The sequence below is a fragment of the Streptomyces sp. NPDC048295 genome (assembly GCF_040652135.1).
Lineage (GTDB): Bacteria > Actinomycetota > Actinomycetes > Streptomycetales > Streptomycetaceae > Streptomyces.
In genome coordinates, this window is sequence record NZ_JBEZLL010000005.1 from 339615 (window position 1) to 396579 (window position 56965).

Sequence of the window (56965 nt, forward strand, 5' to 3'; positions counted from 1 at the left end):
CCGGTGCCGATCCTTATGGTGTCGGCGACATTGACGATGCGCTTGGCGAGTTCGTACACCGCGCGCTCGTACTCCTCGGCGAAAAGCCTGAGCTTGATGAGTCCGTAGAGTCCGTCACTGACATAACGGTCCCCGAAGTCACGGTGGTTGAACTGTAATCGCTCGGCGGGTCCGGGGAGCTGGCTCGGCGGTACCGGCACCCAGAGCGCCGGGACGATCGCCTCGGCCCGCTGGTTGGAGCGGGCCCTGTGGTGGATGGCGCGCTGGGCAAAGGCGTACCACTCCTTGCCGCACATCTCGCTGGCGAAGTAGCGCGGCGAGAACAGCGGAACGAATACCCGGCAGGTGGCGAGCACCTCACCGAGCCGTTCCGACCAGCCCTCGCCGGAGCGTATCTCGCGGTCGATGAACCCCGCGGGTGCGCCCGCGGGCAGATCCGTCATGGCCAGCACATGGTCACAGAGATCTTTGAAGAGGCGTTCGACCCACATATCGGGGTCGGTTCCACGGCCGTAGCCCGGTGTATGGGCATAGCTCAAGAAGAAGTACGGCCGATGGTCCGCCGCTCGCTGCTGCGGTGTTGCTTGCACACGACCCCCGTCCTGTGTGAGCACCCGCATCCCAGGAGTGAAGTGAATGCGAGCGAATTCATCATTCCGGAGCGGACGTTGCTCCACCCCCATGGCGTTCGGTCATTCAACGCCGGTTTTCAGTCAGACGTTCCCGGGTTCAGTCGATCATTTCCTTGATCGAATTCGGTCTGCGGTTGTTCCTCCCAGTTGTCCCGTGTACGCCGACGCCTCGGGCCGAACCGGAATTCGACCCTCAGATCTCTTTTCGCATCAGATCCAACAGCCGCTTTCCACTGACGGTCAGCTCGGCGGCACCTTCCAGCGTGTCGAGGGCCTGGGGTACGCCCTCCAGACAGCGCGGCTCGAATGCGCCCAACGCCATCCGCTCATAGGTGTCGGCCAGCAACCGGGAAAACGGAACTGGTTCTTCCTGCCAGGGAATTCGATGTTCCCAGGAGCCGTCCGCCGCGTAAAGATCCGTGACATCGACAAGAGCCTGCAATTCGGCCCGTCGGAAGCCCCGCAGCAGCGCGACGGCGAGTTCCCCGGCGCTGCCGTCCACGGCGACGCCCAGTGCGCCGTAGCCGTGCCGCCCCACGGACGGCTCCGCGGGGGCCCGGCCGGTCAGCGGCGTCAGCGTGGTGAGGCGGTCCGCCATCTCCCCGGCCCGCTCGGGCGCCTTCGCCTCGATCAGCGCCCAGGCATCACCGATCCTGGCCGCCAGATCCGCGGCGGCCCGGTCGTCGAGCGCTGCCGAGACCGGGGCGGCGAAGCAGTCGCGGTACGGGTCGAGGTCGTCGAGCAGCAGGCCGGACCCCGGGGAGGCCGCGGCACCGGGCAGCGGGATTCGGCGCACGGGACGCCAGTCCGGGCCGGCCGCCCCCGGCCGCAGGACCAGCCGTTCGGCCGGGTCGCCCTCGTCCCGCCGGACCAGGAAACCGTTCTCGATCGCGCGCACCCGCGCCCTGCCACGCTCCCCCGCTCCCCCGATCCGGAGCTCGCCGAGGCCGGGCAGGACCAGTCTGCCGTCCGAGTAGCCGACGCCCACGGAGAGATCGAGGCCGGCCCGTACGGCGGCGGAGGCGAGATACACCGGCAGCCGCCGCGCGGCCGCCATGCTCGCCGGCTGCCCGTGGAGCAGTTCCAGGGCATGGAGCAGCCAGGTGCGGGTGTACGGGTGGTCCAGCACCTCGTCCAGGCCGCGGGCGCCCTCCTCGGACGCCTCGATGGCCGCGGCCAGCTCCCACGCCTCCGCCCAGCGGTCCTCGTCGTGCCCTTCGGCGTCGGCGTTCAGCCGGGCCAGCAGCATGCGGGTGAGCTCGCGCTGGGAGGCGGCCAGTTCACTGCGCCCGGTCACCTCGGGTGCGGCCAGGGACGCGGCCGTGCGCGCCTCGATGCCGCGCACCAGGGCTGCCAGGTCGGTGCAGTACACGGACGGGTTGTCGAAGGCGTCGAGGGGCCCGGTGGAGCGGTACCGGTGGGTGTAGAGGCCGCCGCCGCACGAGCGCACGACGGGACAGCGGCGGCAGGTCTCGCTGACACCGGCGAGGCCGAGCTGACGGGCCTGCACCCCGGGATGGGCCGCCACCTCGTCGAGGGAATGGGTGAAGACGTCGAAACCGGTGGCCGCCGCCCCCTCGTAGGCGCTCTTGAGCGAGTCGACCTGCTCCAGCTGACCGTCGGTCTCGACGACGACGAGGTCGGTCGGGGCGAGCCCCAGGGACTCGGTGAGGCTGGGACCGCCGCCCAGCGTGGACAGCACCGAGGAGAAGAGCCGCACTGGCACCGGGCGCCCCTGCTCCTGCCAGCGGTCGAAGACCGCGAGGAGCCAGTCGGCGTAGGCGGTGGGCGAACCGTCCGGGCGGGGCGGCGGATCGTCCCAGGTGGCGTGCGGGAGCAGGAAGTCGATGAGGGGCGGGTCGAGCTCGGTGAGCGCGTCGAGGACCGCGCGCGGGTCGTTCTCGATGTCGATGGTGCACAGGAGTCCGAGATCGAGGTGGCGGTAGCGCTCCTGACGGAGGAGTTCCACGGCCTTCAGGACCCGGGAGTGACTGCTGCGTCCGTCGGCGTAGCGGCGATGCCGGTCGTTGGCGGCCCGGTCGCCGTCGAGGGAGATGCCGACCCTGACGCCGAACTCGTCGAAGAGGTCGAGATACCGGGGACTGAGCTGGAGTCCGTTGGTATGGATACGGAGGTCGAGCTCCGCGACGCCGTCGAAGGCGGAGGTGAGCACATCGCAGACGCGCCGCAGTCGGGCGGGCCCCGCCAGTAGAGGCTCCCCTCCGTGCAGGATCACTGACACGGAGGGCAGTGCATGTGCCTTGGCATGCTCGGCCAAACGTTGAGCAGTCCGGAAGATGACATCATCAGAGATTGTCCTGGGCCGGGTACGCCAGCTCTGATCTGCATGTTCATAGACATAGCAATGGTCACAAGCAAGATCACACCTGCTGTGAACCTTGAGAACGACTTCGCGGAAAGGGACCAGGGGTCCTGTCATTCCACCAGTCTAGCCAGCTCCCAGGGGTGCCCGGAGCATCGGTTCCAGGGTGTTTGTCGCGTTGTTGTCGGAGTTCCGGGTGTTTTCAGAGTGCCGAGTTGAAGGTCGACACCTGAGTGGGGCGACCGGCCGCCGCGGCGTGCACGCGACCGAGCTTCCGGGCGGCAGCGGCACCGCGGACATCGATCTCGGCGAGCGGCACACGGTTCTTCTTCGCAACGGCGAAGGAGAGGGAGGATTCAGAGGTCTTCACGGCTGTCCTTGAGGGGGTTTGTTCCGATGGAATGGTTCCGGACAGGAATGCAGCAAAGGCATCTGAACCATTGCAGTGTCCGGCAGCACGACTTTACTCTCATGACCTCGGTTGGCAACTGAGGGCCGCCCCTTGGAACGAGAGCGTCACATGTGGCTGCCGCGAATCGAACGGAACCATTGATTCCGCCATTTGGGTGACCACATAACCGCAGACGGGAGTGAACATGACGGCGCTTCCCGGGCCGCTCCAGAGCATGGTCTTCAGGAACGCCGACCTCCCGGCGCTCTTTCACCACACGGACGGGATAGCCGTCGCCAGGCAGCGCGAGGCCGTCAACACCACCCGTATTCAGCTGATTCTCCTGGTCACGGGGACCGTCCCGGCAGCACTCCCGTGGCACGCCGAGATGGGTGACACGTTTCAACTCACCGATGCGGCAGCGGTGTTGGCCTACCTGGGTGTCCTGATCACGACGTACCTCTCCGCCCGGCGCAAAGCAAAGTCGCATTGGCAACTCAACCGCTCGGCGGCAGAGTTCATCAAGTCGATGTGCTGGCGTTACTCGGTGCACGGCTCGCCTTTCGACACCGGCACCCTGCACCCCGAGGCGGTGTTCGCGAATCGTCTGGAAGAGGGCCTTCAGGAACTGCGCAAAGTGGGGTGGGCCGACCCCCGCGACCTGACCGCGGATTCGGGCGGGCTGATCACCGACTCGATGCGCGAGTTACGGGACAAGGCGTTCACCGTGCGCAAGGAGACATACGTGCGGGACCGTCTCATCGAGCAGAGAAGTTGGTACCGAAGGCGCCAGGAGGTCTCCCGGCGGGCCACCCTGGTCTGGTCGACCACCATTGCCGCACTGACCGCGCTCGCCCTGGTGTTCGCCCTGCTGAGGACCTTCTCCGTCGCCCAGTCCTTCGCCGTGACGGGGGTGCTGTCGGCCGCGGCGGCCGCCTGTCTGGCGTGGAGCGAGATGCGCCGTCACCATCCGTTGATCTCGGCCCACTCGCTGGTGGAGCAGGACCTGGAGGCCATGCAGGTGGCGATGGAGACGACGCTGACCGAGCGTCAGTGGCCGGGGGCCGTGTTCGAGACCGAGCGGATCGTCTCGCCGCAGCACACCGACTGGCTGGCCCGGCACCAGATGTGACATGAGGCCGGCGGGCCGGGCGGCCGCGTCGGCGATCAGGCGCGCTCCACGCCCTCGCGCCAGATCACCGTGACCGGGCGGCCCAGGCTCCGGGCGTACGTCACGATGTCGCCGGTGCCGCCGAGGCCACGGGCAGGCCGGCCGTCCCACACCGCGAGCAGCCGGTCGCAGTGGTCGGCGATGTACGTGCCCGCCGCGTAGTACGCCTCGTCGGTGGAGTGCGGGAAGTCCAGATGGACCTCCCGCACCGCGCGGTCCTTGAGGGCGCGGTAGCGGGCGAGTTCGGCCGCGTCGGCGAAGCAGGATTCGTAGTCGCCGCTCGGGATGACCACGGTCAGGTCCGCGCCGCGGTCCAGGGCGAGGTCGGCGAAGAGCTGGTCCGCCCCCACCGCCAGACTGGAGAGGGCTTCCAGGGAGCCTTCGAGGCCGCAGAGCGCTGCCCGTAACCCCGCGAGCACATGGGCGTGGGCCTCCTGCGGGATGGTGCGATGACCGGTCACTCCGATGCGTTTCACGGACCTGGAACCCCCTGAGGTGTCTGCCGGGGGTCCCGGAGGCATCCCTCCGGCTGGCGCAGTACCCGCCCCCGTTGCTCCTGCGTGACCGACCTGCCCCACATCCTCTCAAAAGCCGCGGGGTGAGCGGGAGCCCCCGCCCAGGATTCGGGCAGGGGCTCCGTCTCGGTCGGCCGGTTGTTCGAGGGCCGGTCCGGGGATGTGCCAGGGTGTCAGTAGACGCTGACCCCGTACGCGCTGAGCGCCTCGGTGACCGGCTGGAAGTACGTGGTGCCGCCGGAGGAGCAGTCGCCGCTGCCGCCGGAGGTGAGACCGATCGCCTTGGAACCGGAGTAGAGCGGACCGCCGGAGTCACCGGGCTCCGCACAGACGTTGGTCTTGATCATGCCGTAGACGATGTCGCCGTTGCCGTAGTTGACGGTGGCGTTGAGGCCCGTGACGGAGCCGCTGTGGGTACCGGTGGTGGAACCGCGGCGGGTGACGGACATGCCGACCGTGGCATTGGCCGCGCTGGTGATGTCGACGCTGCCGACGGTGCCCTCGTGCGAGACCGAGGCGTTGTCGTACCGGACCAGGCCGTAGTCGTTGGTCGGGAAGCTGGAGCCGACCGTCGGGCCGATGCTGGTGGAGTTCGACGAGTTGGTGTACCAGGGCGGGTTTCCGTCGGTGCAGTGACCGGCGGTCAGGAAGTAGTAGGTGCTGCCGCTGCGGACGTTGAAGCCGAGGGAGCAGCGCCAGCCGGGGGCGTAGATCGCGTCGCCGCCGGAGAGCAGTTTGCTGATCGTCCCGGCGGTGCGCTCGATCTTCAGGGCGCCGGCGTTGGCTCCGGCGGACTGCTTGATCTGCTCGATCTCCGCCTGCGAGACCGTGCGGTCGACGGTGACCACGAGCTTCTTGCTCACCGGGTCGACGTTCCACGCGGTGCCCGCCACGTCGGCGCCGAGCACGGCGTCGCTCGCGGCGGAGAGCTGCGAGGCACTGAAGGTGGTGTTGGTGTCGGCCTGGGCGCTGGGGACGGCCAGGGCGGCGACGGCGACAAGGCCTGCGGCGATGGCGACGGCCCTGGTGCGTCTTGCGGCACCGCTGAGGGGGGTGGTGCGCTTGATCCTCACTTTTCATTCCTCCCGAGGGGAAATCGGGGGTCCGCCTGTGGGGTGGTCGGACCCGTGAGGCGCAGTCGTTCGCACGGTCGTGCGCCCGCGCATGCGGGCATGCCGTGTTCCTGACAAGCGCTGCTCGGGAGTATTCAAGGCGTCAACTTGTGGCGCAAGAGGGCCCTCTGGCCTGAACTTGTCGCGCCGCACGGGAACGGCCCCGGCAGCGTACGGACTGCCGGAGCCGCGGCCCCGATGAAATATGACTGGACGTCAGCCGTCGACGCGGTTGCGCTCCCCCGCCTCGACGGCGACGGACAGGGTGTTGCCGGGGGGCGGGAAGGGGCAGATGAAGTGGTCCGCGAAGGCGCACGGAGGCAGCAGCGCGCGGTTGAGATCGACCGTCACGCTGCCGTCCCCGGCGGGCGCCGAAGGCCGCAGGAACCGGAAGCGGTAGCTGCTGTTCCCGCTGGTGGCATCGGCGAAGACCGCCCAGAGCGAGCCGTCGGGCTCGACCGCGACCTGCAGCGTGTGCTCCGTTCCGCCGAGCTCGAAGGCGACCTCACCGGCGAGTCCGAGCCCGCGCTCGACACCGTCGGCGTTCTCGACCCGGACCGTACGGGCACTGTCGTACGGGCGGAAGGTGCCCGCGCGCACCCAGCGCGCTTCGTACGGGGTGGCCTCGATGGCCCGGAAGGCGCGCCGCGCCGGGGAGTCCGGGTCGAAGTCCCGTACCGCCCAGAGCCCTTCGCGGCTCAGCACGACCAGCCGCCGCCCGCCGTGCGCGACGCGGGACTCGCCGATCGGGCCCCGGTCGGCGGTGAGCCGGACCTGGCCGGTGAAGGGCTCGCCGTCGACGGTCAGCCCGTCCGCGGCCGAGGCGCTGAGCACCAGCTCGTCGCCGTCCTCCCGCCACTGCCCGGGTACCCCGGGAATCCGGCCCTCCGGGTGGTCGGAGAGCCAGTGGGTGCCGGTGAGGGAGAGCGGTCCGTAGGGGCCGGCGACCGTGGCGGTGCGCTCCTCGTGCCAGTGCTTCCAGTCCTGTGCCGCCTGCTCGAAACCGTGCGGCTGCGGTGCTTCCGTGCTCATGCGGTCAACCTTTCCATACCGGCTCGGCGAGCCCGAGATGCGACCGCAGCGTGGGACCGGTGTATTCGGAGCGGAACACCCCGCGCTCCTGGAGGAGCGGGACGACCCGGTCGACGAAGTCGTCCAGACCGCCCGGGGTGAGGTGCGGTACGAGAATGAATCCGTCGGCGGCGTCGGCGGCGACGAACCCGATGAGCTGCTCCGCGACCGTCAGCGGGCTGCCGATGAAGGACTGCCGTCCGGTCGCCTCGATGACGGTCTGCCGGATGGACAGCCCCTTCTCCTTCGACAGCGCACGCCAACGCGCCGCGACGGCGAGCGGATCGCCGTGCTCGACCCGGCCCCGGGCCGGCGAGGACCCGGGGTCCGGGTCGGTCTCGGGCAGCGGTCCGTCGGGGTCGTAGGAGGAGAGGTCGCGGCCCCAGATCCGTTCCAGGGCCAGCAGCGCGTTCTGCGGGGAGACCTGCCGGTGACGGATCTCGGCCGCCCGCTCCTGGGCCTCGGCGTCGCTGTCGCCGAGTACGAAGGTGACCCCGGGCATGATCTTCAGCTCGTCGGGTTCCCGGCCGTACTTCGCCAGCCGGGCCTTGACGTCGGCGTAGAACGCGCGCCCCGACTCAAGGGTGCCGTGCCGGGTGAAGACGACATCGGCGGTGGAGGCGGCGAACTCGCGGCCGTCCGGGGAGTCGCCGGCCTGGATGACGACCGGATGGCCCTGCGGGGAGCGCGGGACCGTGAACTCGCCCTCGATGGTGAAGTGCCGGCCCTGGTGCCTGAACGGGCGCGGGGCGCCGTCGGGCGTCCAGGCGTCCCACAGTCCGCGGGCGGTGGCGACGAACTCGGCGGCCCTGGTGTACCGGTCGGCCCGGTCGAGGTAGCCGCCGCGGCGGAAGTTCTCCCCGGTGAAGGCGTCGAACGAGGTGACGACGTTCCAGGCGGCCCGGCCGTCGCTGAGGTGGTCGAGGCTGGCGAGGCGGCGGGCCAGTTCGTACGGCTCGTTGAAGGTGGCGTTGACGGTGGCGGCCAGGCCGAGCCGGTCGGTGACGGCGGCCAGCGCGGCGAGCACGGTGAGGGACTCGGGGCGGCCGACCACGTCCAGGTCGTGGATGCGGCCGTTGTGCTCGCGCAGCCGCAGCCCCTCGGCGAGGAAGAAGAAGTCGAACCTGCCGCGTTCCGCGGTGCGGGCCAGGTGCTCGAAGGAGGAGAAGTCGATCTGGCTCCCGGAGCGGGGGTCCGCCCAGACGGTGGTGTTGTTGACGCCCGGGAAGTGGGCGGCGAGATGCATCTGCCTCGTCGCGGTGCTCATGCCCGTCCTCCTTCGAGGGCGTACCGGTTGGCGGGGCGGGCCAGCCCCAGGTGCTCACGGAGGGTGCCGCCGGGGTAGAAGGTGCGGAACAGGCTGCGGTGCTGGAGCAGGGCCACGGTGCCGTTGACGATCCGTTCGAGGTCGCGCCCGGGGGTGATGGGCGTGAGGTGGAAGCCGTCGGCCGCGCCGCCGCGGTGCCACCGGGTGATCAGTTCGGCAAGGTCCACCGGGCCGCCCCGGTAGTACGAGCCGCCCGCGGAGAGCGGAGGTCCGCTCTCCAGTCCCGGTTCCGGGGCGGTCTCGGCGTCGCCGAGGTCGACGGTGAGCGCGACCAGGACCCGGAGCGTGCCGGGGTCGCGCCCGTACGCCGCCGCGCGCCGGCGCAGGTCGGCGCGGGCCCCGGCGGCCTGCTCGGGGGTGGTGGCCCGGACCAGTACGACGTCCGCATGGCGGGCGGCGGTCTCCCGGGCCGGGCCGCTCGTCCCGTCTACGACGGTGACCGGGTGCCCCTGCGGGGGCCTGGGCACGATCGCCGGTCCCCGAACGGAGAAGGAGACGCCCTCGAAGTCGACGTGATGCAGCTTGTCGCGGTCGATGAAGCGTCCGGTGGCGACGTCCCTGATCTCGGCGTCGTCCTCCCAGCTGTCCCACAGGCGGGCACCCACGTCGGCGCTCTCGGCGGCCTCGCGCCACAGCTGTTCGGCGGGCGCCGCCGGACGCCGGCCGAACAGCCGGGCCTCGGCCCCGGTCCTGGACACATCGACGTTCCAGCCCGCCCGGCCGCGGCTCACCCAGTCCAGGGTGGCCACGGCGGACGACACGTGGAACGGCTCGGTGTGGGTGGTGGTGACGGTGGGCACCAGGCCGATCCTGCCGGTGGCGGGCGCGACCCGGGAGAGCACGGCGAGCGCGTCGAGCCCGGGCCTGGCGAAGGAGTCCCCGAGCGTGACGAAGTCGAGGGCGCCGCGCTCGGCGAGCCGGGCGAGGCCGATGTAGTGCCCGGGGTCGTAGCGGGGCGGGCCGCCGATCTCGGCGGCCAGGTGGAGGGATGCGGTGGACATGGAGGGGTACCTCTCGGGGTCGTATGAGCGCTCTCGCGGGCTCAGTTCCTGGGTCCGGGCAGGCCGGGCGGGTTGATCCCGGACTTCGTGACGGCCTCGCCGGTGAGTCCCCGGCGCTCGATCACCCCGGCGTACGGGGCGGTCCGCACGATGTGGTCGATGGCCGCGGCGTACGCCCCGACCCGGCCGCTGTCCTTCTTCGTGGTGGCGGCGCCCCTGCCCCGGAGCCCGTCGCCCGCGCCCGAGAGCGTGCCGGTGGTTCCGGACGGGCCGGCCGGCTTCACCTCACCCGTCGCGGCGTCACCGGCACCACAGGCGGTGAGCAGCCCGGTGGCGGTGCGGGTGGTGAGCACGCCGGACAGGGGGCGGCGGGCGGAGACGGGCGTGCTCCTCATCGTGCTCCTCATGGGGAACATGGGCGCGATCACAGGACCTTGGACAGGAACGCGCGGGTGCGCTCGTGCTCCGGACGGTCGAGTACGTCGCCGGGGGCGCCCTGCTCGACGATCCGTCCCTCGTCCATGAAGACGACGGTGTCGGCGACCTCGCGGGCGAAGCCGATCTCATGGGTGACGACGATCATGGTGGTGCCCTGGAGCGCCAGGTCCTTGATGACGTCGAGGACTTCCCCGACCAGCTCGGGGTCGAGCGCCGAGGTCGGCTCGTCGAAGAGCAGCAGCTTGGGTTCGAGGGCCAGCGCGCGGGCGATGGCGACCCTCTGCCGCTGCCCGCCGGAGAGCTGCTCGGGGTAGGCGTCCGCCTTGTCGGCGAGCCCGACCCGGGCGAGCAGCTTCTCCGCGGCGGCGACGGCTTCCCGCTTCGGGCGGCCGAGGGCCGCGACCGGGGCCTCGATGATGTTCTCCACCACGGTGAGGTGCGGAAAAAGGTTGAAGTTCTGGAAGACGAAGCCGATCCGGGTGCGCCGGCGCAGCACCTCGCGCTCGCGGAGCTCGTGGAGCTTGTCGCCGTCCCTGCGGTAGCCGACCAGGGCGCCGTCGACACTGATCCAGCCGCGGTCGACCTTCTCCAGGTGGTTGATGGTGCGCAGGAGTGTGGACTTGCCGGATCCGGACGGGCCGAGGACGACGGTGACCTCTCCGGTGCGTACGGACAGGTCGATGCCGCGCAGCACTTCGAGGCTGCCGAAGCTCTTGTGGACGGAGCGGATCTCGACCATGGCGTCCGGGGCCCCGGTGGTGTCGGTGGTGGTACTGCTCATCGTGCTGCCCCCTTGGCGTAGTGGCGTTCGACGTAGTGCTGGAGGACGGGGGACGCGGTGGTCAGGAGGATGTACCGGACCGTCGAGGCCACCAGCAGGGGCGGGGCTCTGCCGTTGCGTCGGTGGACGACGTGGACCTGGTGGAGGAGTTCGCATGAGGGTCCTTGGGCTGCGGTGTACGAGGGTGGGGTGGCGGGCCGTGCCCTCCCGGGGGCGGTCAGCCGTCGCCGCGGGCGAGGTCGCGGAGGAAGGCGAGCGCCGTACGGGCGGTGGCGTCGTTCTGCCGGAAGGCCGGGCCGCCGGTGCACGGCCGGGTGAACGCTCCGCCGGCCCGGGCGGTGGTGAACGGGCCGAGCGCGAAGCGGCGCGGGTGCGGTCGGCCGTCCCGGCCCAGGATCCGGCCGCTGTCGGGGTCGACCGAGAGCAGTCCGGTGGCGGTGGCGGCGGCCCCGTCCTCGTACAGCTCCTGGAGCAGCGGGCTGCGGGTGCGCTCCAGTGTGGGGTCGGGCAGCCGGGCCTCGACCAGGGTGCGGGCCGCTATCCACTGCCCCGGCACGGTGGCGCTGCCGGCCAGGAAGAGGCCCCGCCGCTCGTCGGCCTCGACGGTCATTCCGGCGCCGAGGAAGCGGACGACGCCGGCCCGGGAGAGCGCGAGGAGCTGGCGCAGCCGGGGTCCGGGCGGACCGGAGGCGAGAAAGCTGAAGAAGCCGTGCCACCAGCCTCCGATGTCGCCGAGCCGGATCAGCTGCCCGTAGGCGGACAGCAGTCCCAGGAAGACGGCGAGGTCCTGGCTCCGTGCGGGGTCGTGGCGGCGTTCCAGGTCGGCGGTGATGTAGCCGCGCAGTCCCTCCTGCAGTGCGTCGTACGAGGGGTAGCGCACGCCGTCCAGGGGGTGGTCGAGCGCTTCGAGGTCGAGCCGGTCCGCGGGGTCGGGGACGGCTGCGGCGACGAGGGCGGCCAGTTCCGGGCCTGCCGGGTCCGCCGCCGCGTACGCCGCCTCGAAGGAGGCGCGGTCGCCGGTGGTGCGCTCGGGGTGGGCGGTGAAGAGCCGGTGGTAGTGGGCGTAGCCGAGCTCTTTGTCGATATGTGGCCACACATCGCGCCGGAAGTCGACCGGCCCGTCCGCCTTCAGCAGGGCCTCGGTCCGGTCCGGGCCGAGGAAGCGCGGCAGCGGCGGCTGTTCGCCCTCCCAGGCGTAGCCGATCTTGGAGTGGTACGGGACGCCGCGGCGCGATCCGATGTGGAGCACCGGCTCCCGCCCGGAGGGCACGTACTCGCCGTCCTCGTACCGTCCGCCGCGCCCCTCGGTGAGCAGCACCATCAGGTCGACGAAGGCGAGCCCGAAGCCCCGTACGATGACCGGCTCACCGGCGGGCACCTCGGTCAGATCGGTGTCGGCGGTGAAGTCCGGTGGCAGGTGGAGGAGTCCGTGCCGGTCGGCGAAGCGGGCCAACTCCACCTGTTCCGGCTCGGGTTCGGCATCGAGATGGCCGATGGTGACGGCAACGGCGTCGGCGAGCACCGGGGTGTCGCGCCCCTCCAGCCAGACGCGCTGCCGGCCTTCGCGCGGCCCGGTGACACGGAGGGCGGCGCCCCGGTGCCAGCGGACGGTGATGTGCTGCGGGAGGGCGGCCACGGCCTGCTCGTACACCCACCGCAGATAGACGCTCTGCAGCCGTCTGCTGGGGAAGTCGTCGCCCTCCAACGCCTTTATCTCCACGAGGAGTTCGGGTTCGACCTCCGCCCCGTCGGGAAGCGCCGCACGCCCGTCGCGGATGTCCGCCGCCCAGGTGTGCAGTGCGGGCCCGGGGCGGATCGGTCCCTCCTGCCGGACGGTGTCGTCGGTGAACATCGTGACGTCCTCGGCCATGGAGTTCATCCAGAGCAGCGGCGACTGCTCGTGCCGCCAGATCCGTCCGCCGCCGGGCGGGTACGGGTCGACGAGGTGGATGGCCAGCGGCCGGTCCCCGTACAGGTCCGGGGCGTTGGCGGCGATGCGCTCGATCAGGCCGGTGCCGCGCGGCCCGGCGCCTATGACGACGAGTGTCGGCGTGCCGCTCACCGGGCACCCGCCGTGCCGCGTGCGTAGTGCCGCTCGACGTAGTGCTGGCCGATGCCGAGCAGCGAGGTGACCACGGCGTACCAGATGGTGGCGACCAGCAGCAGCGGGATGACCTGATAGGTGCGGTGGTAGACGAGCTGCACGGAGTACAGCAGGTCCTGCACGGCGATGACGCTGACGATCGAGGTGCCCTTGAGGGTGCCGATCAGCATGTTCCCGGCGGGCGGGACGATGGAGCGCATCGCCTGCGGGAGGACGATCCGGCGGAACCTGCGCCAGGGCCCGAGGCCCAGCGACTGGGCGGCCTCGATCTGTCCGCGTCCGACGGAGAGGATGCCGCCGCGGACGACTTCGGCGGCGTACGCGGCCTCGTGCAGGGTGAGCCCGATGACGGCGACCGTGACGGGTCCGAGGAGGTTCACCGTACGGACGCCGAGGATCTCCGGGTAGAGCGCGCCGATGTTGAACCAGAACAGCAGCTGGACCAGGATCGGGGTCGATCTGAACAGCCAGACGTATCCCCAGCTGACCGTCCGGAGCACGCGGTTGGCGGAGAGTCTGAGGACGGCGAGCAGGGTGCCGAGGGCGAAGCCGAGCACCATGACCAGTGCCGTGAGCCAGAGGGTGAGACCGAGGCCGCGCAGGACCGCGGCGGTGGTGAAGTAGTCGGCGACGACGTCCCACTGGAAGGCGTCGTTGCGGATGACGGAGTTCAGCGCCAGGGCGAGCAGCGCCAGGACAGCGGCGGCCGCCGCCCACTGGCCCCTGCGGCGTACCGGCACGATCCGGAGCCGGTCGGCTCCGTCGCTCCCGGCGAGCGGGGCGGGAGGAGATTGAGGGAGGGTATCTGTCTGCGCGGACATACGAAGGCTCCGTGGATGCAGAGATCGAACACGGGGCATGCCTTCAGACGAAACACAACGTGGACCGGGCCCCTCAGCGCCGGTCCGCCTCCGAGATAAGCGCCGTTCACCGCGCGCTGTCAAGACTGTCCACACTATGAGCCGTACGTCTCGGTTCAGTTGACGGACCACCGGATGCCTGTTCCACTTGGGCCATGCATTCGCAGCAGTGGCTGGTCAAGCGCTCCCACATCGACTTCGGTCGCGTGTGGTCCTCCTCCTGTTGAGCCGACCCCCTGCGTCTCCCGCGTCTCCGGCTCGCGCCCTTTCCGGCGTCCGAGCATTTCTCCCTGCGTGCCTTCACACACGACGCCGCTCTCCCCTCCCCTCGCTCCGCCGTCCTTCCTCGCACCGGCCCTGAGGCCGCCGCGCGCTGCCCTGCCGCGCCCGCTCACGGCCGACGACCCTGGAGAACCTCCTCATGCCCCGAACCCGGCACACCGCTGCCTTCGCGCTGATCACCGTCGCCGCTCTCGCCCTCACCGCGTGCGGGTCCGGCGATCCGGTGTCCGCACCGGCCGGTGCCGCCGGGGACGGCGGCGCCAAGGGAAAGGTGCCGACGACCGATGTCGTCTCGTCGGTGCGCAAGGACGAGGTCGCGGCGAAGCTGCTGCCCGCCGGCGTCCGCTCCGCGGGGACCCTGAACATCGCCGCGAGCGTCAGCAACCCGCCCGGCGCCACCTACCTCGCGGACGGGAGGACGGTGGCCGGTACGGACATCGACTTCGCGGACGCGGTGGCCAGGAAGCTAGGGCTGAGGTTCACCCGCGAGGTGGCCTCCTTCGAGGCGATCCTGCCGGCGCTGGGCAGCGGAAAGTACGACGTGGGCACCGGCAACTTCGGGGTGACCGAGGAGCGCCGCAGGACCATCGACTTCGTCACGTACATCAATGACGGCCAGGGCTTCGCGGTCCGCGACGACAGCAGGCTGAAGAAGGTCACCGACCTCACCCAGCTCTGCGGCCTGACCGTGGGCACCGGCGCGGGCACCACCTTCGAGGTGACCCTGGAGGAGAACCGGCACCTGTGCGCCGACGCGGGCCGCAAGCCGTACGACGTGAAGACGTACAGCGACCAGGGCGCCACCTGGGCCTCGCTCCAGCAGGGCCGCAGCGATGTGGTGATGTCCACCATCAACGGGCTGCGGTACGCGGTGCGGCAGCAGGAGGGCGTGCGCTTCCTCAATGAGTTCAAGCGCCTCGACGTCGGCTTCGCCTTCAAGAAGGGCACCGAGCTGGCGCCCGCCTTCCAGGCCGCGGTGAACGGTCTGAAGGCGGACGGCACCTACGACCGGATCCTGAAGAAGTGGGGCATCGGCGCCTCGGCGATCAGTACCTCGCAGATCTCGCCGCCCGAGATCAAGTGATCCGGACCGGACGCCCGGCACGGCGGCCGGGCGCCCTGCAGCCGGACCGGGCGCCCGGCCGCCGTGCCGGGCACCCGGCTCAGCAGCTGCAGTCGCAGCAGTCGCACCCGTCGCAGCAGTCCCCGCAGTTGCTGCAGCAGTCGCACGCATCGCAGCAGTCGCCGCAGTCGCACTGGTTGCAGAGGCCTTCGCGGCGCTGATGGCTCCACGGGTCGTCGAACGTGCCGCAGCACATCTGGCAGGTGCAGGCCAGCCCCGCCCACACCAGGCAGCCCGCGATCAGACCGCGCCGGTCGCGCGGCGGCTCGGGCGGGGGCTGCGGCGGGCCCGCCGGGCCGCCGGGGCCCGGTGCGTACGGATTGCCCGGCGCCGGCCCGAAGGACCCGGTCTGCCGGGAGCCTGACGCGGCGTCGGCTCCGTCCAGGAGCACGCCGCCCGCCGGGTGCGAGCACGAGGTGGTACCGAAGGCCCGGTCCACCGACTGGCGCAGCTCGTGCGCCAGCAGCACATGGGCCAGCTTGCCGTCGGTGAACTGTGCGTCGCGCAGCGCCAGCCGTACACCGTGCAGCGCGTCGTCGCACAGCCGCCGGGCCTCCGCCCGCGAGGTGCCGGTCGCGGTGAGCGGGTTCCAGGCGCCCGACGCGGCGTCAGTTTCCTGGTCCTCCACGGCGTCCAGCAGATGGGCCAGGCGCCCGAAGAGGCGACCGGCCTCGGCGAGCGGTGCCGCGTTCTGCGGCCTGCCGGCGAGCACCGCGGTGTGGGCGAAGGCGGCCGCGGTGGCGGTCTCGGTGGGTTCGGTGACCGTGAGCAGCGGGGTGCCGGGCCCGGCGATCAGCTCGATGCCGGTCTGCCGGTCGACGGCGTCCACGAGCAGCGCCGTGTCGAAACCGAGCTGTGCGCCGGTGCGCGCGCCGGCCCGGTCCCAGCCCGCGGCGACCCGGCGCGCGGCGGCGGCGACCGGGCGGCGCCTCAACAGGCCGTCCCCGTCCGCGACGTGGTCCCGGACCTTCGCCGAGGCCAGTACCAGGGAAACGGCGGCGGCCAGTCTGGCCCCCTCGCCGCGGGCGACCGGGGCGGTCCGCATGGCACGCAGCGGGCAGGGCCCCGCCGTGCGGCGCCATCCGGTGGTGCGCTCGGACTGAGCCTCCGTCAGAACAGAAACAATCAGACCGTCATAGTTCGTAACGATCCGGGCGAATTGGCCGTGATCGGAGCGAAGTGCGAGACAGAGCCCGCAGAGATGGGCCATCCATTCGGTCCTGAGCCCCTCGGACAACCGATGGGCACAGGGCCTGACTATTCCGAACACGACGATCCCCCGAGAGTCGTTCACCTTCGCGCCGGCCTCGTGCGGCCGCGCGAAGTGCATCGTATCGAGCACCCCGTTCACCCGTACGTCCCCCGCATCACCCGTACGGCCTGGGCATCATATTTTCTTTCTTTCAGACTCCTTATGCGGGAGAAACCCTGACGAATCGCCACATCTTCTGTGCCAGTACCGTCACGAATCCCCTGCGCGCCGACTATCCACTTGGCGCACGATCCGCATCATGGACGACCATAGGGAGACGAAAGAGATGCGGAACAAGACGGAACCGCGGTGAGAGGAGGCGTCCATGGGATCGGTGCGCAAGGCGAGTGCCTGGCTGGGCCTCGTGGAGGACAACGACGAGCGGTACTACGACGACGAGTACGCCGAGGGCCCGCAGACCGGGGCCGGCCAGGCATGGGTGACCGACCCCCGGGTGCAGATCGCGTCCGAGACGGCCGAGGAGACGGGCCGCCGGATCGCCACGGTCACTCCGGACAGTTTCCGGGACGCACGGGCCATCGGAGAGCTCTTCCGGGACGGCGTTCCGGTGATCGTCAACCTCACGACCATGGACCCCACCGACGCGAAGCGTGTCGTGGATTTCGCCGCCGGGCTGATCTTCGGACTGCGCGGCTCGATCGAGCGTGTGGCCACCCGGGTCTTCCTGCTGAGCCCGGCCGACACCCAGGTGGTCACCGAAGCCGTCGCCCGGCCGGCCGACGGCTTCTTCAACCAGAGCTGAGCAGGGCGCTCGCCGGACGTTCCGGCCTCTAGCGGAACGCGTCGAGACCGGTGAGCGCCTTGCCCAGCACCAGCTGGTGCATCTCCACGGTCCCTTCGTAGGTGAGCACCGACTCCAGATTCGTCGCATGGCGCATCACCGGGTACTCCAGCGAGATCCCGTTGGCGCCGAGGATGGTGCGCGAGGTACGGCAGATGTCGATCGCCTCCCGCACATTGTTGAGTTTTCCGAAACTGACCTGCTCCGGGCGGAGCCTGCCCGCGTCCATCCGCCGCCCCAGATGGTGGGCGAGCAGGATGCCCTTGTGCAGTTCCACGGCCATGTCCGCGAGCTTGGCCTGGGTGAGCTGGAAGCCGCCGATCGGCCGGTCGAACTGCTCCCTGGTCCTCGCGTAGTCCACGGCAGCCTCGAAGCTGGCGCGGGCCGCGCCCATGGCTCCCCAGACGATCCCGTATCGGGCGTGGCTGAGACAGCTGAGCGGGCCGCGCAGACCGGTGACGCCCGGCAGCACCGCGTCGGCCGGCAGCCGGACCTCGTCGAGCACCAGCTCGCTGGTGACCGAGGCGCGCAGCGACCACTTGTGCTTGATCTCGGGCGCCGAGAAGCCCGGGGTGTCGGTCGGCACCGCGAATCCGCGGATTCCGTCGTCGGTCTGCGCCCAGACGACGGCGACCCCGGCGACCGAGCCGTTGGTGATCCACATCTTGCGGCCGGTGAGCACCCAGTCCCCGCCGTCGCGCTTGGCGAAGGTACGCATCCCCGCGGGGTCGGAGCCGTGGTCCGGTTCGGTGAGGCCGAAGCAGCCGATGATCTCACCGGCCGCCATGCCCGGCAGCCAGCGCCGGCGCTGCTCCTCGGAGCCGAAGCGGTGGATGGCGTACATGGCGAGCGATCCCTGCACGGAGACCAGGGAGCGGATTCCCGAGTCCGCCGCTTCCAGCTCCAGGCAGGCCAGTCCGTACTGGACGGCGGTGGCGCCCGCGCAGCCGTAGCCCTGGAGGGACATGCCGAGCGCACCGAGCGAGCCGAGCTCACGGGCCAGCTCGCGGATGTCGGGCAGCTCGCCGTTCTCGTACCACTCGGCGATGTGCGGCAGGACGCGGTCGGCGGCCCACTCGCGTACGGTCCCGCGGATCGCGAGGTCCTCGGCGCTGAGCAGATCGTCGATGCCGATCGGGTCGGCGGGGTCGAACGGTGGGAGCTTCGAGGACTCGGTGGTGGACATGAGGACGCCTCCGACGGCTCGCGCGATACTGAAACTAGCAGTGTTAGTTATGGCCTCGCACCGACGTTAGGGCTCAGTGTGCCGCCCGTCCAGAGCCGGTCGCCCCGGCGGGTCGGCGCCGGGCCGGCCGCGGGAGAGGCCGCTGCGCACGGTCCGGGGCGGAGGCCTCGTGCGCGGAGCGGTGTTCGCGCGTCCCACCCTCGTCCGCCCGCCCGGCTTCGTCGGGCACCGGCGCGGGGCAGTCCATCACCCGCGGCAGCCGCAGCGCGGCGAGCGCGCCGACCAGCAGCAGGGCGGCGCTGACCAGCAGCGTGACATGCAGTCCCGTGATGAAGGAGTGGCGCGCCGTGGAGCGGAGCACCGCCCCCAGCGGACCGCCCAACTGGTCCGCCACCTGGTAGGCCTCACCCAGCGAATGGGCGGCGGCCGCGCCGGCCCCGGCCGGCACACCCGCTTCGGGGAGCTTCGAGAGCCCGGGGGCGTAGGCGGCGTTCATGACACTGCCGAGCAGGGCGATCCCCATGCCCGCACCCAGCTGGTAGGACGTCTCGCCGATCGCCGCCGCCCCGCCCGCCCGGTCGACGGGGGCCTCGCTGAGCAGGGATTCGTACGCCCCGAAGAGCGTGGTCTGGAGCCCGAAGCCGAGGGCGATGAAGGCCGCCGTCAGCAGTGCGGGCCGGTCGTGCTGTCCCATCGCGGTCAGGATCAGCACCGAGACGGCCGTGAGCACGAAGCCCCAGCCGACCATCCGGCGTGGTCCGACACGGCGCAGGGTGTACGAGCCGGTGGCGCCCGCGGCCATGGCGGCGAAGGTGAGCGGCAGCAGCCGCAGACCGGTCTGGAGCGGGCTCAGGCCGAGGACGAGCTGGAGGTACTGCACGGCTATGAGCTCAAGACCGACCAGGGCCAGCATGGCGAGGACGATGCAGCCCACCGCGGTGGAGAAGGCGGGCCTGGTGAACAGCGCGATGTCGATCAGGGGATGCGTACGCCGCTTCTGACGGCGTACGAACACGACGAGCAGCCCCGCACCGATCAGCAGCGGGACCAGCGTGGCCGGGCTCAGCACCTCACCGGCGCCCGCCCGCTTCACCCCGAGCACCACCCCGAGCACTCCGGCGGCGGCCATCAGCGCGCCGAGCACGTCCCACGGACCGTCGTGGCTGCCGCGCGACTCGGGCAGCAGCAGTCGTGCGACCGGCAGGATCAGCGCCATCAGCGGGACGTTGATCAGGAAGACCGAGCCCCACCAGAAGTGCTCGACGAGGAAGCCGCCGATGACCGGACCGGTGGCGGCGCCCACGGCTGCGACCGCGGTCCAGATACCGATCGCCACGGCCCGTTCACGCCGGTCGGGGAAGACCTGCCGGAGGATCGACAGCGTCGCCGGCATGATCATGGCGCCGCCGACCCCGAGCAGGGCACGCGCCACGATGAGCACGCCGGGGCCGTCGGCCAGCGCGGCGATCGCGGAGGCGACGCCGAAGAGGGCGTAGCCGAGCAGCAGCACGCGGCGGCGGCCGACCCGGTCCCCGAGGGTGCCGAAGAGGATCAGCAGCGAGGCACAGACCAGCGGATAGGCGTCGACGATCCAGAGCAGACCGACCGCGCTGGGCCGCAGGTCCTCGGTGACGGCGGGTACGGCGACGTGGAGCACGGTCGAGTCGAGTGCCACGAGCAGAAGGCTGAGGCAGAGGACGACGAGGACGACCCATCGATTGGCACCGTCGGCTGCTGGGCGCAGCCGGATTCGGGCTGTGGTCGTCCCGGACATGCATGTACCTCCCAAAAGGTCCCTCGCGCTCGGCGGGCCAACCGGGGACGCGGCGGTTCGCCGCTCCTCATGGCCCGGCATCGACGGGCGAGTGATCCGTCAGCGTACGCGAGTTCGGAGCCCGCCCACGTGGTCCACCTCATACCCGGTCGGACCACGGGGTGTGGCGTACGCCACGCCGGGTCACTGCCCGGACCTGCGGGGACGCGCTCCGCACTCGGCACAGGACGGTACTCGGCCACCCCCGCGCGACACCCCCCGGGCCGCCGCCGAAGGCGGCCGGTGACCGGACCGGCACCGTCCGTTCAGCCTCCCGCCGGGCCCGGATAAATTCATACCGGCACCTCCTGCGCTTTTCCGCCCGCTTCCAAACACCCTTCCGAAATGCGTGCGAAATCAATAGCGCGAAGACCCTTCGAGATGCTCACGGGGGTCGGGAATTAAGACCCCGCTGAGACATAGTCCACATCACATCGTCATCACAAAGAGACCGGATCGACCTGGTCCCGCACTAACTCGCTGTAACGTCGATTGGGTGCGTACCGACATCTTTGCCCGGCTGGACCGGGAGCCGGAGCCGCCGAAGATAGAGCCACCGCGGATGAGCCGTCACCGCATCGCGCTCTTCGGCGGGACGTTGGCGTTCTATCTCGCCATCGTCATTGCCGTGCTGGTCTCGTCCTGGCTGGTGACCCTGGACTGGAAGGTCATGCTCTTCCGGCCGTATCAGCAGTGGCCGGAAATCCATGCGTTCCTCGACTACTACATCGTGCTCGGCCAGCGCGGCCCCACCGCCACCATGGTCGCCTGCTGGCTCGGCTGGCGCTCCTGGCGGCAGCACACGCTGCGACCGCTGCTGACGCTGGGCGCGGCGCTGCTGCTGCTCAATGTGACGGTCGGCGCGGTCAAGATCGGCCTGGGACGGCTCGGACCGCACTACGCGACCCAGATCGGCTCCGCCGAACTCTTCGCCGGCGGCGATATATTCCCCTCCGGCCACACCGCCAACGCGGTCGTGACCTGGGGAATCCTCGCCTATCTGGCCACCACCCCGAGAGCCCGGCGCTATCTGTCCGCCATGTCGGCCATCGTCTCGCTCGGCGTCGGCCTCACCACCGTCTATCTCGGTACGCACTGGCTCAGCGACGTCCTGCTGGGCTGGGCGGCGGGGCTGCTGATCATGCTGGGCCTGCCCTGGGTCGAGCCGCTGATCACCCGGGCGGAAGCCTGGATCTTCGCCCAGCGCGACAACCTGCGGGGGTTCGGCCGCCCCGTTCCCTCCGTGCCCGTCGCGGCCGGCGGGCCCAGGCCCGCGCTGCCGCCCCAGCCGGCCGGCAGCGACACCCCGGTGCAGAGCCCGGCGCTGGAGCCGGCGGTCGCGGGGGCCGCCGGCGCGACCGCCACCCGCTCGCGCGCGCACGCCTCGCATCCGGCGCACGTGGTGCGCTCGGAGCGGACCCCGGTCACCCCGGCCGGCAGCCGGCGGCCGCCACACGCCGACCGCACACCGCGCGGCGGCACGAGCCCGGCCCGCCCGGTGGCCGGCGGCTGAGACCCGGGCGATCAGGGAGCCGGTACGCACAGCCGCTCCCCCGGACATGAGTGAAGGCCCCGACTCCGGTCGGGGCCTTCACTCATGTCCGGAGCCGGACGCCCGGGTCGCGGTCGCGGAGGTCTCAGCCCACCCAGCAGCGGGTGACGACGGCGTCGTCGACCTCGAAGTTGATCCGTCCGCTCCGGAACTCCATGGTGATGATCGCACCCGGCGGCAGGGATCTGACGGTGCTCCAGCCATGGCTGCGGGCCCGCCGTTCGGCGGCGTCGGCTGCGAGGCCGACGTACGCACCCGGCGCGTCGTCGGGCTGGACGGGAGGGGTCGGTATGGGTGCCATGTCCTTCACCGTAGGCGGCCGCGGGCGGCGACGGAAGCCGGGGCGCCCACCATCGCCGGGCATCCTCACGTTCCCCGCCGGTCACACTTCTGTCACAGGATCACGACACACCCGCCGTATGAATCACGCCACCCGGACACGCGCCCAGAGGGCCGGACACACAGTAATCACACAAGCCGGAAAATGATCAGGCGGAAGGCCCGGAATCGGAACGGAATATCCCGTGCCGAGCGACCGGAATTCCCTTGCCGAATAACCTGCGTAAATGAGTAGGTCGCCGGGAATTCACGCTTCCTTATGGCAGCCTTATCCTCTGGTCACAATATTCGCGATGCGGTACGAGGACGGCCGCCGGCTGCCACTGGTATAGCGGGCCGCCCCGGCCGTCCGTATGGCGTTGTCGCAGGCCGGGGCTCACCCCAGGGCCCTGGTCAGCCGGTCCCTGGCCACCCTGATCGCGTCCTGGAGCTCCGGTGGTTCGACCACCTCGAAGTCGAATCCCAGCATCATCACGTGGATGACCAGCACGTCCAGGGTGGCCGCCCCGGTCCGCAGCAGACAGCTTTCGGCGTCGCCCGCCTCCAGCACCCCGGCCGAGGGCGCGATCCGCTCGGCCACGTGCTCGATCCCCGCCTTCAGCCGGACCACCGCCCGCGTCGGGTACACGGACGTGGAGATCCCCTTCGAGACATAGGCCGCCAGATCCTCCGCGGGTGCCTCGCGCGGGGTGAACCTCGGGCCGTGCGGCGGCGTGGGGGTGATCCGGTCCGCCCGGAACGTACGCCAGTCCGCGCGGTCCAGGTCCCAGGCGACGAGGTACCAGTGACGCTCGGTGCACACCAGCCGGTGCGGTTCCGCGGTCCGCCGCGAGACGGAGCCGGAGTGGTCCCGGTAATCGAAGCGCAGCCGTTCGGCGTCCCGGCAGGCCACGGCGAGTTCGGTCAGGACGCCCGCGTCGGCGACCGACGCGACGGGGCCCCGGAGCAGCGGCACGGTGAAGGTGTTGAGCGCGTTCACCCGGCGCCGGAGCCGGTCCGGCAGCACCTGTTCCAGCTTGGCCAGGGCGCGTACGGAGGTCTCGCCGATGCCCTCGACGCCGTTGCCCGCCGCGGTGCGCAGACCGACCGCGACGGCGACGGCCTCCTCGTCGTCCAGGAGCAGCGGCGGCAGCTGGGCACCGGCGCCGAGCTGGTACCCGCCACCGGTGCCGGGACTGGCGTTGACCGGGTAGCCCAGTTCGCGCAGCTTGTCGACGTCGCGCCGGACGGTCCGCGGGGTGACACCGAGCCGGTGGGCGAGATCGGCGCCGGACCAGTCGCGGTGCGCCTGGAGCAGTGAGAGCAGACGCAGCAGCCGTGCCGAGGTCTCCAACATGGGGCGAGTCTGCCAGGGCTTGCGGACAGCTTGTGTCCGCAAGCCCCGGTATTGGAAACGAGCCCCGCGCCGGACAGGTCTACGGTGCCGGTTCGAGCCGCACGCAGAGGTCGTTGTCGGTGGAGTAGCAGGGGGTCGCCCGGACACCCTCCCCCGCGCTGCGGCCCGGGTAGACGAAGATCTTCTTGCGGTCCCAGACGTCGTCGAGGATGCGGGAGATCCGCACGCCGCCCGCCGGCTCGCCCGCCGCCGTCCCGGGAACCAGCCAGAGCGTCCAGAGCTGCTGCGCGGCGACGGCCGCTCCGTTCGACAGCCGGTCGAACGGGAGCGTGAAGGCGAAGGCGCCGTCCTGCCCGGTGACCGGCACCCGCAGGACCCGGCCGTCGGCCCCGGGCGCTCGTGCCTCGACGCGGGCGCCGTCGCCGAGACCCACCCCGTGCAGCGTGCCCTCGACGGTCATCCCGGTCCCGTCGAAGGTCACCGGTCCGGCCTCGGCGTGCGGTGCGCGCAGCCAGCAGCGGACGGCGAGCCGGCCGTCGAGGGTCGGGTACGGGATGCGGACCGCGACCGGCCCGCTCGCCGGTACGCGGTCGACGAGCAGGCGCAGGTCCCTGATCCCCGGCTCGACGGCCACCGCCCCGTCGTCGTCCCCGCCCGGCTCCCGCAGATACACGTCCCAGCGGCCCTCGGCAGGCCGTGTGGTCCCCGGCAGCACCGCGCGCAGCCGTCCGTCGCGCAGCGGGCTCAGCGACAGCCGGACGGTCCCGGTGTCGCGGTCCGGGCCCTTGGCGCCGCGGAGCCGGAGCAGCAGCTCGGGGGTCCGCTCGCCCTCATGGCGGCGGAGGCCGAGATCGAAGGTGATCCCGCCGTCGGGTCCCACGGTGCAGTCGGCCCGCGGCGTCCTTCGCACTGCGGTGGCGGTCATGCGGTCTTCCCCTTGCGGATCACGGCGGCTGCCTTGTAGCGCAGGGCGTACGCCCCGTCCAGCACGGTGCCCCGGGCGCGGTGCAGCGTGGTGCTCATCGCGCCGTGCGAGCGGTCGCGCGGGCCGCGCGAGGCGAGTTCGGCGAAGAGCCGTTCATGACGTTCGGCGATCCGCGACGGATCGAAACGCTGCGAGGCGGCCAGTGCGGCGAGACCCGCGCGGTGCCGTGCTTCGTCGTCCTGGATCAGTCCGAGCAGTGCGTCGGCCACCGCCGCCGTGTCACCGACGGGCACCAGCCGTCCGTCGGTGCCGTCGTCGATGATCTCGCGGGGGCCGTGCGGGCAGTCGGTGGCGACGACCGGCAGGCCGCAGCGCATCGCCTCGACGATGGTCATGCCGAAGGACTCGCGGTCCGAGGTGACCGCGGCGATGGACCCCTTGGGCCACTCGGCCTCCAGCGGATTGACCGGTCCCATCAGGAACACATGGTCGTGCAGGCCGAGTTCACCGATGAGCGTCAGCAGCGACTGGCGTTCGTTCCCGGTCGCGTCGCCGCCGCCGTAGATGCGCAGCCGCCAGTCCGGGCGGACCGCGACCACGTCGGCGAACGCCCGGACGAGCAGGTCGTACCGCTTGACCTTGTGCAGCCGGCCCGCGGCGATCACCCAGGTGCGGTCGCCGTCGGCGGGCGGGACCGTCGGTGCGGGCACGCTGTTGGGAATGGCCTCGATCCGTACGCCGGGCAGTTTGAACCCGGTCCGGTAGGCACGGGCGTCGGCCTCGGTGACGGTGGTGATCGCGTCGAGCAGGGTGTAACGGTGCGCGATCTCGCGGCGGAGCCGGTAGCCGTGGCTGTCGAGGGTGAGGTGCTCCTGCCCGATCCGGACCGGGCCGCGGCGGGCCTGCCTGCTGATGTGCACATTGAGCCCCGGCCGGGTACCGACCACGACGTCCGCCTCCAGGGAGCGCAGATGGTCCGCCACCCGTGCGTCGCTCAGCCTGCTGTACTGCCGGTACCGGCTGTCGCCGCGCGGGAACACGGTCGCGGGGCGGGCGTAGTCGGCCGCGTCGCCGTCGTACGTCGGGCTCTTCTTCCGCAGGTCGACGAGGTGGCTCAGGCTCACCCCTTCGGGGGCGCCCAGCGCGGGGACGTCGCGGTGCCGGAAGACCGACACGATCTCGACGTCATGGTGCCCGGCCAGCTCTCCGGCGAGATTGAACGTCGTGCGGATCGTGCCCCCGACTCCATAGGCGTTGTGGAGCAGGAAAGAAATGTGCATGGAACGCCATGTCTCCCGGTTCGGCTGATCAGCGGCAGGCTGCACTTGGCATGACGGCACGGGCCCGTCGACGGTTCACTCCGCGCAGGGGCGAATTCCGGTCAGCCGTGAACTCGCCCGCTTTCCCGCTTTGTCGACGTATCGGCGCACCGGCGTGTGACCGAGTCGACCACATCACGCCCCGCCGGATCAGGACAAACAACCATCGATCGGTCGCCTGGATCCCGAGATTCACCCTCTGCGCCGGTTGGTTCGATTACGTTCCCTTTCCCGCGTGACCCCGGCCGCGGCTCGCCCGTTGTCATTTCCATGAGCCGGGAACCGCCCGGCGCACGTACCGAGTTCGAGGAGCCACCCGTGCCGCGCATGCTCGACGTCAGCGAGGACGTACGCGCCGAGATCGGCGACGCCGAAGCCGACCGGCTGCTCGTCGGCGACAACGCCCCGGGCAGTTACGACTGCACTTCCTGCCGCACCCCCGGCGACTCCGAGCAGGAACGCACCAGCACGGTGCTCTTCGTCGGCGACGAGACCGCAGTCCTCGCCTTCGCCCACGCGACGTGCATCCCCTCGCAGGTCGTGCAGGTCGCCGAGGAGCAGCTGAAGGGCGCCGTACGCAGCATCACCGGCGACGACGGCTCCGGCGACGCGGCGCGGCCGCAGGGCCTGCCCACCGAACAGGCCGTGCTCGGGATCACCAGCGGCCTCGTCCTGATCGACGAAGAGCTCCACCCGGCCCTCGTCGTCGAGCCGACCGGTGCCATCGCCCGTCCCGGCACGGACGGCAGCCGGGGCGACGAATTCCTCCAGCTGCTGCTGGAGCAGGGCTTCCACCCGGTCCACCGGATGGACCAGGTGCCCGCCATGCTGCACGGCTGGTCGATCCTGCTCGCCATGGGCCAGCTGCACGCCGTGCTCCAGCCGGGCACCGGCGGTGGCGCACCGGTCGCCTGGTGGCAGGCGCACGCACCGCTCCAGGTCACCGAGGGCTGGCGGGCCGCGGCCAACAAGTCCCGGACCGTTCTCGTCTTCGCCGCCCCGGCCGGGGCGATCGGCCAGCAGCCCCGCGAGGACCTGCTGCGCGAGGCCCTGGACCGGGCGGCGGCCGAGGGGCTCCTGGTGGCCGCCGCGATGCCGCTGGCCGGTACCTGATCATGACGGCCGGCCCCTCGCACCGGCGGCGAACAGCTATTTCTCCGCCGCGCCCGCATCCGACGGACAACGGTGTCGTTGGCACATACGTGCACTCATACGACTCCTCCCATCAGCGCCCGAGCCCGATCCCTGCCATGCGCCCCTCGCAGGACCCTTCGGGCGGTCCGTCCCACACCCCGATCTACGACGCGCTGTACTCCGAGTACCGCCGTTCGTTCCGGGCGCTGCCGGGTGATCGGAGCGGCGAGGAGAATCTCGGCTTCATGGCCTTCGGCTCCGGGCTCTTCGGCAGCCGTCTCCCGCTGAGCGGCCATTCCGGCCACTCCGCCGGTTTCTCCACCGGCCTCGCCGTCACGGGCGGAGCCACCGGACACGGCAGCACCGCCGGAGCCGCCGGCGCACACACCGGCGGCTCCGGTTCCTGGCAGCGGGTGGGCCGGCACTCCGGGCGCGCCCAGCCGGCGGCCCTGCCCCCGGGCTCGCGCGGGGCCTGAACGTACGACAGAGCCCCGGTCCGTCCCCGCTGCGGGACGGACCGGGGCTCTGTCGTACGCCCTGGCCGTTTACTTGTTGCGGCCGCGCTTCTCGCGGACCCGCACCGAGATGTGGATCGGGGTGCCCTCGAAGCCGAACTCCTCACGCAGCCGGCGCTCGACGAACCGCCGGTAGCCGTGCTCCAGGAAGCCCGAGGCGAACAGCACGAAGCGCGGCGGCTTGGTGCCGGCCTGGGTGCCGAAGAGGATCCGGGGCTGCTTGCCCCCACGGACGGGGTGCGGATGGGAGGCGACGATCTCGCCGAGGAAGGCGTTCAGCCGGCCGGTGGGGACGCGGGTCTCCCAGCTGGCGAGGGCGGTCTCGATCGCCGGTACGAGCTTCTCCATGTGCCGGCCGGTGACGGCCGAGACATTGACCCGCGGCGCCCACGCGATCTGCGCGAGCTCCGTCTCGATCTCGCGCTCCAGGTAGTAGCGGCGCTCCTCGTCGAGCTTGTCCCACTTGTTGTACGCGATCACCAGGGCCCGCCCGGCCTCCACGGCCATGGTGATGATGCGCTGGTCCTGGACGCTGATGGACTCGCCCGCGTCGATCAGGACGACGGCGACCTCGGCCTTCTCCACGGCGGCGGCGGTACGCAGCGAGGCGTAGTAGTCCGCGCCCTCCTGGAGGTGGACGCGGCGGCGGATGCCGGCCGTGTCGATGAACTTCCAGGTGATGCCGCCGAGCTCGATCAGCTCGTCGACCGGGTCGCGGGTGGTGCCGGCCAGCTCGTTGACGACGACGCGGTCCTCGTTCGCCACCTGGTTCAGCAGCGAGGACTTGCCGACGTTCGGACGGCCGATGAGCGCGATCCGGCGCGGGCCGCCGATCGCGGTGCCGAAGCGCTGGGCCGGGGCCTCGGGAAGCGCTTCGAGCACGGCGTCGAGCAGGTCACCGGTGCCGCGGCCGTGCAGCGAGGAGACCGGGTGCGGCTCGCCGAGGCCCAGCGACCACAGCGCGGTGGCGTCCGCCTCGCCGCTCTGTCCGTCGACCTTGTTGGCGCACAGCACGACCGGCTTGCCGGCCCGGCGCAGCAGCTTGACGACGGCTTCGTCGGTGTCGGTCGCGCCGACCGTCGAGTCGACCACGAAGACGACCGCGTCGGACGCCTCGATCGCGTACTCGGCCTGGGCGGCGACGGAGGCGTCGATGCCCAGCACGTCCTGCTCCCAGCCGCCGGTGTCGACGACCTTGAAGCGGCGGCCCGCCCACTCCGCCTCGTAGGTGACGCGGTCGCGGGTGACGCCGGGCTTGTCCTCGACGACCGCCTCACGGCGGCCGATGATCCGGTTCACCAGCGTCGACTTGCCGACATTGGGACGGCCGACGACGGCGAGCACGGGCAGCGGACCATGTCCGGCCTCGTCGATCGCGCCCTCGACCTCTTCGAGGTCGAAGCCCTCCTCCGCGGCGAGCTCCATGAACTCCGCGTACTCGGCGTCGCCAAGCGCTCCGTGCTCGTGGTCCGAGCCGTCGGAGTGAATCTGGTCGTTCATGAAGTCCGTTCCTCTTTGCATCATCATCGATGGACCACAACTGCGCGGCCCACTACTCAAGTCTTACCTGGCGCCCGGTGAAACGCCTGGCCTCGTCCAGATGGGCGGTCAGCCGCGCCTTGATCCGTACCGTCGCCTCGTCCAGCGCCTTGCGGGTACGCCGACCGCCCGCCCGTCGCCCACCGCCGCCCTTGTCCGAGCTGCGCGCCCCCTCCTGCGCATCGAAGGCGTCGCCGAAGACGACGTCGACCCGGCTGCGCAGCGGCGGCAGTGCCGATATCAACCGTCCGCGGCGCTCGGTGCTTCCCAGGACGGCCACGGGCACGATCGGCGCCCCGCTGCGTACCGCGAAGTACGCGAGCCCGGCACGCAGGGAGGCGAAGTCTCCCTCGCCCCTGGTGCCCTCGGGAAAGATCCCGAGCGCCCCGCCGTTCTCCAGCACGCCGAGGGCGTGGGTGATGGCGGTGCGGTCGGCGGTCGTACGGTCCACCTTCAGCTGACCGATTCCGCGCAGGAACGGGTCGAGCGGGCCGACGAACGCCTCTTTCTTGATCAGGAAGTGGACGGGCCGGGGCGCGGTGCCCATCAGCATCGGACCGTCGATGTTGTGCGAGTGGTTCACCGCGAGTATGACGGGTCCGGAGGCGGGAACCCGCCACGCACCGAGGACGCGGGGCTTCCACAGCCCGTACATCAGCCCGATGCCGATCCCGCGCCCGACCGCCGCACCACGCGGCGAGGGCGAGCCCGTGGCCTGGGTCACTTCGCGGCCCGCTTCTCCTCGACGAGGGTGACGACACACTCGATGACCTGCTGAAGGGTCAGCTCGGTGGTGTCCACCTCGACCGCGTTGTCCGCCTTGGCGAGCGGGGAGGTCTTGCGGCCGGAGTCGGCCGCGTCCCGCTTGATCAGCGCCTCCTTGGTGGCGGCGAGGTCGGAGCCCTTGACCTCTCCGCTGCGGCGGGCGGCGCGGGCCTCCGGGGAAGCGGTGAGGAAGATCTTCAGGTCGGCGTCGGGCAGCACGGTGGTGCCGATGTCCCGGCCCTCGACGACTATGCCCCGCTCGGCCGCGGCGGCGATGGTGCGCTGGAGCTCGGTGATCCGGGTGCGCACCTCGGGGACCGCGCTGACGGCGCTGACCCTGGAGGTGACCTCCTGGGTGCGGATCGGACCCGAGGCGTCCTCGCCGTCGACCGTGATCGTCGGGGCGGCGGGGTCGGTGCCGGAGACGATGACCGGCTTGGCGGCCGCGGTCGCCACCTCCATCGCGTCCTGCACGTCGATGCCGTTGTTCAGCATCCACCAGGTGATCGCCCGGTACTGGGCGCCGGTGTCCAGGTAGCTCAGGCCGAGCTGCGCGGCGACGGCCTTGGACGTGCTCGACTTGCCGGTGCCGGAGGGCCCGTCGATGGCGACGATCACTGCGGCCGGGGCCGTACGGGTTTCCACGGTGGTGGACACCTTCCTGATACACGGGGTGGGCGGGACGGGGGCGCGTGCGTACCCGCCCCGCACAAGGTTACCGAGTGCCGGAGCAGGTCTCTGCACCCCTGTGGACAACGGCCTTCCGGTCCCGCCGCCCCGGACCTACTGCCGTATCGACCAGCCCCGCTCGCGCAGCGCCGCACTCAGCGCGGGGGCCGCGCTCGGCTCGACCATGAGCTGGACCAGGCCGGCCTGCTGGCCGGTGGCGTGCTCTATGCGCACGTCCTCGACGTTGACCCCGGCCCGTCCGGCGTCGGCGAAGATCCCGGCCAGTTCGCCCGGCCGGTCGCTGATGAGCACGGACACCGTCTCGTACGCGGTGGGGGCGGTCCCGTGCTTGCCCGGCACCCTGACGCGGCCCGCGTTGCCGCGGCGCAGCACGTCCTCGATGCCCTCGGTGCCCTCGCGGCGCCTGGCGTCGTCGTCGGACTGCAGGCCGCGCAGCGCCCGTACCGTCTCGTCGAGGTCGGCGGCGACCCCGGCCAGCACGTCGGCGACCGGGCCGGGGTTGGCGGCGAGGATCTCCACCCACATCCGGGGGTCGGAGGCGGCGATCCGGGTGACGTCCCTGATGCCCTGGCCGCACAGGCGCACGGCGGTCTCGTCGGCCTCCTCCAGGCGGGCGGCGACCATCGACGAGATCAGCTGCGGGGTGTGGGAGACCAGGGCGACGGCCCGGTCGTGCGCGTCGGCGTCCATGACGACCGGGACGGCCCGGCAGAGCGCGACCAGTTCCAGGGCGAGGTTGAGGACCTCGGTGTCGGTGTCACGGGTCGGGGTGAGGACCCAGGGCCGGCCCTCGAAGAGATCCGCGGTGGCGGCGAGCGGGCCCGACCGCTCCTTGCCGGCCATGGGGTGCGTACCGATGTACGGCGTGAGGTCGAGTCCGAGTGCCTCCAGCTCGCGGCGCGGGCCGCCCTTCACGCTGGCGACGTCGAGGTAGCCGCGGGCGATGCCGTCGCGCAGGGCGGTGGCCAGCACCGGGGCCACATGGGCCGGCGGCACGGCGATGATCGCCAGGTCCACACGCTCCTCGGGCGCCTCGTCCGTACCGGCGCCCAGCGCGGCGGCGGTGCGTGCCGACCGGGGGTCGTGGTCGACGAGGTGGACCTGGATCCCGCGCCCGGCGAGGGCGAGGGCTGCGGAAGTGCCGACGAGGCCCGTTCCGATGACGACGGCGGTTCTCACTGGGCGATGTCCTTGCGAAGTGCGGCGGTGGCACCGAGGTACACGTGGGCGATCTCGGACTTGGGAAGGTACGTCTCGATGTGAGCCAGGACGCGCACCACGCGGGGCATGGCGCCCGTGATGTCCAGCTCCTGGGCGCAGATCAGCGGGACGTCGACGATACCGAGCCCGCGTGCGGCGGCGGCCGGGAAATCGCTGTGCAGGTCGGGCGTGGCCGTGAACCAGATGCTGATCAGATCGTCCGCGACGAGGCTGTTGCGCTCCAGGACCGCGGTGAGCAGGGCACCGACCCGCTCGTCCATGTGCCCGGCCTCGTCCCGCTCCAGCTGGACGGCTCCGCGGACCGCTCGTACCGCCACGTCGTGCTCCTCGGTTCCTCGTACGTCTCGCGCCTGCTGTCCGCCTGCGTGATCTCTCTGCCCGGCCAGCCTAGAGGGGCGGCGGGGCAGCCGGTCCGGGGTGCTCTGTCCGTGAGACGGGGCGGCACACCGGCACGGCCCGAGGGCCCGCCCGGCTCCGGTCCGCCGGGCGGGCCCTCGGGCCGCTTCCGCTGTCAGAGTTGCTGCTCCCGGGCCAGGTCCTCGATCGAGCGGCCCTCCGGCACCTCCCCCGAGGGAGTCAGCCTGTCGACCGCCGTCGGCAGCGACCGGGCGATCTCGTCGGCCGCCTGTTCCGGGGTGACGCCCGCCTCCCGGGCGACCTTCTGCAGGGTCTCGTCCGGCAGTGCCTCGCTGATCTGGGCCCCGCTGACCGCCTGGTTCTCACCCGTGCCGACCCAGGACTGCGCCTGGTCGACGAGGCCGGACCTGGTGAGCATCCCGATCAGCCCTTCGAGCGCGTTGCCGCCGCCCGTTCCGCCCTGGCCGCCGCCGAGCGCGCCCAGCAGCGCCCCCAGGACGTTGCCCGCGCCGCCCGCGCTGCCCGGGCCACTGCCCTGGCTGCCGCCCAGCAAGCCGCCCAGCAGGCTGCCGAGATCGTTTCCTGCCATGGTTCTGCCTTTCCGGAGGGGATGATTTATCGACAATGTCGATCAGAACCCGGCCTTCTGCCACTTGGGCGGGGTGCCGGAGGGCGCTCCCGCAATTCCCGGTGCAACCCGTTTTCGCTCACGTACCCTCGCCGGCATGATCACCCCCGGTCCCGAGGCTCTCGTACGCGACCACACGGTCTACTCCTGTGTGATGGGCTCACGCGCCTTCGGGCTCGCCACGGAGGGGAGCGACACCGACCGGCGCGGCGTGTTCCTCGCGCCGACGCCGCTGTTCTGGCGGTTCGAGAAGCCGCCGACGCATGTCGAGGGCCCGGCGCAGGAACAGTTCTCGTGGGAGCTGGAGCGCTTCTGCGAGCTGGCGCTGCGCGCCAACCCGAATGTGCTGGAGTGCCTGCACTCACCGCTGGTGGAGCACGTCGACGCCGTGGGCCGTGAACTCCTCTCCCTGCGCGGGGCGTTCCTCTCCCGGCTGGCCCACCGGACCTTCGTGCGCTACGCGTTGGGACAGCGCGGGAAGCTGGAGGCGGACGTGCGGCTGCACGGGGCGCCGCGCTGGAAGCACGCCATGCACCTGTTGCGGCTGCTGGCCTCCGGCCGGGACCTGCTGCGCACGGGCGAGCTCACGATCGGGGTGGGCGCGGCCCGCGAGGAGCTGCTGGCGGTGAAGCGGGGCGAGGTGTCGTGGGCGGAGGTCGAACGCCGGATGAACCGCCTCGCCGAGGAGAACGACGAGGCCGCGAGGGACTCCCCGCTCCCGCCGGAGCCGGACCGGGCCCGGGTGGAGGACTTCCTGATCCGCACCCGCCGGGCGTCCGCGTCCTGGCCCGGCGAGGACTCCGCGGGCGGCCTCTAGGACACCCGCCCGGTCAACCGCGCCCGCACCACGAGGTCATGCAGTTCCTCGAAACCCCCGGCCCGGTCGGGAAGCTCCGATTCCGCCTGGGCCCGGTCCAGCACCCCGTGCAGCGCCGCCACGTCCCGGGCCACCACCGCACCGTCCACATCCCCCGCTCCCCCGTGTTCCGCCTCGGCCTTCGCCTCGATCAGCCCGGGCAGATACGCGGGTGCGGCCACCTCCCCGATGAGGGTCGGCAGATGTGCCCGCACCTCGGCGCTGCGCATCAGGTGGATCCCGGTGAGCAGCGCCCGGAACGCGTACAGCAGCGGCTTCAGTTCGCCGGTCCTCTCGAAGAGCCGCCACTGGGTGTTGGCGAAACCCCGGTAGTGGTGGGCGTGGTTACGGGTGAGCACACCCGGTGCCAGGCCCACCAGTTCCGCGTGCAGACCGCTCGTGTGCACGACCAGCGGCGAGAGCAGCTGCTCCAGCACATAGCCGTTCGGCTTCAGCATCAGCCGGACGAACTTCCGCAGGTCGTGCGTGACGAGATCCATCTCGACCCCGTCCCGGTCCCACATCCGCGAGCGCGTCTCCTCGGCCTCGCGCAGTCCCACGAGGTCTTCCGCGGGCAGGAGATGGACCCCCCGAAGGTCCACGTCCGAGTCCTTCGAGGGGAACCCGTACAGATGAGCCCCGGAGACCGTGGCGAACAGCAGCGGGTGGCGCTCTTCGGCGAGGACCGGGCCCAGGTCCGTGACCGGCAGCCCGGCCTGTTCGAGGTGCTTGGTGTCCGTACGCATGGCTCAAGAATCCCAGAGCGCCCCCAGCGACAGCAGATCGCTGCGGTACTCGATCCGCTCCGCCCACTCCTTGGGCCAGGCCCCGGCGCCCAGGTGCGCCCCGGCGAACGCGCCGGTCAGGCAGCCCAGGGAGTCCGAGTCGCCCCGGGTGCAGGCGGCGCGGCGGAGCGCGGTGACAGGTTCCTCGGGGAAGAGGAGGAAGCAGTGCAGGGCCGTGGCCAGGGCCTCCTCGGCGATCCAGCCGTCGCCGGTCAGCTCGCAGGGGTCGGTCTCCGGGGACGGGTCGCGCAGCGCGTCCTGGACGCGGGCCAGGGCGGTGAGGCACTCGTCCCAGCCTCGCTGGATGTACAGCTCGGGCGAGGAGTCGCCCGCGTACCGCCAGAGGTCGCCGAGCCAGCGTGTGAGGTAGCGGCCGCTGTTCTCGTACGCGTACGAACGCAGCTGCCCGATCAGGCCCATCGGCTCCGCTCCCTGGGCCAGCAGGTACACCGCGCGGGCCGTCAGGTCGGACGCGGCGAGCGCGGTCGGATGGCCGTGGGTGAGGGCCGCCTGCAACTGGGCGGCGCCGGAGCGCTGTTCATCGCTCAGTCCGGGTACGAGTCCGACCGGTGCGACCCGCATGTTGGCGCCGCAGCCCTTGGAGCCGGTCCGGCTGGCCTCCTGCCAGAGCCGGTCGCTGTCGAGCAGCCGGCAGGCGGTCATGCAGGTGCGGCCGGGGGCGCGGTTGTTGTCGGGCGAGTGGTACCAGTCGACGAACTCCTCGCGTACCGGGCGGGTCAGCCGCAGCGGGGTGAGCAGTCCGCGGTCCATGGCGGTGCGGATGCCCCGCCCCAGAGCCAGTGTCATCTGGGTGTCGTCGGTGACGTGCGCCGGCTTCGGCAGCCGCATCGCGCGCCACGGCCCGCACTTGGCGAGGATCGACGGCACGTTGTTGAACTCGGTCGGGAAGCCCAGGGCGTCGCCGAGCGCGAGCCCGGTCAGCGCGCCGGTGGCGGCCTGTTTGGTGATGGTCCTGGTCACGTTCACGTGCTTCTTCCTTCCGGTCTCAGCAGTGGAGGGTGCAGGGCGGTGGCGGCACCCGCCCGGTAGAGCGCGGCAGGCTTTCCCCGCCCGCCGGTGCGGCGCGGCGATCCCTCCACTGCCTGGACGAAGCCGGGCGTGGTGAGGACCTTGCGCCGGAAGTTGGGACGGTCCAGCTCGACGCCCCAGACCGTCTCGTACACCTGCTGGAGTTCCCCCAGGGTGAATTCGGGCGGGCAGAAGGCGGTGGCCAGACAGCTGTACTCGAGCTTGGCGCCGATCCGGTCGTGCGCGTCGGCGAGGATGCGGTCGTGGTCGAAGGCGAGCGGGCCGAGCGCTCCGGCGTCCCACCACCGGGCACCGGCCGCGTCGCCGCCGCCGCGCGGCTCGGGCAGGTCGGGGACGAGTGCGGCGTACGCGACGGAGACCACCCGCATCCTGGGGTCGCGGTCCGGGTCGCTGTAGGTGCGCAGCTGTTCCAGGTGGAGGGCGCCGGCGGTGTCCTCCGTCAGTCCGGTCTCCTCCGCGAGTTCCCGGCGGGCGGCGGACTCGGCGGACTCGCGGGGCAGGACGAAGCCGCCGGGCAGCGCCCAGTGCCCCTTGTACGGGTCCTCGCCCCGTTCGACGAGCAGGACGTGCAGCCGGCCGCCGCGGACCGTGAAGACGGCGAGGTCGACGGTGACCGCGAAGGGTTCGAAGGCGTGCGGGTCGTAGCCCGCGGGGGCGGTGCTCATCGGCGCTCCGGCAGGGGCGCGGCGAACTTCCAGCTGCCGGCGAGCAGCGCGTCCACGGCGGCGACCGCGGTGGCCAGGCGCTCCTCGTGGCTTCCGGTGAGCTCGATGAACCGCCGTCCGGTACGGGTGAGCTCGGCCCGGAAGCGGTCGGTCATCCAGGGCCGCAGCTCCTCGCCGTCGCGCAGCCCGTCGTCCTCGAAGGCGACGCCCTCGTGGTCGGTGAGCAGCCACAGGTGGTGGGCGACGCGGTCCGCGGCCTCCTCGACGAGCGGGTTGCGTCCGCCGATGTACCGCTCGTGCCAGACGGTGGTGGCGAAGGAGTCGGTGTCGCAGAAGAGCACCGGCGACCCGGTGCGCGCGGCCGCGTCCTCCTGGGCGTTCTGGGTATCGGCGATCAGCGGGAAGTCGTCGGTGGTGAAGGCGACGTCCTCCCACTGGGCCCCGGGCCACCGCTCGCGCAGGGCGGCCAGCTTCTGTTCGCTGAACTCCCGCCCGTACTCGGCGACGTACCCGGTCCGCGCCCAGACGCCGCCGCGCCCGCGGTAGTGGCCGGTGAGGGCGCGGGCCATCGTCGTGGTGCCGGTGGATTCCGCGCCGAGGACGACGATCCGGCGGGCGAGGGCGGCCCGTACGGGCGGCTCCAAAAAGTCCCAGCAGCCGACCGGGTCCTTGCGGACGGCGGTACCGGAGACCGGGAAGACCGTGCGGTCGGGGTCGACGCAGACGGATTCGGCGCCGAACCTGCGGGCGAGCTCGTCCCCGTACGACTCCGAGGTGAAGACGGCGTCCACCGGATCGGGCACGGCCCCGGTGAAGACGGCCATGTGCGCGTCCCAGATCGCCGGGTCGTGCAGGTCCATCCGGATGTCGTCGACGGCGCCGACGACCCGTACGTCCGGGTGCACCTCCCGCATCCAGGCCACCCGGTCGGCGAGCGGCACGGACTCGACGGAGGCGGCGCAGACCAGGACGGTCAGTCGCTCGCAGCGGTCCCGCGCGGTGCGGACGAGGTGGTGGTGGCCGGCGTGCGGAGGGTAGAACTTGCCGAGGACCAGCCCGTGTCCGTAGCTCTTCATGCCGTCGCCTCCGCCAACTGCCGCGGCTGCCCGCCGAGATCACGCCTCCAGTTGCGCAGGCCGATCAGGCAGAGCGTCAGGAAACCGACGTACAGCAGCGAGGTCAGATAGAGCTCCTTGTACGCGTACAGCGGGATGTAGACCACATCGGCGGCGATCCAGAGCCACCAGGACTCGACGAGCTTGCGGCACTGCCCGTACGTCGCGGTCAGGGACAGCCCGGTCGTCAGGGCGTCCCAGAAGGGCACGGTCGAGTCGGTGGCACGGTCGAGCAGAGCGGTGAGGGCGAGGGTCCCCACCGCCCCCGCCACGAGCAGCCAGGTCCATTCGGCGCGCGTGGTGCGCCGCACCGGCGGCTGCGGCGAGCCCGGTCCGTCCCCGTGGGTCCAGGTCCACCAGCCGTACGCGGCGAGGGCGATGAAGACGACCTGGAGGCCGGCGTCGGCGTACAGACCGGACTGGGTGAACAGCAGGATGAAGAAGAGGTTGTTGGCGATGCCGATCGGCCAGTTGGCGAGGTGCTGGCGGGCCACGAGCCATACGCACAGCGCCCCGCTGCCGAAGCCGAGCACCTCGGTCCAGCTGACCGGGGTGTCGAGCACCGTCACCAGAGGTTGCTGCAGGGGATCGAGGAACTCCGCGAGACTCACACCCGCCTCCTTAATAGTCACTCTGACTATAAAGGTGGAAGAGGCGCGGGAAAAGGCCCGCGGCCGGTTCCTGTTCGGAATTCGGGAACAGGAACCGGCCGCGGGCCGTGGAGCGGACGGAGGAGGGCTACAGACCGACCTCGCGCATCAGCATGCCCACCTCGGTGTTGGTGAGGCGGCGCAGCCAGCCGGACTTCTGGTCACCCAGCGGGATCGGCCCGAAGGACGTGCGCACGAGCCGCTCGACCGGGAAGCCGGCCTCGGCCAGCATCCGGCGGACGATGTGCTTGCGGCCCTCGTGGAGGGTCACCTCGACCAGGTAGTTCTTGCCGGTGTTCTCGACGACCCGGAAGTGGTCGGCGCGGGCGTACCCGTCCTCCAGCTGGATGCCGTCCTTGAGCCGCTTGCCCAGGTCGCGCGGGAGCGGTCCCTGGATGGCTGCCAGATACGTCTTCTTCACCCCGTACTTGGGGTGGGTCAGGCGGTGGGCCAGCTCTCCGTGGTTGGTGAGCATGATGATGCCCTCGGTCTCGGTGTCCAGCCGCCCGACGTGGAAGAGCCGCGTCTCACGGTTGGTGACGTAGTCGCCGAGGCACTGGCGGCCGTCCGGGTCCTCCATCGAGGAGACGACACCGGCGGGCTTGTTCAGCGCGAAGAAGAGGTAGGACTGGGCGGCGACGGTCAGACCGTCGACCTTGATCTCGTCCCGGTTCACATCGACGCGCATGCCCTGCTCGAGGACGATCTCGCCGTTGACCTCGACGCGGGCCTGCTCGATCAGCTCCTCGCACGCCCGGCGCGAGCCCATGCCGGCCCGGGCGAGGACCTTCTGCAGCCGCTCGCCCTCCTGCTCGGCGCCCGGGTGGGTCTTGGGCGTCCTGATGTCGGGCTTGTTCGCGTACCGGTCGCGGTTGCGCTGCTCGATCTTGGCGTCGAGCTCACGCGGACGGGACGGGCCGCCGTACGGGGTACGGCGGCCGCTGCTCCTGGAGCCGCCGGTCGCCGCCTTCGGGCCACCCTTGGCGCCGCCGCGGGCCGCCGCGCCGCGGCCCTTGCGGGTGCCGCCGTCGCCGCCCGGCTTGTCGTTGCCCACGTCGTAGCGGCGCTCCTCGGGGCGGGGCCTGCGGGGGCGCTGCTCCTGCTTGTCGTCACGCTCGGAGCCGGAAACCCGGGGGTTCGGGTTGCTGTTCCTGCCGCTGCCGGTGTTGTTCCTGCCGCCGCTGCCGCCGCTCCTGCCGCCGCCGCTCCTGGCTCCGCCGCCGCTTCCGCTGTTCCTGCCACTGCTTCGCATCAAAAATCCGTCTTGTCGTCTGCGTGAGTATCCGGGGTGTCCGGTGCGTCCGGATCGAACGACGGCACACCCTCTAGCGTCTCAGCCTCGATCGCGTCCGCCTCTGGGAGGAAGGGCGCGAGCTCCGGGAGCTCATCCAGGCCACGCAGGCCCATCCGCTCCAGAAAGTAGTTCGTCGTCCTGTACAGGATCGCACCTGTTTCGGGTTCCGCGCCCGCTTCCCCCACCAGACCCCGCTGGAGCAGGGTCCGCATGACCCCGTCACAGTTCACGCCGCGGACCGCGGAGACCCTGGAGCGGCTGACCGGCTGGCGGTACGCGACCACCGCGAGGGTCTCCAGCGCCGCCTGGGTCAGCCGGGCCTGCTGGCCGTCCAGGACGAAGGCCTCCACGGCCGCCGCGTACTCGGGGCGGGTGTAGAAGCGCCAGCCGCCCGCCACCAGCCGCAGCTCGAAACCGCGGCGCTGCACGGTGTACTCGTCGGCCAGCTCGCGCAGCGCGTCGGCGACGGCCCGGCGGGGCCGCTCCAGTACCTTGGCGAGGTGCTCCTCGGTGGCGGGTTCGTCCACGACCATGAGGACGGCCTCCAGCGCGGGCTTGAGGTCGAGATCCGCGACGGTGGACCCGGTGCTCTCCTGCTGACTCATGCCTTCACATCCTCCTGGACGTCCTGCGTCTCGGGGTCGAACTCGTCCGTGACGACGGGCCCGGCCCCCTCGCCCCCGGCCCAGCGCACCAGGAGCTCCCCGAGCGCCTCGTCCTGGTCGAGCGCGACGGCCTTCTCCCGGTACAGCTCCAGCAGCGCGAGGAACCGGGCGACGACGGTGAGGGTGTCCGGGGCGTCCTCGGTGAGCGTGCGGAAGCTGGCCTCCCCCGCCTCCCGCAGCCGCGCCACCACGATCCCGGCCTGTTCTCGCACGCTGACCAGCGGGGCGTGGATGTGGTCGACGTACACCTGCGGCTCGGCCTTCGGCTGCATCGCCTTCACGGCCAGCGCGGCGAAGCCCTCCGCCCCGATGCTGATCACGACCTCGGGCAGCAGTTCCGCGTGGTGCGGCTCCAGCCCCACGGTCCGCGGGAACCGCCGCCCCTCCGACACCAGCCGGTCGCTGAGGATCTCCGCGATGCGCTTGTAGGCGCGGTACTGGAGCAGCCGGGCGAAGAGCAGGTCCCGCGCTTCCAGCAGCGCCAGATCCGCCTCGTCCTCCACCTCGGCGGCGGGCAGCAGCCGGGCCGCCTTCAGGTCCAGCAGGGTCGCGGCGACGACGAGGAACTCGGTGGTCTGGTCCAGGTCCCAGTCCGGCCCCATGGCGTGGATGTGCGCCATGAACTCGTCGGTGACCTTCGACAGCGCGACTTCGGTCACATCCAGCTTGTGCTTGGCGATGAGCTGGAGGAGCAGGTCGAACGGCCCCTCGAAGTTCGCCAGCCGGACGGTGAACCGCCCGTCGTCGGGCCCGGAGGGCTCGGAGGGCCCGGCCGCCACGACAGGCGCTTCCACGGGCGCTGCGGGCGCCTCGTCCGGTGCCTCGACGGGCGGCGGGGCGGTGGTCTCCGCACAGGTGCCCCCGTCGTCCGCCGGCTCCGGCTGCCCGGACCGGCCGCCCGGACCGCGCCCCAGAGGGCGGCGGGGGGCGCGGGCGGGCTCGTCGGTCGTCGGCATGAAGGTCCAGGGGCAGCGGGATACGGGCGGCGGGCCGTGGCCCGTACGGGAAGGGCCGGGCCGCCCCTTCGGCGGTCGCCCACCGGGCAGGCTACCGGCGCCTCACCCGTCAGCGGCCGCGCAGCCGCCGAACGAGGATGCTCGCGTCGCCCCGCGACTCCAGGTCCGCGAGCACCACCGCGACCGCCTCACGGACGATCCGTCCGCGGTCGACCGCGAGCCCGTGCTCCCCGCGCAGTACGAGGCGGGCGTGTTCGAGGTCCATCAGTTCCTCGGCCGAGACGTAGACGGTGATCTTCTCGTCGTGGCGCTCGCGGCCGCTGGGCCGCCGGTTCGCCCCGCGCCCGGCTCCGCGCCTGCGCTGCTGCTGGACGGCGGGGGCGGGGACCGCCTCCTGCGCGGCGGGCGCGGCGGCCGCCGGTGCGGGCTGCTGGGGCCTGCGGCCCGCCTGCGCGGCCACCGCGGCCCGGTCGCCGTCACCGCCCCGGGTGCGCGACTCCGCCGCGTCGGCGTCGGCCGCGGAGTGCTCCTCGCGCGAGGCGCCTTCGGTGGCCTGCGCCGGGTCCGCCCCGGCTCCGTCCGCCCCGGAATCGCTCTCGCCGGCCGGACCGGGCACCCGGGCCTCACCGTTCGCCTTGCGCCGCCGGTCCGCCGGGGACGAGGCCTGGAGCCCCATTCCTCCGGTGGTACGGAACAGTTCGTCGGCCCCGGGCAGACTCACTCGGCGTGACACCGGGCGAGCACCTCCCTGGCGAGCTGGCGATAGGCGGCGGCACCGACCGAGTTGGAGGCGTACGTGGTGATGGGTTCACCGGCGACCGTGGTCTCCGGGAAGCGCACGGTGCGCCCGATGACCGTGTGGTAGACGTGGTCGTCGAATGCCTCGACGACGCGCGCGAGGACCTCACGGCTGTGCACCGTACGGGAGTCGTACATGGTGGCGAGGATGCCGTCGAGCTCCAGATCGGGGTTGAGGCGCTCCTGGACCTTCTCGATGGTCTCGGTGAGCAACGCCACACCACGCAGGGCGAAGAACTCGCACTCGAGCGGCACTATGACCTTGTGGGCGGCCGTGAGGGCGTTCACGGTGAGCAGGCCGAGCGAGGGCTGACAGTCGATCACGATGTAGTCGTAGTCGGACATCAGCGGCTTCAGGGCACGCTGCAGCGTGGACTCCCGGGCCACCTCGCTCACCAGCTGCACCTCGGCGGCCGACAGGTCGATGTTGCTGGGCAGCAGGTCCATGTTCGGGACCGCGGTCTTCAGCAGCACCTCGTCGGCCGACATGCCCCGCTCCATGAGCAGGTTGTAGACCGTGAGGTCGAGCTCCATCGGGTTGACGCCGAGCCCGACCGACAGGGCTCCCTGCGGGTCGAAGTCGACGAGCAGGACGCGCCGCCCGTACTCCGCGAGCGCGGCGCCCAGGTTGATGGTCGACGTGGTCTTGCCGACGCCGCCCTTCTGGTTGCACATCGCGATGATCTTCGCGGGACCGTGGTCGGTCAGCGGGCCCGGGATCGGGAAGTAGGGCAGGGGGCGACCGGTCGGGCCGATCCGCTCGCGGCGCTGACGGGCAGCGTCGGGCGCGAGGGTGGCCGCGTACTCCGGGTCGGGCTCGTACTCGGCGTCGGGGTCGTAGAAGTGCCCCTGGGGCACCTCGTCGAAGTCGGCGAAGTGGGCGGTCTCCCGGCCACTCTCGTTGCCGGCCATGGCGTTCACGTGTAGGCCGTCCATCATCTGGGGGGCTGTCGTCATGTGCTGTTGGGTGGCGAAGGTGCGGACAGCGACGGAGCCGACAGCCTCCAGCCCGATCGGGCCCTGGCCCCGTGCAGGCATCCCTGGATGAACACCTCCGGGAGTAAATGTCGACTCATTCACAAGTCGTCTTACCTCCTTGGACGTGACCAGGAAACTTATCGATAGGTCAGCGTGGCACCATGCCGACGATTGGCGACTCTATGGCGTGTCACCGCTCCGCAGCAACACAATCCGCCGGACCCGGCCCGATGTGTCGGCAATCGAACACCCTGCTGTCAAGGGTGCACAGCCACCGGGGTGCGGTTTTAACAGGTGTACGAATCGGTTGAAGAGTTACGTTCAAGACGAGTTGAACGGGGTCCCCGCAGGGGCCCGACATGCCTCCGGCCGGACCTTGCTCGGCAAGGTCCGGCCGGACGCGTGAAGTTGACGGAGGCGGTTGACCCGTCAGCCGAGGAGCGAGCTCAGCTCGACGTGCTCCAGACCGTGGGCTTCGGCGACCTCACGGTAAACAACCTGCCCGTCATGGGTGTTGAGGCCCTTGGCGAGCGCGGCGTCACGGCGCAGCGCCTCGACCCAGCCGCGGTTGGCGAGCTCCACGATGTACGGCAGCGTGGCGTTGGTGAGGGCGTACGTGGAGGTGTTCGGCACCGCGCCCGGCATGTTCGCGACGCAGTAGAAGACCGAGTTGTGGACCTTGAAGGTCGGCTCGGCGTGCGTCGTCGGGTGGGAGTCCTCGAAGCAGCCGCCCTGGTCGATCGCAATGTCGACAAGAACACTTCCGGGCTTCATCTTGGCGACGAGCTCGTTGGTGACCAGCTTCGGCGCCTTCGCGCCGGGGATCAGCACCGCGCCCACGACGAGGTCGGCCTCGATGACGGCCTTCTCCAGCTCGAAGGCGTTGGAGACAACGGTCTTCACCTTGGTGCCGAAGACCTTGTCCGCCTCGCGGAGCTTGTTGATGTCCTTGTCGAGCAGCGTGACGTGGAAGCCCAGACCGACGGCGATCTGGGTGGCGTTCCAACCGGAGACACCACCGCCGATGACAACGGCCTCGGCGGGCGCCGTGCCCGGGACGCCGCCCGGCAGCACGCCGCGGCCGCCCACCGAGCGCATCAGGTGGTAGGCGCCGACCTGGGGGGCCAGCCGGCCCGCGACCTCGGACATCGGGGCGAGCAGCGGGAGCGCGCGGTTGGCGGTCTCGACCGTCTCGTAGGCGATGGCCGTGGTGCCCGACTCGATCAGCGCGTCGGTGCACTCGCGGGAGGCGGCGAGGTGCAGGTAGGTGAAGAGCGTCTGGTCCTTGCGGAGGCGGTGGTACTCCTCGGCGACCGGCTCCTTGACCTTGAGCAGGAGGTCGGCGGTGGCCCACACCTCGTCGGCGGTGGGGAGAATCTGCGCCCCGGCTGCGACGTACTCCTCGTCCGTGATGGAGGAGCCGGCACCGGCGTTCTCCTCGACGACGACCTGGTGGCCGTGGCGGACGAGCTCGTGCACACCGGCAGGCGTGATCGCCACGCGGAACTCGTTGTTCTTGACTTCGCGGGGGATGCCGACCTTCACGTCGATCACGGTCCTTGGCTCAGAGGGTTACCCGGACATAGCTATACATACCCGGGTAGACACTACGTAAATGGAGACACCACGAACACACGTGGCAGAGCCATTCTAATGAAGGGTTTCGTGCTGTCTAGCCTTACAAAGCATTATTTTTCTGTTGCCGTACTACGGATTTCGCAGGTCACACCTTCCTGGTCCAGCAATCTGCCTGCCAGCCCCCGGTGCAGCCCGGCCGCTGCCGGGTCACCGAGCCTGTCGAGGGTGTCGGCCAGCCGGAGCTCCAGCGCCGCCTGCAGCCGTACGTCCCCCGCCCGCCTGGCCCACTCGACGGCCTCCTGGCAGGTGTGCAGGGACTCGTGCGGCCGGCCCGCGTACTCCTGCACCCGTGCCGCCTCGCTGAGCGCCCGCGCCTGGGCCGGCACGTCACCGAGCCTGCGGTATCCGGCCGCCGCGGCGCGCCAGTTGCGCAGCGCCTCGCCGTACCGCCCGGCATAGGTGTGGACGGCGCCGAGCCGCCCGTACAGCCGCGCCTCGTCGGCCCGCTCCCCCTGGGTGAGCCGCTGCGCCAGCGCGCGGCCGTACCAGTCGGAGGCCCGCTGGAAGTCCCCCAGCTCGGCATAGGCGCCACCTACGGATTCCATCGCGCGGCCGGTGGCGTACGGGTCCTTCGCGGCACGTCCGGCGTCCAGCGCGGCCCGGTAGCGGGCCAGCGCCTCCCTGGTGCGGCCGGTCCTGGCGTCGAGATCGGCGAGGTTGAGCAGCGCGGCGGCCCGCTCGCGCGGCAGCTCCCGCCGCTCGGCGACGGCCAGCACCAGACCGTGCAGCCCGTACAGCTCGGGCGCGGCGGCCTCGGTGCCCCGGTGCACGGCCAGCGCCCGCACCAGCGCGGACACCAACCGCCTTGCCAGGGTGTCGAGTTCACCGTCCTCGACGGCGATCCGGGCCGAGGCCAGCAGGGCGGGACGGCGGATCCGCAGCCATTCGGCGGCCGCCTCGGGGTTGGGGAAACGCAGCGAACGCGGCAGCCCGGCGAGCTTGCGGCGGGCCGGGGAGCCCTCGGGTTCGGTGACCGCCCGGCAGGACTGCAGCAGCCGTACGGTCCGCTCCAGCATCCGGGCCCTGGCGAGCTGGATCTCCGCCGGCCGGTCCCTGGCCTCCAGCAGCGCCCGCAGCAGCGGCGCGAGGCAGCCGGGCACCTCGTACTGCGGCTGCTCCGCACCGTTGCTGTGCAGCAGCCCGAGCGCCACGAAGTCGTCGAGGGTCGTCTGGGCGGCCGAGACGGAGCAGCCGGCCAGCGCGGACGCGGTGTGGGCGTCGGCGAGCCCGGCGGGGGCGAGGGCGAGCAGTCGCAGTATCCGGGCGGCCGCCGGCGGCAGCGCGTCGTGGGCCAGCCGGAAGGCGCGGGCCAGCGGGCGGGAGCCGGTGGACTGCTCCGTGTCCTCCGGCAGTTCGCGCAGCTGCTTGGTGACATCGGCGACCGACGCCATGGGGTGGGCGGCGAGCCAGCCACCGACCATCACCAGGGCGGCCGGCAGCCCTGCGCACTCCTCGGCGAGGGACTCGGCGGTCCGCGGATCGACGGTGATCCTGACCTCTCCGATGACGGGGGCGAGCAGCCGTACGGCGGAGCCCGGGTCCAGGCCGCCGATGGTGCAGGGGCGGACGCCGGGGATGCCGGTCAACGGCCCCCCGGAGGTGGCGACGACCAGGCAGTCCGGGTTGTCCGGCAGCAGCGGGTCGACCTGCTCCGCGTCCGCCGCGTCGTCCAGGAGCAGCAGGGCGCGGCGTCCGGCGAGCTCCTCGCGGACCATCTCGGAGAGTTCGTCCCCGTCCGCGCCGGGCGGCCCGGCGACACCCAGCTGGTCGAGCAGCTCGCGGGCGGTGCGCTCGGTGGGCACCGCCGCGCCGCCCGGATCGGTGAGCCGGGCGCGGAGCAGCCCGTCGGGGTGGCCGCCGGCGGCGAGCAGCCTGCGGGTGAGTTCACCGGCGAGCGCGGTGCGTCCGGAGCCGGGGCGTCCGGCGATCAGCAGGACCCGCGCGCGGGCGGCCTTGCGGCCGGCCAGGGTGTCCAGGCCGGCTCTTTCGATGTCGGCCCGCAGCTCCTTCAACTCACGGTCGCGGCCGAAGAATTGGGGTGGGGCGGCAGCGGACGGCTCCTCGGTTCCCGCTGCCTTGGCCGGGCCGCTGGTGTCCACCGCCTGATCCGTCACGGGCCACGCTCCACTTCGCTGCACGCGTCGCCCGCCGGGACTCCGGTCAGGGCATTCCGAGCGTAGTTCAGGCGTGCGGACGATTTCCCTGGAGCACGGCGCAGAGGTCCCCCGATCGGATCAGCATCTTTTCCGATCGAAGGACCCCGGTGAACCGTTCAGCGGCCCCCTCGGGCCACCGTCGGTCCTCCCCCGCGGCCCGTCAGACCTCGAACGGGCGGGCCGGCCACGGCGCCTCGGCCGGACGCAGCGAATCGATCCCGTCACCCGCGAGGACCGCCGCCAGCGAGAGGACGCCCACCACCAGGCAGTTGTTGTGCAGCTCCCCCGCGAGCACGCCCCGCACCAGCTCCTGGAGCGGCACCCGGGCCAGCTCCATGTCGGCCTCCTCCTCGGAGACCTCGAAGCGCTCCCCGTCGGCCTCGGAGAGGTTCCGGGCCAGGAAGATCCGTACGGCTTCGTCGCAGCCGCCCGGCGTGGTGTAGACGTCGGTCAGCACCCGCCAGTCCTCGGCCTTGACGTACGCCTCCTCGTAGAGCTCGCGCTGCGCCGCGTGCAGCGGGTTCTCGCCGGGGACGTCGAGCAGTCCGGCCGGGATCTCCCAGAGCTTGTGGCGCACCGGGTGGCGGTACTGCCGCAGCACGACGACCCGGCCGTCGTCGTCGAGGGCGAGCACGGCGACCGAGCCCGGGTGGACCTGGTAGTCGCGGCGGACGACCGTGCCGTCCGGCATCACCACTTCGTCGGTGCGGACGCTGGTCTTGTTGCCGGTGAAGGGCGTCTCGGTCGCGGTGACCTGCCACTCCTCGGGCGTGTCCTGGAAACCCATCTACGTCCTCCCACGAAAAACAGAAACCGGGGTACGTGTCCTCGACGGATCCGTACCCCGGTCAACGTTAATGCCTGTGCGGCGCCGGACTACTTGTCCTTGCCGCCACCGGCCGCGGCGCCGGTCTTGCGCTCGACGGCCGCCTTCACCAGGCCCGCGAAGAGCGGGTGCGGGCGGGTCGGGCGGGAGCGGAGCTCCGGGTGCGCCTGGGTGGCGACCAGGTAGGGGTGGATCTCGCGCGGGTACTCGACGTACTCGACGAGCTTGTTGTCCGGGGAGGTGCCGGAGAAGACCAGACCGGCCTTCTTCTCCAGCTCGGCCCGGTAGGCGTTGTTGACCTCGTAGCGGTGGCGGTGGCGCTCCTCCACGTACGGCTGGCCGTCGTACGCCTCGCGGACCAGCGAGCCCTCGGCGAGCTTCGCCGGGTACAGGCCGAGCCGCATGGTGCCGCCGAGGTCGCCCGCGCCCTCGACGTACGCCAGCTGCTCCTCCATCGTCGAGATGACGGGGTGGGAGGTGGCGGCGTCGAACTCGGTGGAGTTGGCGTCGGGGATCTCGGCGAGGTTGCGCGCGGCCTCGATCACGATGCACTGGAGGCCGAGGCAGAGGCCGAGCAGCGGCACCTTGTGCTCGCGGGCGAACTGGATGGCGCCGATCTTGCCGTTGACACCGCGGTCGCCGAAGCCGCCGGGGACGCAGATCGCGTCGACGTCACCGAGCTGCTTCGCGGCGCCCGCCGGGGTCTTGCAGTCGTCCGAGGCGACCCACTTGACCTTGACCCGCGCCTTGTTGGCGAAGCCGCCGGCCCGGATGGCCTCGGTGACCGAGAGGTAGGCGTCGGGCAGGTCGATGTACTTGCCGACGAGCGCGACGGTGATCTCGTGGTCGGGGTTGTGGACGCGGTCCAGCAGGTCGTCCCACGTCGTCCAGTCGACGTCGCGGAACGGCAGGTCGAGCTTGCGCACGACATAGGCGTCCAGGCCCTCGGTGTGCAGCACCTTCGGGATGTCGTAGATCGACTTGGCGTCCACACAGGCCACCACGGCGGCCTCGTCGACGTCGCACATCAGCGAGATCTTGCGCTTGATGGCGGTCGGTACGTCGCGGTCGGCGCGCAGCACGATGGCGTCCGGCTGGATACCGATGTTGCGCAGCGCGGCGACGGAGTGCTGGGTCGGCTTGGTCTTGAGCTCGCCGGACGGGCCGATGTAGGGCAGCAGCGAGATGTGCACGACGAAGACGTTGTCCCGGCCGACCTCGTGGCGGACCTGGCGGACGGTCTCCAGGAACGGCAGCGACTCGATGTCCCCGACCGTGCCGCCGACCTCGGTGATGACGACGTCGACGTCGTCGGTGGCCATGCGGCGGATGCGGTGCTTGATCTCGTTGGTGATGTGCGGGATGACCTGCACGGTGTCGCCGAGGTACTCGCCGCGCCGCTCCTTGGCGATCACCTGCGAGTAGACCTGGCCGGTGGTGACGTTGGCGGAGCCGTCGAGGTCGACGTCGAGGAAGCGCTCGTAGTGGCCGATGTCCAGGTCGGTCTCGGCGCCGTCGTTGGTGACGAACACCTCACCGTGCTGGAAGGGGTTCATCGTGCCCGGGTCGACGTTGAGGTACGGGTCGAGCTTCTGCATCGTGACCCGAAGGCCGCGCGCCTTGAGCAGGGCACCGAGGCTGGAGGCAGTCAGACCCTTGCCGAGGGAAGAGGCGACACCCCCGGTGACGAAGATGTGCTTGGTCGTCGTGGATGTGGGCTGCATAGCCAAAGGGGGCTCCCGTGGTCGCGATCGTGAGGTGCGTACCGGCGTTTTCGTCCGGAGACTCCGGAGGCGCCGTCGCTGCGGTTCGGGGGCCTCGTCTGCGGTTGCGGACGACCACCGGTCCACGGGCTACCAGGGTATCAGCGCCGAAGGGAGCCCGCTTCCGGCCGCATTCCGACGCCCACCTCGCATGATCACCACATGTACTCGTACACACACCCGTTCGGGCCTGACCGGTTGCCGAGACCGTCGCGCGGATCATCGAGGTGCGTCGTATCCTGCTCGGACACTCGCCCAGGGCGAGGTGACGCGTTCGCAGGATCCCCCACAACAACCCCTTGCGACGACCTCTTGACCCGCAGTAATGCCCTACGGGGCGACATGGCCGTTCGACTGGAGATGCACGTGGCCGGGCGCATCGAGGATTACGCACTCATCGGAGACATGCAGACCGCCGCCCTGGTCTGCCGGGACGGCACAGTGGACTGGCTGTGCCTTCCCCGCTTCGATTCTCACGCCGTCTTCGCGGGACTGCTTGGCACCGAGGAGCACGGCTTCTGGCGCCTGGGTCCCGCGCGGGCCGACGGGGCGCAGCCGGCGCCCGCGGACCGCCGCCGCTACCGCGGGGACTCCCTCATCCTGGAATCGGAGTGGGACACACCGCGCGGAACGGTCAGAGTGACCGATTTCATGCCGCCGCGTGACGGCGCACCGCAGGTGATCCGGATCGTGGAGGGGATCAGCGGCCGGGTGCCGATGCGCTCCGAGCTGCGCATGCGGTTCAGCTACGGCCGGGTCACCCCCTGGGTGCACAAGGTCGACGGCCGCACGGTCGCCGTCGCGGGCCCGGACTCCGTCTGGCTGGACACCCCCGCCGACACGTACGGCGAGAACCTCACGACGTACTCCGACTTCACGGTCGCGCCGGGTGACCGGATCGCGTTCACCATCAGCTGGCAGCCCTCGCACCACGGGCCGCCGGCGCTGCCGGACCCGGAGGGTTCGCTGGACGCGACCGCGGACTTCTGGCGCGAATGGGTCGAGCAGTGCACGTACCACGGGCCCTACCGCGAGGCCGTGGTCCGCTCCCTGATCACCCTCAAGGCCCTGACGTACGCGCCGACCGGCGGTATCGTCGCCGCGCCGACCACCTCCCTGCCGGAGGACATCGGCGGCTCCCGGAACTGGGACTACCGCTACACCTGGCTGCGCGACGCCGCGATCACGCTCTCCTCGCTGCTGCGCACCGGCTACCGCGAGGAGGCCCGCGCCTGGCGCGAGTGGCTGCTGCGGGCCGTCGCCGGCGACCCGGAGAACCTGCAGATCATGTACGGCATCGCGGGCGAGCGCGAGCTGGGCGAGGCCGAGCTGGACTGGCTGCCCGGTTACGAGAACTCCGGCCCGGTCCGGGTCGGCAACGGCGCGGCGGGCCAGCTCCAGCTGGACGTGTACGGCGAGGTCACCGAGGCGCTCCACCTCGCCCATATGACCGGCCTGACCCGCAACGACTACGCGACGGGCCTCCAGCTCAAGCTGATCGAGTACCTGGAGAAGCACTGGGACGAGCCGGACGAGGGCATCTGGGAGGTGCGCGGGCCGCGCCGCCACTTCGTCCACTCGAAGGTGATGGCCTGGGTCGCCGTCGACCGCACCATCAAGCTCATCGAGTCCGGGGACGCGGAGGGGCCGCTGGAGCGGCTGCACGAGCTGCGCGACGAGATCCACCGCGATGTCTGCGAGCGGGGCTACGACCCGGAGCGCAACACCTTCACCCAGTCCTACGGGTCGAAGGAACTGGACGCCTCGCTGCTGCTGATCCCGCAGATGGGCTTCCTGCCGCCGGACGACAAACGCGTGATCGGCACGATCGAGGCGATCCAGCGCGAGCTGTCCACCGAGGACGGCTTCGTGCTGCGCTACCCCACCTCGGGGGAGGACGCGGGCGTCGACGGCCTGGAGGGCGACGAGGGCGCGTTCCTGGCCTGCTCGTTCTGGCTGGCGGACGACCTGGCGATGATCGGCCGGGTCGACGAGGCACGTCAGCTCTTCGAACGGCTGCTGTCCCTGCGCAACGACCTGGGCCTGCTCGCCGAGGAGTGGGACTCCCGGCTGCAGCGCCAGGTGGGCAACTTCCCGCAGGCCTTCAGCCATGTTCCGCTGATCGACACGGCGCTGCGCCTGACGGCGAGCGGCGCTTACGTCGGCTGACCCCAGGATCACGGGGCGGGCGGGTCTCCGCCCGCCCCGTGATCTCTCACCGCGCCCCGGTCACGACCGGCAGCTCCGACGGCAGCCCCCACTCGCTCCAGGACCCGTCGTACACGGCCTGTCCCCGGTACCCCGCGAGTTCCGCCCCCAGTGCCAGGACGCACGCGGTGACACCCGATCCGCAGCTGACGACCAGCCGCTCGCGCTCCCCGGCCAGGTCGGCGAACACGGTGCGCAGCTCATCGGCCGGGCGCATCCGGCCGTCGCGCTGGAGTTCGCCGAAGGGCAGGTTGACCGCCCCCGGCATGTGTCCGCCGCGCAGCCCGGGCCGGGGTTCGGCGGCGGCGCCGGTGAACCGGTCCCGGGAACGGGCGTCGAGGACCACCGCGGCCGGGTCGGCCAGGGCCGCCGCCACCTCCTCGCTGCCGACGAACATCCCCGCACGCGGCTGCGCGGTGAAGTCACCGGGCGCCGCGGCGGGCACCGGCCCGGCGCTCTCCAGCGGCAGCCCGGCCCCCGCCCAGGCGGGCAGGCCGCCGTCGAGGACCGCGACCCGGTCGAAGCCCATCGCCCGCAGCATCCACCAGGCCCGCGCGCTGGAGTAGATGCCCGCGCCGTCGTACACGACGACGGTGTCGGTGCCGTTCACGCCGAGGGAGCGCAGCTCCTCGGTGAACCGGCCGGCGCCGGGCAGCGTGTGGGGCAGCGGGCCCGAGTGGTCGGACAGCGCCCCGTCGATGTCGAAGACCCGCGCGCCGGGGATCCGCCGCCCGCCGCCCCGGTGCGCGCCGACCGAGGCGTCGAGGACGACCGTTCCCGGCCGGCCGAGCCGCCTCGCCAGCCAGTCGGCCCCGACCAGCGGGCCGGGAAGCTCCTGACTGCTCGCGTACACCGGTATGTCGTCGCCCACGGCTGCTCCAGCTCTTGATCCGGATGTGAGGGCCACTCGGCCCGAACCGTGCGGCGTCCACAAGATCGCAGCGGCGCTCGGCCCGTGTCAACAGCGGTTCCGCGGTCCCCGGACTCCCCCGGTGGCTCCCCCGACGACGCCTTTGGCGCCCGGGGCCGGTACCTTCCTGAATCAGGGCGTCCGCCCGTCCGAACCGAGTGAAACGCGAGGCCAGAGCCAGTGGAGACGCAAGGCGGAATCACCGTGCAGCGAGCCCTGGAGCTGCCGGGGCTGCGCGGTGGGCTCCCGGAGGTGGTGGCCGGCGCGGACCGGCTGAACCGCACGGTGCGCTGGGTGCACGCGGGCGAGGTCCCCAACATCGCTTCGCTGCTCAAGGGCGGTGAACTGCTGCTCACCACCGGCCTCGGGCTCGGTACCCGCCCCGCCGAGCAGCGCGCCTTCGTCCGCAGGCTCGCCGACCGCCAGATCGCCGCCCTGGTGGTGGAGCTGGGGCCGCGCTTCAGCCGGCTGCCGGCGTCGATAGTGGACGCCGCCCGCGCCGCGGGGCTGCCCCTGGTGCAGCTGCACCGCGAGGTGCCGTTCGTGACGGTGACCGAGGAGATCCACACCGAGATCGTCAACGGCCACTACGCGCTGCTGCGACAGGCCGAGGACGTGCACCGGCGGTGTACCGCGGCGCTGCTCGGCGGTGGCGGGGTGCCCCAGGTACTCGGCATCCTGGCGGACTTCGCGGCCAACCCGGTCTTCCTGGAGACGGCGGACGGCCAGCTGCTGTACGCGGCGGGCCCCGGGTCCGGTCCGGTCTCCGCCGATCCGCTCCAGGTGTGGGACGGGATGCGCGGCGGCCGGGCGGCCCGTGAGACACCGCCCACCGGTTCGGTGCTGGTGGATGTGCCGGGCGGCGGCCCGGGCACCGGTTCGGTACGGGCCAGGCTGGTGCTGCTGGCCGTCTCCGGACCGCTGGTGACCGTGCACCGGATGGCGGCGGAGCGGGCGGCGGGGATCCTCGCCGTCGTGCTGATGCAGGCCCGTCAGGAGGAGGAGCTCGCGGCGCGCGGCCGGGGCGACTTCCTGACCGATCTCGCGGAAGGCCGGATCACGCCGGAGGACGCGCCCGCGCAGGCCCGCGTACTGGGGTTCAAGCCGGCCGAGATGCCACTGCTGCCGGTGGTGATGCGGCTGGCCCCCGAGCTCTCGGTGTCCGGGAACTGGGCGTTGCTGGCCCGGGCGGTGCTGGAGGAGCTCTCGTCGGTGGGTGTGCCGGTGCTGCTGGGCGTGCGGCCTGTGGAGGGCCGGGTTCCGGTGCTGCTCGGGCTGCGGTCCGAGTCGGAGCGCACGGCGGTCGCGGACCGGGTCGCGGCGGCGCTGCGGGCCGGTGTGGAGCGGGCCGGGCTGGAGCGGGCCGGTTCGCATCCGCCGGTCGTGGTGGTGGGTGTGGCGGGCGGCTGGGCGGCAGCCGGTGCGGGGCTGCGGCACGCGGCGGAGACGGCGACGGCCGCGCACGGCCTCAGCGACCGGCCCTGGTACGACGCCCGGCGCCTCGACATCGATCTGTTGCTGTGGCGGTTGCGGGACCACCCGGATCTGGCGGCGTTCGTGGACCGGGCGATCGGCCCGCTGCGTGATCACGACCGCACCTCGCGCCCGGCGCTGCTGCCGACGCTGGAGACGTATCTGGCCCACGCGGGCCGCAAGGCGGAAACGGCGCGGGAGCTGCATCTGAACCGTCAGACGCTGTACAACCGGCTGGCCAGGATCGGCGAGCTGCTCGGCACCGACCTGGACGACCCCCAGGCGGTGCTGGCGCTGAGCCTGGCTCTCCGGGCCCGTCGCCACACCTCGTAGCCGGGCCGGCCGAGCGGCTCAGCGCGCCCGCGCCACCAGCGGCTGGGTCAACTCGTCGTACACACTGAGCACTTGGGCGATCGTGTCGTCCTCGGTCGGCCAACTCGCGGCCTGTGCCTGCCCGGCGGCCGACATCTCCTCGCGCCGCCGGGCATCCCCGAGCAGCCTGGCCACCGCCCGTGCCAGCGCCTCCGCGTTGCCGTACGGCACGAGCTCCGCGGCGTCCCCGACGAGTTCGGGCACCCCGCCGACCGCGGTGGCGACCAGCGGGACGCCGAGCCGCAGCGCTTCCTGGGCCGCCACCGAACGCGCCTCCCAGCTGCTGGACAGCACGGCCAGGTCCGCCGCGGCGAGCAGCTCGGTCCGGTCGTCGCGGCTGCCGACGAGCCGGACGGGCAGGTCCTCGTCCCTGATCCGGCGCTGCAATGCGGCTCGTTCCCGCCCCTCGCCCACGACGACCAGGAGTGGTGCGGGGTCCAGCTCGCGCCACAGCCGCGCGGCGTCGAGCAGGGTGCCGTATCCGTGATGCGGTACGAGGCTCCCGCAGGCGATGATCAACGGCCTTTCCACCGCACCGAGTTCGGCCCGCGCCTTGTTCTCGTGCGCGGCGGCGGGCAGCTGGGGTACGGGGGCGGAGACCGGCGCGAGCCGCGCGTCGCGCGCCCCCCTGCGCCGTGCCCGGTCGACCAGGTCCGACGTCGTGCCGAGCACAACCGCCGCCGCGCGGGCGGCCCTTCGCTCCATCAGCCGGATCAGCCGGCCGCGGGCCCCTTCGACGTGGGCGCGGGCGTGCCAGGTGACGACCAGCGGAACGCGCCGGCCGCCGAGTGCGAGGGCGGCGCGTACGGCGGCGTGCGGGCCGTGCGCGTGGACGACGTCCGCGGTCAGGCAGGCGGCACGCAGGGCGGCGACGGAGACGGGGTCACTGCGCCGGGGCACGGGCGTGAAGCGGGCCCCCGTACCCGAATAGCCGTAGGCGTGGTCCAGTTCGGCCGGGGCGCAGACGGTGACGTGCACGCCTCTCGCCACCAGTCCCGCGGCCAGCGAGCCGACGTGGGCGCTGCTGCCCGCGCTGCCGCCGCCCAGGACTTGGACCGTACGCAGCTGTGACACGTTGAATGACTCCCGGGGCTCCCGAGTCGGCGGTGATTGCATCGCCAAGGATGCCAGTCCGTACGCACGTTCCGGCACAATCAGGCCGTCGTTGCGGCCGGCACAGCGACCACCGGACGCGGCCTACCACTCGCACGGGTGAGAAACCGGCGCGCTGTTGCCCGCCCGGCCCCGCGGCCTTCCCGGCCGGCGCTCCGACAGCACCCGGACGAGCCGGCTGATCCGGTCCCCGTACGCCGCCGCCGCGACCAGTCCGGCGGCATGCGCCAGGAGTCCGGCCCGGCCGCGTCCCGCGACGATCGCGACCCCGAGCGCGGCCCCCAGGGCGTGGACCCCGGTGTCCCCGAGCATGGTCCGCTCCCCCAGGTCGTCGGCGACGAGCGCGGCCACGGCACCCATCGGCGCGGCGGCGAGGCACCCCCGCGGCAGCCCCGGGGACCCGAGGGCGAGCACGGTGGCGGCGGCCGCGCCGGGCCGCACGTCCACCAGATTGACGAGATGGGCGGTTCCGGCGATCACGACCGCGGCGAGCATCCGGTCGACGGGCCGCTCCTTCAGCAGCACGCCGGCCGCGAGCCCGGCGGCCCCGATCCCGAAGAGTTTCACCGCGCCGCTGGTCACCTCGCCGTCCCGCAGCGCACCCAGATGGGCGCGGAATCCCCGGCGCGGATCGCCGGCTCCGACGAGGTCGTCGTACACGCCGCAGCCGCCGGCCGCCAGTACGGCGAGCACGGCGGCGCACCGGGTACGGGCCGGCAGCGGCAGGACGGCCGTTCCGGCCGCGGTGCCGAGGACGGCGGCCGGACCCGCGTACAGATCGACAGCACGGCCCGCGTAGTTGACGCGCCGCCGGTGCGGGCGCGGCCGGGTCCGCAGCGCCCGGTACACACCCCCCGCCACGACGGCGGCGACGGTCCCGGACGTCACGGCCCTGCTGAACGCTGCTCCCCTGAGCGCCAGGCTACGCAGCGGACCGCCGCGGCGGCCGGGCGGGAGCCCCTGCCCGTGGGCCCTATCCGTCCGACCTGGCCGCGGCGAGCAGCTCCTCCGCGTGGGCCCGTGCGGTCTGGGAGTCCTCCTGGCCCGCGAGCATCCGGGACAGCTCACGCACCCGGTCCTCGCCCTCCAGGACCGTGACCCCGCTGCTGGTCACCGAGCCGTCGACGGTCTTCTCGACCAGCAGTTGCCGGTCCGCGAAGGCCGCGACCTGCGGCAGGTGCGTGACGACGACGACCTGGGCGGACCTGGCGAGCTTCGCGAGCCGCCGTCCGACCTCGACCGCGGCCTTGCCGCCGACGCCCGCGTCGACCTCGTCGAAGAGGTACGTGGGTACGGGGTCGGCGCCCGCGAAGACCACCTCGACGGCGAGCATCACCCGGGACAGTTCACCGCCCGACGCGCCCTTGGCGATCGGCCGGGGCTGGGCGCCGGGGTGCGGGGCCAGCAGCAGCTCGACCTCGTCGGCACCGGACGGCCCGTAGACCACGTTCCGCCCGTCGATCCCGATGCCGGACGCCTCGTCGGGCGCCTCGGTCTGCCGGATGTCGAAGGAGACCCGGGCGTGCGGCATGGCCAGCGAGGCCAGCTCCGCGGTCACCGCCTGGGCGAAGAGCGCCGCCGCCCGGTTGCGCGCGTCGGTCAACGTCTGTCCGAGGCCGGAGAGTTCGGCCCGCAGCGCGTCGCGCTCGGCCGTCAGCTCGCCGATCCGGTCGTCGTCGCCCTCCAGCTCGGTGAGCCGGGCGGCGCCCTCCCGGGCCCAGGCGAGCACGGCGCCGATGTCCTCGCCGTACTTCCGGGTGAGCGCGGTGAGCACGGCGCGGCGCTCCTCCACCGCGGCGAGCCGCAGCGGATCGGCGTCCAACTGGTCGGCGTACCCGGCCAGTTCACCGGCCACGTCGGAGAGCAGGATCGAGATCTCGCCGATCCGGTCGGCGAGCGCCGCCAGTGCCGGGTCGTGGGCGCGCACGGCGTCCAGGGAGCGTCCGGCGGCGGCGACCACGGTCGTCGCGTCGATGCCCTCCGGGTCCTCCGGATTGCCCGCGAGCGCGGTGTGCGCGAGGGCCGCGGCGGAGGCCAGCGCCTCCGCGTGGCCGAGCCGCTCGGCCTCGGCGGCGAGCTCGATGTCCTCACCGGCCAGGGGTTCGACCGCGGCGACCTCGCCCAGCCCGAAGCGCAGCAGATCGGCTTCCTGGGCGCGTTCACGGGCACGGGTCGTCAGCTCGTCGAGCT

The 56965-nt window shown here is 71.8% G+C and carries 51 protein-coding genes and 2 pseudogenes (2 of these 53 only partly in view); 9 read left to right on the forward strand and 44 right to left on the reverse strand.

Features of this window, described 5'->3' with window-relative positions:
- From fsxC to fxsA, 3 genes are all read right to left on the reverse strand, one after another.
- Positions 1–620, reverse strand: the start of a protein-coding gene (fsxC, locus tag AB0D53_RS10095; protein WP_362442789.1) for an FxsC protein. The gene continues 742 nt to the left of window position 1, outside the view; 620 of the gene's 1362 nt are visible here — the first part of the coding sequence; its start codon is at positions 618–620; the stop codon falls past the left edge of the window.
- 205 nt (positions 621–825) lie between these two features.
- Entirely contained in the window at positions 826–3072 is a 2247-nt protein-coding gene (gene fxsB / locus AB0D53_RS10100; protein ID WP_362442792.1) for a radical SAM/SPASM protein FxsB, inactivated metallohydrolase extension form, read from the reverse strand.
- 85 nt (positions 3073–3157) lie between these two features.
- Positions 3158–3325, reverse strand: a complete 168-nt coding sequence (gene fxsA / locus AB0D53_RS10105; RefSeq protein WP_362442795.1) for an FxSxx-COOH cyclophane-containing RiPP peptide — start codon at positions 3323–3325, stop codon at positions 3158–3160.
- A gap of 226 nt (positions 3326–3551) precedes the next feature.
- Here fxsA and AB0D53_RS10110 point away from each other — a divergent pair, with 226 nt between their 5' ends.
- Positions 3552–4478 (forward strand): DUF4231 domain-containing protein, encoded by a 927-nt coding sequence (locus AB0D53_RS10110; RefSeq protein WP_362442798.1) that lies wholly within the window; start codon positions 3552–3554, stop codon positions 4476–4478.
- 35 nt (positions 4479–4513) lie between these two features.
- Here the strand turns inward: AB0D53_RS10110 and AB0D53_RS10115 are convergent, their stop codons facing one another.
- From AB0D53_RS10115 to AB0D53_RS10160, 10 genes and pseudogenes are all read right to left on the reverse strand, one after another.
- Entirely contained in the window at positions 4514–4993 is a 480-nt protein-coding gene (locus AB0D53_RS10115) for a hypothetical protein (protein WP_362442800.1), read from the reverse strand.
- Positions 4994–5205: 212 nt separating this feature from the next.
- Positions 5206–6105 carry a S1 family peptidase gene (locus AB0D53_RS10120; protein ID WP_329815596.1) on the reverse strand — a complete coding sequence of 300 codons (900 nt, stop codon included), beginning with the start codon at positions 6103–6105 and terminating at the stop codon, positions 5206–5208.
- 255 nt (positions 6106–6360) lie between these two features.
- On the reverse strand, positions 6361–7176 hold the full coding sequence (locus AB0D53_RS10125; RefSeq protein WP_362442804.1) for a DUF1684 domain-containing protein: 816 nt from the start codon (positions 7174–7176) through the stop codon (positions 6361–6363).
- A gap of 4 nt (positions 7177–7180) precedes the next feature.
- On the reverse strand, positions 7181–8461 hold the full coding sequence (locus AB0D53_RS10130; protein WP_362442999.1) for an NtaA/DmoA family FMN-dependent monooxygenase: 1281 nt from the start codon (positions 8459–8461) through the stop codon (positions 7181–7183).
- Between the two features lie 17 nt (positions 8462–8478).
- Positions 8479–9543 (reverse strand): LLM class flavin-dependent oxidoreductase, encoded by a 1065-nt coding sequence (locus AB0D53_RS10135; RefSeq protein WP_362442807.1) that lies wholly within the window; start codon positions 9541–9543, stop codon positions 8479–8481.
- Between the two features lie 41 nt (positions 9544–9584).
- A pseudogene (locus AB0D53_RS10140) lies at positions 9585–9797 on the reverse strand (ABC transporter substrate-binding protein); the annotation flags it as partial.
- Positions 9798–9967: 170 nt separating this feature from the next.
- Positions 9968–10720: an amino acid ABC transporter ATP-binding protein gene (locus tag AB0D53_RS10145; protein ID WP_362443002.1), complete on the reverse strand. Its 753-nt coding sequence runs from the start codon at positions 10718–10720 to the stop codon at positions 9968–9970.
- Positions 10721–10758: 38 nt separating this feature from the next.
- Positions 10759–10914: pseudogene (locus tag AB0D53_RS10150) on the reverse strand (amino acid ABC transporter permease); the annotation flags it as partial.
- A gap of 65 nt (positions 10915–10979) precedes the next feature.
- Positions 10980–12824 carry an FAD/NAD(P)-binding protein gene (locus tag AB0D53_RS10155; protein ID WP_362442810.1) on the reverse strand — a complete coding sequence of 615 codons (1845 nt, stop codon included), beginning with the start codon at positions 12822–12824 and terminating at the stop codon, positions 10980–10982.
- Positions 12821–13687, reverse strand: a complete 867-nt coding sequence (locus tag AB0D53_RS10160) for an amino acid ABC transporter permease (protein WP_362442813.1) — start codon at positions 13685–13687, stop codon at positions 12821–12823. The genes AB0D53_RS10155 and AB0D53_RS10160 overlap by 4 nt, the downstream gene beginning before the upstream one ends.
- Before the next feature lie 460 nt (positions 13688–14147).
- Between AB0D53_RS10160 and AB0D53_RS10165 the strand changes: the two genes are divergently transcribed.
- On the forward strand, positions 14148–15092 hold the full coding sequence (locus tag AB0D53_RS10165; RefSeq protein ID WP_362442816.1) for an ABC transporter substrate-binding protein: 945 nt from the start codon (positions 14148–14150) through the stop codon (positions 15090–15092).
- Between the two features lie 79 nt (positions 15093–15171).
- Here the strand turns inward: AB0D53_RS10165 and AB0D53_RS10170 are convergent, their stop codons facing one another.
- Complete coding sequence (locus AB0D53_RS10170; protein WP_362442819.1) at positions 15172–16401, reverse strand: DUF5685 family protein; 1230 nt, start codon at positions 16399–16401, stop codon at positions 15172–15174.
- 307 nt (positions 16402–16708) lie between these two features.
- Here AB0D53_RS10170 and sepF point away from each other — a divergent pair, with 307 nt between their 5' ends.
- Positions 16709–17146 carry a cell division protein SepF gene (sepF, locus tag AB0D53_RS10175; protein ID WP_329815602.1) on the forward strand — a complete coding sequence of 146 codons (438 nt, stop codon included), beginning with the start codon at positions 16709–16711 and terminating at the stop codon, positions 17144–17146.
- Between the two features lie 28 nt (positions 17147–17174).
- Here the strand turns inward: sepF and AB0D53_RS10180 are convergent, their stop codons facing one another.
- Positions 17175–18371: an acyl-CoA dehydrogenase family protein gene (locus AB0D53_RS10180; protein WP_362442823.1), complete on the reverse strand. Its 1197-nt coding sequence runs from the start codon at positions 18369–18371 to the stop codon at positions 17175–17177.
- Positions 18372–18444: 73 nt separating this feature from the next.
- A complete protein-coding gene (locus AB0D53_RS10185; RefSeq protein ID WP_362442826.1) occupies positions 18445–20145 on the reverse strand; it encodes an MFS transporter in 1701 nt (566 codons plus the stop codon).
- A gap of 535 nt (positions 20146–20680) precedes the next feature.
- Between AB0D53_RS10185 and AB0D53_RS10190 the strand changes: the two genes are divergently transcribed.
- Positions 20681–21697 (forward strand): phosphatase PAP2 family protein, encoded by a 1017-nt coding sequence (locus tag AB0D53_RS10190; RefSeq protein ID WP_362442829.1) that lies wholly within the window; start codon positions 20681–20683, stop codon positions 21695–21697.
- Positions 21698–21821: 124 nt separating this feature from the next.
- Here AB0D53_RS10190 and AB0D53_RS10195 read toward each other — a convergent pair whose 3' ends face one another.
- The 4 genes from AB0D53_RS10195 to AB0D53_RS10210 all read right to left on the reverse strand — a co-directional run bounded on the left by AB0D53_RS10195 (position 21822) and on the right by AB0D53_RS10210 (position 25616).
- Positions 21822–22037, reverse strand: coding sequence for an I78 family peptidase inhibitor (locus tag AB0D53_RS10195; protein WP_362442832.1), 216 nt, complete (start codon positions 22035–22037; stop codon positions 21822–21824).
- Positions 22038–22451: 414 nt separating this feature from the next.
- A complete protein-coding gene (locus tag AB0D53_RS10200) occupies positions 22452–23411 on the reverse strand; it encodes a YafY family protein (protein ID WP_362442835.1) in 960 nt (319 codons plus the stop codon).
- A 79-nt stretch (positions 23412–23490) separates the two neighbouring features.
- Entirely contained in the window at positions 23491–24336 is an 846-nt protein-coding gene (locus AB0D53_RS10205; RefSeq protein WP_362442838.1) for a transferase, read from the reverse strand.
- Entirely contained in the window at positions 24333–25616 is a 1284-nt protein-coding gene (locus AB0D53_RS10210; RefSeq protein WP_362442841.1) for a glycosyltransferase family 4 protein, read from the reverse strand. Before AB0D53_RS10210 ends, AB0D53_RS10205 begins: the two co-directional genes overlap by 4 nt.
- A gap of 357 nt (positions 25617–25973) precedes the next feature.
- Here AB0D53_RS10210 and AB0D53_RS10215 point away from each other — a divergent pair, with 357 nt between their 5' ends.
- Entirely contained in the window at positions 25974–26768 is a 795-nt protein-coding gene (locus AB0D53_RS10215) for a hypothetical protein (protein WP_362442844.1), read from the forward strand.
- Positions 26769–26905: 137 nt separating this feature from the next.
- Positions 26906–27265, forward strand: a complete 360-nt coding sequence (locus AB0D53_RS10220) for a hypothetical protein (protein WP_362442847.1) — start codon at positions 26906–26908, stop codon at positions 27263–27265.
- A 69-nt stretch (positions 27266–27334) separates the two neighbouring features.
- Here the strand turns inward: AB0D53_RS10220 and der are convergent, their stop codons facing one another.
- The 6 genes from der to AB0D53_RS10250 all read right to left on the reverse strand — a co-directional run bounded on the left by der (position 27335) and on the right by AB0D53_RS10250 (position 32465).
- Entirely contained in the window at positions 27335–28804 is a 1470-nt protein-coding gene (der, locus tag AB0D53_RS10225) for a ribosome biogenesis GTPase Der (RefSeq protein WP_329815612.1), read from the reverse strand.
- Positions 28805–28856: 52 nt separating this feature from the next.
- Positions 28857–29567: a lysophospholipid acyltransferase family protein gene (locus AB0D53_RS10230; protein WP_362442851.1), complete on the reverse strand. Its 711-nt coding sequence runs from the start codon at positions 29565–29567 to the stop codon at positions 28857–28859.
- Complete coding sequence (cmk, locus tag AB0D53_RS10235; protein WP_362442854.1) at positions 29564–30265, reverse strand: (d)CMP kinase; 702 nt, start codon at positions 30263–30265, stop codon at positions 29564–29566. Before cmk ends, AB0D53_RS10230 begins: the two co-directional genes overlap by 4 nt.
- Positions 30266–30391: 126 nt before the next feature.
- Positions 30392–31477: a prephenate dehydrogenase gene (locus AB0D53_RS10240; RefSeq protein WP_362442857.1), complete on the reverse strand. Its 1086-nt coding sequence runs from the start codon at positions 31475–31477 to the stop codon at positions 30392–30394.
- Positions 31474–31836 carry a chorismate mutase gene (gene aroH / locus AB0D53_RS10245; RefSeq protein ID WP_362442860.1) on the reverse strand — a complete coding sequence of 121 codons (363 nt, stop codon included), beginning with the start codon at positions 31834–31836 and terminating at the stop codon, positions 31474–31476. The genes AB0D53_RS10240 and aroH overlap by 4 nt, the downstream gene beginning before the upstream one ends.
- Positions 31837–32030: 194 nt before the next feature.
- Positions 32031–32465 (reverse strand): YidB family protein, encoded by a 435-nt coding sequence (locus AB0D53_RS10250; RefSeq protein ID WP_362442863.1) that lies wholly within the window; start codon positions 32463–32465, stop codon positions 32031–32033.
- 136 nt (positions 32466–32601) lie between these two features.
- Here AB0D53_RS10250 and AB0D53_RS10255 point away from each other — a divergent pair, with 136 nt between their 5' ends.
- Positions 32602–33321 carry a nucleotidyltransferase domain-containing protein gene (locus AB0D53_RS10255; RefSeq protein ID WP_362442866.1) on the forward strand — a complete coding sequence of 240 codons (720 nt, stop codon included), beginning with the start codon at positions 32602–32604 and terminating at the stop codon, positions 33319–33321.
- Here AB0D53_RS10255 and AB0D53_RS10260 read toward each other — a convergent pair.
- The 14 genes from AB0D53_RS10260 to AB0D53_RS10325 form a co-directional block, all read right to left on the reverse strand.
- Positions 33318–34106 carry a nucleotidyltransferase domain-containing protein gene (locus AB0D53_RS10260; protein ID WP_362442869.1) on the reverse strand — a complete coding sequence of 263 codons (789 nt, stop codon included), beginning with the start codon at positions 34104–34106 and terminating at the stop codon, positions 33318–33320. The two genes, AB0D53_RS10255 and AB0D53_RS10260, sit on opposite strands and share 4 nt — an antisense overlap.
- 3 nt (positions 34107–34109) lie before the next feature.
- On the reverse strand, positions 34110–35132 hold the full coding sequence (locus AB0D53_RS10265; protein WP_362442872.1) for an ADP-ribosylglycohydrolase family protein: 1023 nt from the start codon (positions 35130–35132) through the stop codon (positions 34110–34112).
- Positions 35129–35860, reverse strand: coding sequence for an NUDIX domain-containing protein (locus tag AB0D53_RS10270; protein ID WP_362442875.1), 732 nt, complete (start codon positions 35858–35860; stop codon positions 35129–35131). Before AB0D53_RS10270 ends, AB0D53_RS10265 begins: the two co-directional genes overlap by 4 nt.
- Entirely contained in the window at positions 35857–36936 is a 1080-nt protein-coding gene (locus AB0D53_RS10275) for an AAA family ATPase (protein WP_362442878.1), read from the reverse strand. Before AB0D53_RS10275 ends, AB0D53_RS10270 begins: the two co-directional genes overlap by 4 nt.
- Positions 36933–37586: a nicotinamide riboside transporter PnuC gene (gene pnuC / locus AB0D53_RS10280; RefSeq protein ID WP_362442881.1), complete on the reverse strand. Its 654-nt coding sequence runs from the start codon at positions 37584–37586 to the stop codon at positions 36933–36935. Before pnuC ends, AB0D53_RS10275 begins: the two co-directional genes overlap by 4 nt.
- 127 nt (positions 37587–37713) lie before the next feature.
- Complete coding sequence (locus AB0D53_RS10285) at positions 37714–38877, reverse strand: pseudouridine synthase (protein WP_362442884.1); 1164 nt, start codon at positions 38875–38877, stop codon at positions 37714–37716.
- Positions 38877–39524 (reverse strand): SMC-Scp complex subunit ScpB, encoded by a 648-nt coding sequence (gene scpB / locus AB0D53_RS10290; protein ID WP_362442887.1) that lies wholly within the window; start codon positions 39522–39524, stop codon positions 38877–38879. Before scpB ends, AB0D53_RS10285 begins: the two co-directional genes overlap by 1 nt.
- The gene (locus AB0D53_RS10295) at positions 39521–40540 is read right to left on the reverse strand and encodes a segregation/condensation protein A (protein WP_362442890.1); all 1020 of its coding nucleotides are present in this window, start codon (positions 40538–40540) and stop codon (positions 39521–39523) included. Before AB0D53_RS10295 ends, scpB begins: the two co-directional genes overlap by 4 nt.
- Before the next feature lie 109 nt (positions 40541–40649).
- Positions 40650–41261 carry a hypothetical protein gene (locus tag AB0D53_RS10300; RefSeq protein ID WP_362443005.1) on the reverse strand — a complete coding sequence of 204 codons (612 nt, stop codon included), beginning with the start codon at positions 41259–41261 and terminating at the stop codon, positions 40650–40652.
- Complete coding sequence (locus AB0D53_RS10305) at positions 41258–42376, reverse strand: ParA family protein (RefSeq protein ID WP_329815627.1); 1119 nt, start codon at positions 42374–42376, stop codon at positions 41258–41260. Before AB0D53_RS10305 ends, AB0D53_RS10300 begins: the two co-directional genes overlap by 4 nt.
- Positions 42377–42745: 369 nt before the next feature.
- Positions 42746–43861, reverse strand: a complete 1116-nt coding sequence (gene ald, locus AB0D53_RS10310) for an alanine dehydrogenase (RefSeq protein ID WP_362443008.1) — start codon at positions 43859–43861, stop codon at positions 42746–42748.
- A gap of 143 nt (positions 43862–44004) precedes the next feature.
- Positions 44005–46068 (reverse strand): tetratricopeptide repeat protein, encoded by a 2064-nt coding sequence (locus AB0D53_RS10315; RefSeq protein WP_362442894.1) that lies wholly within the window; start codon positions 46066–46068, stop codon positions 44005–44007.
- Positions 46069–46270: 202 nt separating this feature from the next.
- A complete protein-coding gene (locus AB0D53_RS10320) occupies positions 46271–46897 on the reverse strand; it encodes an NUDIX hydrolase (RefSeq protein ID WP_329815629.1) in 627 nt (208 codons plus the stop codon).
- Between the two features lie 89 nt (positions 46898–46986).
- Positions 46987–48660 (reverse strand): CTP synthase, encoded by a 1674-nt coding sequence (locus AB0D53_RS10325; RefSeq protein ID WP_362442898.1) that lies wholly within the window; start codon positions 48658–48660, stop codon positions 46987–46989.
- Between the two features lie 381 nt (positions 48661–49041).
- Here AB0D53_RS10325 and AB0D53_RS10330 point away from each other — a divergent pair, with 381 nt between their 5' ends.
- Entirely contained in the window at positions 49042–50868 is a 1827-nt protein-coding gene (locus tag AB0D53_RS10330) for a glycoside hydrolase family 15 protein (RefSeq protein ID WP_362442901.1), read from the forward strand.
- A gap of 46 nt (positions 50869–50914) precedes the next feature.
- Here the strand turns inward: AB0D53_RS10330 and AB0D53_RS10335 are convergent, their stop codons facing one another.
- Positions 50915–51778, reverse strand: a complete 864-nt coding sequence (locus AB0D53_RS10335; protein WP_362442904.1) for a sulfurtransferase — start codon at positions 51776–51778, stop codon at positions 50915–50917.
- Positions 51779–51997: 219 nt separating this feature from the next.
- Here AB0D53_RS10335 and AB0D53_RS10340 point away from each other — a divergent pair, with 219 nt between their 5' ends.
- Positions 51998–53623 (forward strand): PucR family transcriptional regulator, encoded by a 1626-nt coding sequence (locus AB0D53_RS10340; RefSeq protein WP_362442907.1) that lies wholly within the window; start codon positions 51998–52000, stop codon positions 53621–53623.
- Between the two features lie 18 nt (positions 53624–53641).
- Here the strand turns inward: AB0D53_RS10340 and AB0D53_RS10345 are convergent, their stop codons facing one another.
- From AB0D53_RS10345 to recN, 3 genes are all read right to left on the reverse strand, one after another.
- Positions 53642–54736, reverse strand: a complete 1095-nt coding sequence (locus AB0D53_RS10345) for a glycosyltransferase family 4 protein (RefSeq protein ID WP_362442910.1) — start codon at positions 54734–54736, stop codon at positions 53642–53644.
- 123 nt (positions 54737–54859) lie between these two features.
- The gene (locus tag AB0D53_RS10350; protein WP_362442913.1) at positions 54860–55663 is read right to left on the reverse strand and encodes a hypothetical protein; all 804 of its coding nucleotides are present in this window, start codon (positions 55661–55663) and stop codon (positions 54860–54862) included.
- Positions 55664–55748: 85 nt separating this feature from the next.
- A protein-coding gene (recN, locus tag AB0D53_RS10355; protein WP_362442916.1) for a DNA repair protein RecN crosses the window boundary here: on the reverse strand, positions 55749–56965 show its 3' portion. Its footprint extends 529 nt past the window's final position; 1217 of the gene's 1746 nt are visible here — the last part of the coding sequence; its start codon lies off the right edge, out of view; it ends in the stop codon at positions 55749–55751.

What these genes read in the sequence shown, in the direction of transcription:
- AB0D53_RS10295 (WP_362442890.1), bottom strand. Translation starts at nt 40,540, where the DNA reads ATGCCGACGACCGACGAGCCCGCCCGCGCCCCCCGCCGCCCTCTGGGG.
- AB0D53_RS10160 (WP_362442813.1), bottom strand. Translation starts at nt 13,687, where the DNA reads ATGTCCGCGCAGACAGATACCCTCCCTCAATCTCCTCCCGCCCCGCTC.
- AB0D53_RS10200 (WP_362442835.1), bottom strand. Translation starts at nt 23,411, where the DNA reads ATGTTGGAGACCTCGGCACGGCTGCTGCGTCTGCTCTCACTGCTCCAG.
- AB0D53_RS10250 (WP_362442863.1), bottom strand. Translation starts at nt 32,465, where the DNA reads ATGGCAGGAAACGATCTCGGCAGCCTGCTGGGCGGCTTGCTGGGCGGC.
- fxsB (WP_362442792.1), bottom strand. Translation starts at nt 3,072, where the DNA reads ATGACAGGACCCCTGGTCCCTTTCCGCGAAGTCGTTCTCAAGGTTCAC.
- sepF (WP_329815602.1), top strand. Translation starts at nt 16,709, where the DNA reads ATGGGATCGGTGCGCAAGGCGAGTGCCTGGCTGGGCCTCGTGGAGGAC.
- AB0D53_RS10165 (WP_362442816.1), top strand. Translation starts at nt 14,148, where the DNA reads ATGCCCCGAACCCGGCACACCGCTGCCTTCGCGCTGATCACCGTCGCC.
- AB0D53_RS10220 (WP_362442847.1), top strand. Translation starts at nt 26,906, where the DNA reads ATGCGCCCCTCGCAGGACCCTTCGGGCGGTCCGTCCCACACCCCGATC.
- AB0D53_RS10260 (WP_362442869.1), bottom strand. Translation starts at nt 34,106, where the DNA reads ATGCGTACGGACACCAAGCACCTCGAACAGGCCGGGCTGCCGGTCACG.
- AB0D53_RS10320 (WP_329815629.1), bottom strand. Translation starts at nt 46,897, where the DNA reads ATGGGTTTCCAGGACACGCCCGAGGAGTGGCAGGTCACCGCGACCGAG.
- AB0D53_RS10125 (WP_362442804.1), bottom strand. Translation starts at nt 7,176, where the DNA reads ATGAGCACGGAAGCACCGCAGCCGCACGGTTTCGAGCAGGCGGCACAG.
- scpB (WP_362442887.1), bottom strand. Translation starts at nt 39,524, where the DNA reads ATGAGTCAGCAGGAGAGCACCGGGTCCACCGTCGCGGATCTCGACCTC.
- AB0D53_RS10210 (WP_362442841.1), bottom strand. Translation starts at nt 25,616, where the DNA reads ATGCACATTTCTTTCCTGCTCCACAACGCCTATGGAGTCGGGGGCACG.
- AB0D53_RS10285 (WP_362442884.1), bottom strand. Translation starts at nt 38,877, where the DNA reads ATGCGAAGCAGTGGCAGGAACAGCGGAAGCGGCGGCGGAGCCAGGAGC.
- AB0D53_RS10275 (WP_362442878.1), bottom strand. Translation starts at nt 36,936, where the DNA reads ATGAAGAGCTACGGACACGGGCTGGTCCTCGGCAAGTTCTACCCTCCG.
- AB0D53_RS10185 (WP_362442826.1), bottom strand. Translation starts at nt 20,145, where the DNA reads ATGTCCGGGACGACCACAGCCCGAATCCGGCTGCGCCCAGCAGCCGAC.
- der (WP_329815612.1), bottom strand. Translation starts at nt 28,804, where the DNA reads ATGAACGACCAGATTCACTCCGACGGCTCGGACCACGAGCACGGAGCG.
- AB0D53_RS10255 (WP_362442866.1), top strand. Translation starts at nt 32,602, where the DNA reads ATGATCACCCCCGGTCCCGAGGCTCTCGTACGCGACCACACGGTCTAC.
- AB0D53_RS10325 (WP_362442898.1), bottom strand. Translation starts at nt 48,660, where the DNA reads ATGCAGCCCACATCCACGACGACCAAGCACATCTTCGTCACCGGGGGT.
- AB0D53_RS10195 (WP_362442832.1), bottom strand. Translation starts at nt 22,037, where the DNA reads ATGGCACCCATACCGACCCCTCCCGTCCAGCCCGACGACGCGCCGGGT.
- AB0D53_RS10305 (WP_329815627.1), bottom strand. Translation starts at nt 42,376, where the DNA reads ATGCCTGCACGGGGCCAGGGCCCGATCGGGCTGGAGGCTGTCGGCTCC.
- AB0D53_RS10270 (WP_362442875.1), bottom strand. Translation starts at nt 35,860, where the DNA reads ATGAGCACCGCCCCCGCGGGCTACGACCCGCACGCCTTCGAACCCTTC.
- AB0D53_RS10135 (WP_362442807.1), bottom strand. Translation starts at nt 9,543, where the DNA reads ATGTCCACCGCATCCCTCCACCTGGCCGCCGAGATCGGCGGCCCGCCC.
- AB0D53_RS10180 (WP_362442823.1), bottom strand. Translation starts at nt 18,371, where the DNA reads ATGTCCACCACCGAGTCCTCGAAGCTCCCACCGTTCGACCCCGCCGAC.
- AB0D53_RS10330 (WP_362442901.1), top strand. Translation starts at nt 49,042, where the DNA reads ATGGCCGTTCGACTGGAGATGCACGTGGCCGGGCGCATCGAGGATTAC.
- AB0D53_RS10145 (WP_362443002.1), bottom strand. Translation starts at nt 10,720, where the DNA reads ATGGTCGAGATCCGCTCCGTCCACAAGAGCTTCGGCAGCCTCGAAGTG.
- AB0D53_RS10110 (WP_362442798.1), top strand. Translation starts at nt 3,552, where the DNA reads ATGACGGCGCTTCCCGGGCCGCTCCAGAGCATGGTCTTCAGGAACGCC.
- AB0D53_RS10130 (WP_362442999.1), bottom strand. Translation starts at nt 8,461, where the DNA reads ATGCATCTCGCCGCCCACTTCCCGGGCGTCAACAACACCACCGTCTGG.
- AB0D53_RS10205 (WP_362442838.1), bottom strand. Translation starts at nt 24,336, where the DNA reads ATGACCGCCACCGCAGTGCGAAGGACGCCGCGGGCCGACTGCACCGTG.